This window comes from Aeromonas sp. R4-2, assembly GCF_040908295.1.
In the GTDB taxonomy this organism is placed as follows: Bacteria; Pseudomonadota; Gammaproteobacteria; order Enterobacterales; family Aeromonadaceae; genus Aeromonas; species Aeromonas veronii.
This window is the reverse complement of sequence record NZ_JBFODL010000025.1, coordinates 228,832-285,658: the sequence shown is the minus strand read 5'-3', so window position 1 is coordinate 285,658 and position 56,827 is coordinate 228,832. Positions and strand designations below refer to the sequence as shown.

Genomic DNA, 56,827 nt, shown 5'->3' with positions numbered 1-56,827 from the left:
CAACGAGCAAGATGCCCAGACCCAGCAGATGGCTACGGCTATGACTCAAATGGCCAACACAGCTCACGAGATCGCCCGCAACATTCAAGACTCCAACGGTCAGGTCAACGAAGCTCGCAATCGTTGTGAACAAACCAACCAGCAGTTGAACCAGACCGAGCAACAGATCGAACAGCTCGCCAAACAGGCAGAGCTGGCGTTCAACTCGGCGGTAGAGCTCGCCAGTGAATCCGAACGGATTGGCAGTGTCATGGGCGAGATCCAGGGCATCGCCGAGCAGACTAACCTGCTGGCCCTCAACGCTGCCATCGAAGCCGCTCGCGCCGGGGAGCAGGGCCGTGGTTTTGCGGTGGTCGCAGACGAGGTGCGTACTCTATCGACCCGCACCCACAAGGCGACCGAGCAGATCCAGGGCAGCATCAAGCAGATCCAGCACACGCTGGGGCGTTGGAAGGGGATGATGCAGGAGAACCTGCAACAGACCCGCGCATGTGCCGAGATGACTCGCCAGGGCGCCAGCAGCCTCCATACCGTGCTGGCAGAGATAGAGCTGGTCACCGAACACTCCACCCAGATCGCCACCGCTGCAGAGCAGCAACAAGCGGTCGTGGAGGAGATCAGCCGCAGTATCCACCAGATCTCCGAGTACTCCCACGCCAACAGTCAGAAGATGCTGGATGTCGATCACTCAAGTCAGGCTCTGCTGGAACGGGCCAAGCAACTGAAGGGGCTTAGCCAGACCTTCGGCTGAATCATTGCCAGCCCCATGACAGAAGCGCCACAATGGCGCTTCTGTTGTTTTTGACGAATCGGGTCTATGAGCATTGAATCAAGTCCATCCCCATTGAACAAAGCTGCTCGTATCGAAGCGATCATCGCCCTGATCCCGGCAGGCCGGGTGGTCAGTTACGGTCAGGTGGCCGATCTGGCGGGGCTGCCCGGACGGGCAAGACTGGTAGGTAAGGTGCTGCGGGAAACCGACAAGGTACTGCCGTGGCATCGGGTGCTGGGCGCAGCGGGCACCATCTCGTTACCGAAAGGATCGCCAGGCTTTGCCGAACAGACGGGACGCCTGCAGCAGGAGGGGGTGCCAGTGATCGGGGGGAGGGTCAGAATGAAGGAGTGGCAATGGCAGCCCGATCTGGCCGAGCTGCTTTTTCTACTGCCGTTTTGAGGGGATCACAGCCGGATCACTCCAGCGGCGCCAGGATCTCGTCGCTGCGCACCTGCACCGGTATGGTCTCGTCCGCGCGCTGCAGCAGCACCAGCAGGCTCTGCCGGTCAACCTCCAGCACATAGGCCGCCCCTTCCCGGGTCATGCAGCTCATGCCCGGCCGGATCTCGTTAATCTCCATCTCAACCTCCTTGTCTACTTCGCGATTGACGACAGCTGCACTCCTTGCAGCTGTCTCAGTATACCGCTATCCATAAGCAAAGAGGCCCCTTGTCGGGGCCTCTTTTCATCAGGCTTTTTTAGCCTTTGGCAAACTCTCTTGCCAGGTACCGTTGTCGTAGTGAGCGGTCCAACCGGTCGCCTTGCCGTTGACCTCGCTCATCACGTACTGCTCCTTGGTCTTGCGACTGAAGCGCACGATAGCGGGGTTGCCGTCAGGATCGGTGAGCGGGGCACCGGCCAGATACTTGTGCTTGGCGGAGATGCGATCCTTGAAGCGCTTGAGCTCTTCCACCAGCGGCGCGCGGGTCTCGCGGGATTTGGGGAAGTTGCTAGCCGCCAGGAACAGACCGGCAGCCCCGTCACGCAGCACAAAGTGGGCATCGGACTGGGTGCACTTGAGCTCCGGCAGCGGCACCGGATCCTCTTTCGGCGGCGCGATGTCGCCGTTTTTCAGGATCTTGCGGGTGTTCTTGCAGGTCTCGTTGGTGCAGCCCATGTACTTGCCGAAACGGCCGTTCTTGAGCTGCATCTCGCTGCCGCAGCGGTCGCACTCGATGCTCGGCCCTTCGTAGCCCTTGAGCTTGAACTGGCCCTTCTCGATCTCGTAGCCATCGCAATCCGGGTTGCGACCACAGACGTGCAGCTTGCGGCTGTCATCGATGATGTAGGCATCCATCGCTGTACCACAGACGCCGCAGCGGTGCTTGGCGCGCAGCGCTTCGGTTTCTGCCTCTTCGCCGTCAGTGGCGGAGACAAACTCGTCGGCAGAGACCAGGTTGATGGTCTTCTTGCAGCGCTCTTTGGGCGGCAAAGCATAGCCGGAACAGCCGAGGAACACGCCGGTGGTGGCAGTACGAATACCCATCTTGCGGCCGCAATCCGGGCAGTCGATGTCGGTCATCACCATCTGGTTGGCACGCATGCCGCCCTCTTCGGGCGCCTTGTCAGCCTTCTCCAGCTCCTGGGTAAACTCGGCGTAGAAGGCGTCCAGCACCTTCTTCCACTCAAGGCTCCCTTCGGCGATGCCATCGAGCTTGTCTTCCATCTTGGCGGTGAACTCGTAGTTCATCAGCTCGACGAAGTTCTCCACCAGACGATCGGTGACAATCTCGCCCATCTTCTCGGCGAAGAAACGGCGGCTCTCGACCCGCACATAACCGCGATCGACGATGGTGGAGATGATGGAGGCGTAGGTAGACGGACGGCCAATGCCGCGTTTTTCCAGCTCGCGCACCAGCGCCGCTTCGGTGAAACGGGCAGGCGGCTTGGTGAAGTGCTGGCGCGGATCCAGCTTGATCAGCTTCAGCACCTCGCCAACGGTCACCGCCGGCAGCTGACTATCTTCGCCCTTGCGACCCATCGGCGGCAGCGCCTTGGTCCAACCGGCGAAGCGCAGGGTACGACCACGGGCCTTGAGCTCGAACTCACCCGCCTTGACGGTCAGGGTGGAGGAGTCGTACTGAGCAGGGGTCATCTGGCAAGCAACGAACTGACGCCAGATGAGGTCGTACAGACGCATGGCATCCGGCTCCATCCCTTCCAGCATCTCGGCAGTCACCTGTACGTTGGAGGGACGGATCGCCTCGTGCGCTTCCTGAGCATTGGCCTTGGCGCCATACAGATTCGGTTCGGCTGGCAGATAGACCGCGCCATACTGCTCGCCGATATATTCACGCACCGCCTCAACCGCCTCTTTGCTGAGGTTGGTGGAGTCGGTACGCATATAGGTGATGTAACCCGCTTCATAGAGACGCTGGGCCATCATCATGGTCTTCTTGACCCCAAAGCTCAGCCGGGTAGAGGCCGCCTGCTGCAGGGTAGAGGTGATAAACGGCGCGGACGGCTTGGAGCCGGTCGGCTTGTCTTCCCGGTTCACCACCTTGTAATCGACCCCTTCCAGGGCTGCGACAGCGGCAAAGGTCTCGGCCTGGGTCACTGGCTTGAAGTCAGCCCCGTTGCGGCTGACCACTTCCATCCGCAGATCGCTCTTGTCGGCAGTCAGCAGGTCGGCATTGAGATCCCAGAACTCAACCGGTACGAACGCCTTGATTTCGCGCTCTTTATCGACGATGAGACGCACCGCGACAGACTGCACCCGACCGGCGGAGAGACCGCGGGCCAGCTTTTTCCACAGCAGCGGGGAGACCATGTAACCCACCACGCGGTCGAGGAAACGACGGGCCTGCTGGGCATTGACGCGGTCAATATTGAGTTCGGACGGCTGGGCGAACGCCTCCTTGATGGCGCTCTTGGTGATCTCGTTGAACACCACGCGCTTGTAGCGGCTGTCATCGCCACCGATGATCTCGCGCAGGTGCCAGGCGATCGCCTCTCCTTCTCTATCCAAGTCGGTTGCGAGATAGATGGTGTCGGCTTTCTCGGCCAGACTTTGCAACTCGCTGACCACCTTCTCCTTGCCGGGCAAAATCTGGTAGTTAGCCTGCCAACCAGCGGTCGGATTGATACCCATCCGGGCAAACAGGGCCTTGCGATCCTTGGCAGCCTTCTCGGATTCGCTCAACTTGATGCCGCGAATGACAGGTTTCTTGGGCTCGGTGCTGGCGCTGCCGCTGGTGGGAAGATCGCGAACATGACCAACGCTGGATTTCACCACGTAGTCCTTGCCCAGATATTTGTTGATCGTCTTGGCCTTGGCCGGAGACTCCACTATGACCAGTGATTTGCCCATGCTGTAACTATTATCCTCATTGCACCCGACGGGGTTGGTGTGCGGTTTTGTGGGGCTGTATAAGAGATTTGGCGCGAAAAAGCAATCTTGTGAGCAAATTTGCCTGACCAGCCCGAACCACACAGCTTCTTTTATTGCTTCTTTATTTATTAATGCGAAGGCAACAGGCCGGACGCAACCGCTTTTTCAATTTTCTGCCATACCGCCCCTCTTTTTATATCTGAAACGACATAAAAACGTCTGCTGGTTACCAGCTTGTTACAAAAACATAAAATCTCTTTATAATGGCCCAACCCCGACGCATTGCGCGCGGAAGGAACCGCTACCCATCATAAAAATCGAAAGGATGTACTCAATGAAGCACTTCGAGGTCAATTTCGACGGTCTGGTCGGCCCGACTCATAACTATGCTGGCCTCTCCTACGGCAACGTTGCCTCCCAGAGCAATGCCCAGGAGGCTTCCAATCCGAAAGAGGCCGCCAAACAGGGGCTGCGCAAGATGAAGGCGCTGACCGAGCTTGGCATGACCCAGGGGGTGCTGGCGCCACAAGAGCGTCCCGATCTCGCCACCCTGCGCCGCCTCGGCTTCACCGGCAACGATGCCCGGGTGCTGGAACAGGCCGCCAAGCAGGCTCCTGCCGTGCTGGCCGCCTGCTATTCGGCCTCCAGCATGTGGACTGCCAACGCCGCCACCGTCTCCCCCAGTGCCGATACCCAGGATGGCCGCATTCACTTCACCCCCGCCAACCTGACCAACAAGTTTCACCGTTCCCTGGAGCCCGACGTCACGGGTCGTATCCTGCGCGCCGTGTTCAACAATGATCGCCACTTCAGCCACCACCTCCATTTGCCGGAGAATGACCACTTCGGCGACGAGGGGGCGGCCAACCACACCCGCCTCTGCCGCGCCTATGGCGAGGCGGGGGTCGAGCTGTTTGTCTATGGCCGCAGCGCCTTTGACTACTCCCGCCCGGCGCCGAAGCGCTATCCGGCCCGCCAGACCCTGGAGGCAAGCCAGGCCATCGCCCGCCTGCATGGCCTTGGCGAGGAGAGCGTGGTGTTTATTCAGCAAAACCCGGATGTGATCGATCAGGGGGTATTCCATAACGACGTGATCGCGGTGGGCAACCAGAACGTGCTCTTCTTCCATCAACAAGCGTTCCTCAACACCGAAGCGGTGCTGACCGAAATCCGCGGCAAGTTTGGCGAGGGGGATTTGCACTTTATCGAAGTGCCGACTGCCGAGGTATCCGTGCTGGATGCGGTGAAATCCTACCTGTTCAACACCCAGATCCTCACCCTGCCGAGCGGCGAGATGGCCATTATCGCCCCCACCGAGTGCCGCGACAATCCGGCGGTGTCGGCCTATCTTGGCAAGCTGCTGACGCAGGAGACTCCGATCAAGGCGGTCCACTATATGGATGTGAAACAGAGCATGCGCAATGGTGGCGGCCCGGCCTGCCTGCGACTGCGGGTTGCCATGAACGATCAGGAACTCGCTGCGGTCAATCCGGCCTGCCTCATCAACGACAGCCAGTTTGCCCACCTCGATGGCTGGGTAGATCGCCACTACCGCGACCGCCTGACCCTCGATGACCTGCGGGATCCGGCACTGGTGCAGGAGTCCCGCAGCGCACTGGACGAACTTACCCAGATCCTGAAACTGGGTTCAGTCTACCCGTTCCAGCGCTAGATGTGATGCCCGAGAAGACCGCCGACGCTGGCGGTCTTCTGCTATCTGCCTTGTCTTCAGCGCGATCGCCAACTTGCACAGATGCTGTTTTGTGCAGAAAAGCAGCGCACAACTTGCTGATAAGCTTGAATTTTGAGCTGGACGTATCAAAAAATCGACGAACAGTCATTTTTTACTGCCAGATGCCTCATCAAGGGGTTCACAAAGCCTCTGGATCTGATAGTATGCGCCTCGCACTTGGGGAGGGGTTCCCGAGCGGCCAAAGGGATCAGACTGTAAATCTGACGGCTCTGCCTTCGAAGGTTCGAATCCTTCTCCCTCCACCATTCAAGTGCAAAGTAGTGACAATCAGGAAATACCCCGTGGAGGGGTTCCCGAGCGGCCAAAGGGATCAGACTGTAAATCTGACGGCTCTGCCTTCGAAGGTTCGAATCCTTCTCCCTCCACCATTTCCCTGATTGCAATGGCTGAATACAATTTGCTTTGCCCCTGTGGAGGGGTTCCCGAGCGGCCAAAGGGATCAGACTGTAAATCTGACGGCTCTGCCTTCGAAGGTTCGAATCCTTCTCCCTCCACCATCATTCAAGAAAACCCGGTCTCGCGCCGGGTTTTCGCTTTCTGCCATTCTCATCACACTTTTCCGACCTTGTCAGATCTGACAGTTGCAATTGCATCCCATCTTGCTCATCGTGGCATCATCGACATCAGAGTGTTCACATCATGTTTGAAGTCTGGGACGAGCATGGTCACGCCACCGGTCTGACACTGCAGGCGCTCAAAGTCAGAATCAGCAACGACTATCAGGGTGATCTGATGGTGCGCTACAGCAACAAGCTGGGACTCCCCACGACCCTCTTTCTGACCATTCATCAGGGCGTTGCCTATCAACGCTTCAAAGCGGGCTCGCCAAGACTGGATTGGGAATGGCTGGCCACCGCAGGCAATGGCCACAGCCCCCGCAATTTTATGAGCGAACAGTTCCCCTTACTCCAGCTCTCCCTCGATAACTGAGTGCCCTTTCTCGCTCAATAACGTCAATTCATCAATGATTTGCTGTAATTGGGCACGAAAGCGTGTCAGCTCATCTGTACAAGCTGGCGATCCAAACTGACGGATTTTTTCTTCCAATCGCCATGCCTGTTCAGCCAATTCCGGCGCCATCATCATGCTGATGGTCCCCGCCTGACGATGCACCCAATTGGCCAATGCATTGTCATCAAGTGGCTCCTGCGCCATCGACTGTTCAAGCTCCTGGCGAAAAAGCGGAAACATCTGCTGCAACTTGTCACCATGACCAAAAAATGCCTCCATGGCTGCAATATCAATCAAGGTTGGCGCGGGTAAGATTTGCCACTTCTGCAACATCTGGCGCAGAGTATCCAGCAGCACCGGTTTGCCCAACAGATCGTCCATGCCCGCGGCAAAACAGCGTTCAGCCTGTTCTGGCAACACATTGGCCGTCATGGCGATGATCAGTAGCCGCTCACCTTTCTCTGCAGCCCGTATCCTGCGCGTGAACTCATAACCATCCATCACCGGCATCTGACAGTCACAGAGCACCAGCTCATAGGGATGCTGCGCGACCATCTCGAGAGCCTGCTGGCCATGCTCTGCCACATCGCAGTTCATCCCAAGTTGCCTGAGCTGGCGTATTACCAGCGACTGGTTGAGGGGATTATCCTCCACCAGCAATACCCGACAGGGCTGCATGGGTGCGCTCTTTCGCATCGCTTTCGTTGCCGTCCCGTCGCTCAAGCCAAGCTGGCGATAGCAAACTTCCCGCACGGCATGCCAGGTCATTGGATTGCTGTTGAGGATGTAACCCTCCTCATCACAACGATAACCGAGGGGGGTTGCCAGCGGCAGCACCCGGATGACCCTGTTGCCCGCCAGCTCATGGTCTGTGAAACGCAAATGAGCATCACCAGACTCCGACGTTCGTGTTACCCCCAAGGCATCAAGATGCAACAGCAGGGTGTGGCACAGCTTCTCGTCATGGAGATCGATATGGGCTTGCACGCCATTGAGACGGAGATCCGGCTCTCGCTGTGCCAGCATTGGCAACGTAACCGTAAGGCTGATGAAAGTGCCTAGCCCAGGGGCACTCTCCAGCCGGATCTCGCCACCCATCAAGGTGGCCAGGGTCTGGCAAATACTCAGGCCCAAGCCGGTACCACCATAACTGCGGGTGGTGGAGCTCTCTGCCTGTTCAAAGGCATTGAAGATCCGGCCAAGCGCCTCTGGGCTCATACCGATGCCGCTGTCGCGCACACCGAAGCACAATTGCTGTTGCCCCTCCCCCTGCGACAGCAGTTGCACCGAGATTTCGATAAAGCCCCGCTCGGTAAATTTGATGGCATTGCTGACAAAGTTGAAAAGGATCTGGCGCAAACGCAGCGCATCACCACTTACACGAGCCGCCACACCGGCATCCGCCCAGAGATAGACGCGCAACCCCTTGCGATGCACCTCACTCACCGTCATGGTCAGCACGCTGTCGATCAATTCACGGATGAGAAAAGGGGCCTCTTCGAGCTGCATCTTGCCCGCCTCCAGCTTGGCGAAGTCGAGCACGTTGTCGATCAGCGCATGCAACCCCTGGGCACCGCGGTTGATAACCTCCACCATCTGGCGCTGATCCTGGGTCAACTCGGTAAAGGTGAGCTGTTCCGCCATGCCGACAATGCCATTCATGGGCGTGCGAATCTCGTGGCTCATGGTGGCCAGAAACTCCCCTTTCTGGGTGGCGGCAGACTCCGCCTTGGCCTTGGCTCTGGCAAGTGCAGCCTCAACCTGATGACGACGAACTATCTCCTGACGCAGCCGCCAGTAAGCCACCGACAGCACCAGAATAAAGAGCGTAATCGCCACCCCGGCGGGCAGCAGGGTACGCACCAGTTTCGCTCTGGGGATCCCTTCGCTGTAATTGAGCGCCAACCAGCTGTTGCGTATCTGGCGCTTCTCCTTGTCGCTCATGCTGGCAAGCACCCGGTTGACCAGGGGCAGCAAGGGGCTGTAAGGCTCACGTACCGCCACAGCCAGCTCATCCTTGAAGGGGGTTGGCGCGGCGATATGGAGTCGGTCATCAAACTGCTCGGTGACAAGACGGGAGACCACCACCAGATTGCCGATATAGGCATCCCCCAGCCCCGCGGCAACACGGGCGAGCCCGTCGCTGGCATCACGGGTCGTGGTCAGTTTAAGGTCGGGCACCAGTGCCCTGAGCTGCGGGATCAACATGCCATCGGTCAGCAGCAACTGTTTGCCGGCCAGATCGGAGAGATCCCCGATAGGGAGGCTACCGCGTGCCGTCACCAGTACCAACGGGAATGATGCGAAGGGCTCGCTGGCATGCCACCCCACCAACCGCTCGATGATCCGTGTGGGCAGTACTGCCAGATCCACATCGTGATGCAGCAGCAGTTGTTGCAATTCGGGCCAGCTCTGTACAAGCTCGCTGCTGTATGCCAATCCCAGCTTCTCTTGCAACACCTTCAGATAATCCACTATCAAGCCGACCGAATTACCATCCTCATCGTGATAAGAGAAGGGCACCCAGCCGGGGATCAACCCCAGCTTGAGTGGCGGCAACGTCGAGAGCCAGCCTCGCTCATCAGGACGCAGTAAAAAATTGCTGTGCCCCATGAAATTAGGCTCCAGACTCTCCCCCAGCCAGCGTTTCTCCAGTTCACTGCGCGCCTCGACCGTCAGCGCCTGAATGGCGGTATCCAGCCTGATGGCCAGGCTGCGCTTCTGGCTGCTCACACCCAGATGAAGGGTTTCCATCAACAAGGGGGACTGGGCGACCACTGCCAACGCCGGGTGGCGCTCGATAAACAGATTGGCCACATGGAGATTGCCGATATAGGCATCTGCCCGACCTTGTTCAACCGCCTGCAATGCACGGCGTGTATCAACAAAGAGCCGGGGCGTAACATTGGGATAGTGCAGCTTGACCAGCTTCTCGGTCAGAAAACCTTTTTCGATGGCAATGCTTGCGGACTGTAACCGGCTCACATCCCGAAACAGGGCGCTGTCCTGGCGCACCACCACCACAGTCGGCGAGGTGTAGTAAGGCAGGCTATAGGTGATGCACTGGCGTACCTCAGAGTTAAAAGCATCGAGCAAAATATCAAGTTTGCCACGGCATGCATCGGCATACATGGCTTCCCAGTCTGGGTAGATCTGCCAGGCAATCCGGTAGTCCAGCTTTTGGGCTAATTGTTCCATCAATTCAACGCTGAATCCGGCAGCAACCTTGCCATCCCACTGCTGAAAAGGACCCCAACCTCCGGCCAATATTCCGACTTCAATCGTTGGGACAGAGGGACCAGATTTCGCCAATACGGCAGGCGTCAAGAAAAAAACAGAGATAATAATTATAAATCGTTTGATTAATGACATAAGCGAACAATATATAGGCATAACAATTCAAATATATTTATCAAAAGATATATGCACCTGAAAAAATGGGGTGCGCACGGTAGTATAGAAATGTTAGTTTTGATAGCCTGAATATTATTCACCGTTTTATAAGAGGCTCATCCATGTCCTTCAAGATTATTCTTGCCGATGACCACCCCTTGATTCTGACCGGGATCCGCAGCCTGATTGACCAGATAACCCCTCATTGTGAAGTGATCGCCGAGGCATATCAGGTATCTGACTTGCTGAATTTATTACAGCAACATGATTGTGATCTGTTGATCACTGATTTCAGCATGCCCGGAGATACCCGTAGTGATGGCCTGGTCATGATCCAGCAGTTGCGCCGGGATTATCCCAATCTGCCCATTATTGTGCTGACCCAAATCCAGAATAGTGCCATCTTGCAATCCCTTATTCAGGTTGGAGTAAAGGGTCTGATACTAAAGAAATCGGTTATTAATGAATTGGCTGATGCCATTCGCCAGATATTGCTCGGCCATCGCTATATTGGCCCGGCAGTACAAATGCTGCTGGCCAGTGCCGGTATTTCCGAGCAAAGCAACAACAACCTGCTTACGCCCAAGGAGAGTGAAGTAGTGCGTCTGCTGGCCAGCGGCATGTCGGTCACCCAAGTTGCCAACTACCTTCATCGCAGTGTCAAAACCATCAGCACTCAGAAAAAGAGTGCCATGACTCGGCTGGGCATTAGCAGCGATAGCGCACTCTTTGACTATGCCAAAAGCAACGGACTCTGCTAATCGATAGCCGCATCAAATATCAAGGTGACATCGCCTTTAAAGGAGGAACCAGGATATTTCATCATTTCGGCGACCGTCCCACCCACTATCTGAAATCGAATTGCTCTGGCTGCATTGATAACAGGAATCCCCTGTACAGGAAGTACAAATTTGGATTTATTTGTAGTCAATAAAGTCGTTTCATTGAATCTGTTCACATAGTATGTTTTTAATGGTACTGTTCGTCCCTTGCTATCTTTTAATGCGCACTCACCACTAGTAGACCATTGATATTGGCAACGCAGTGCGACTGTAAATGGGGCACTAAACCATATCCGAAAAGGAAGGTCTTGCTGCAAGAAATTTGGCTCTCGCTTTCCACTATGAATCCAATTACTCCACCCACCTGGTGGCAATAAGGTTACTTGGCTATGGCCATCGCTATCTCCTTTGGGAAAATCAACTTTCAATTGATGACGGACTGTCAGTGTAAATTTAAGTTCATGCTCTGTTCCCCCAGAATAGGTTGCATCACCTAGGTCAATATCCTTATTACGACCCACCATTATTTTTAAACTACCGGTATACTTTCCATTTGACATAGTCAATGGATTAGGTGCTTTTATACGAAAGCCATAATTCAGCCAATCGACAGAGTATGATGTTCCATCACCAAGTTGGCTATTGTGATAGCACTCAGACGCACCATTTTGAGCTAAATCATTAATAGAGTATAAAAAAAGTTGCCCAGTTACTACAGACCCTGACCACCCCCAAGTACTAAAGCTTTGATAGCAATCACCACCAATAGTATGCATGGGCCATCTATTATTATTGACAATTGGATACTCCATTTTTATTACCTTGGCACCTATATTGGTTGGAATAAATGCCAATTCATGGCGTTCTCCATTGTTGCTGTTCGTCAACGTCACTTTTTTAGGACCAGAAAGTCGATAGTAACTTAGGTAGTTCTGTTTACCCTTCGCCGAATTTATTGTTTTTGCTATCGACACTGGGAGTTTTACTATAACCGATGACTCTAGCGGCTTCTGTGGGTCACAATAAGAAATCGGTTGACCGACATCGCACGGAGTGGTGTTGATAAAACGCCCACCACTCACTTCATAGCTCTCAGGTTTATAGTCTGCAGTAATATTAATCACATCAGCCAAAGAAGAGTGACTAAACATCAGTAGAACTAATATTTTAATGGTTTTCATTTTTTACAGTCACACCTGGTGAACATATTAACTCTCCCAATATAATAATCTCCGATGCCTCCGTACGGCTCTGCACTCCTGATGAGTTGTTGCAATGGAGGATACCATTGTGTTCCACGCTAAATTGCGGCTGTCGTCGGCTCGCTTCCAGCGCAAAGAAGCCATCATTTTCGGTAAATGCCCGCCCTATAGGGTTACTGACCATGGCACCACGCAGCGGCTGGCTTTGCTCGTCCAGCAGGCGACCAATCACAGTAACGGTGCTCACAGCATTCACCTGGCCATAACCCACCCCGCCGCGATTAAGATGGTAGGGGAGCACGGTGGGCTTGATGGTGAGTGGCATCCCCTCGTGGTCGGCCATCTCCAGTTGCAAGGCGCCACTTTGCAAGGCTGGCACCGAGACCAGATGACGACCGGGCCCAAGGGTCTGTACGCTGCCCAGATCGTCGTTGACCCGGATCCGCGCTGCCTCATCATCGGCCGCAATATCGAGGATCATCGCCGCCTCATTGCCCATGCCGCCCGTATCGCGGAAACCGAGCGCCAGATCCCCTTCATGCCCCAGCGCCAGCACACTCTCCAGGTTGACGCCGCCGGTCACCTCTGCGTTATAGGAGGAGTGCTGGGCAAACAGGTCGCCACCCAACCAGGACGACGCGAAACGACCATAGCCGGATAGACCGGTACCATAGCTGTCATGGGTGCTGCCCACGCTGACCTGACGCAGCGGCCCCCAATCCACCTCCTGCTGGTAGTTGAGATAGGCGCTGCGCTGGGCACCGCCCGAGCGTGAGGTATTGCTGCCCAGCCCCAGCGACAACTGGCGATCATCTCCCCCCAAGTTGATAGTGAGACTCAGCGTGCTACCGCGATCCCGCTGCTGCGCCGTGCTCTCGCTGCCGGGACGATCGAACAGGGTCACCCCCCAGGTCACCCAACGCCCCCACAACCGATCGCTATAGTGCCACCCCACATCAGCACCATTGCCACGACCAGACTGGTGAGAAACATAGAGACTGAGGGAGCCCCACTTTTCCAGCGACTGTTGCAGTGACAGACTGGACACCGCAGTTGCTTCAACCTGCTTGCGCAGATTACGCGAATGGCTGGCCACCAGACTGCTGTTGCCATGCCAGTAGATCCCCTGCAGATCGTAGCCCCACCCCATGCCAACACTCTGATTGAGAGAGGCAAAGCCGTGAAGCTGACTGGTCGCCTCCCAGTCGAGCGAGAGGGAGTGCTGAGCCCGTCTGTCCACATACTGGCTACCCGCCCCCACCACCAACGAAGGAAGCAACAGGTGGTTCACCGATACGCCGCCACTGGCCCCCTCCAAATCGCTATCACCTTGGCGTACCAGCCAGCGGGTCTGGCGTCCGGCAAACAGGTTGAAGCGCCACGGCTCCTCCGGCGTCTGCCAGTTGGAGGGTTTGTAGATCATCTCGCGCCAACGGCGGGTCTCCTGACCATCCTCCAGCAACCGCAGTTCTACCTCGTAGATACCTCCGGGCAGCGATCGGGTATCAAGTGCCTGCAAACCCGATACGACCGGCTGGGACTGGATCAGGTTGCCGTCACGATAGATCTCCACCATGCCCGGCCGGGCCGGAGCCACCCGGATCGGCGCCAGACTGGGTACACCGCGCTCCCGGCGCAGCAGATCCGAACTGCCCCACATCATCCCGAGCACTGTGGGGGTCGCGCCACTGTAGTAGTTCGGCTGACGCACCAACCCCTGCGCCGAGGGAAAGAAGAAGCCGAGACGATAAAAATTGGCCTCATGGAGCCGTTCTCCATAGACCTGAGCCATCCCGAGATCAGTTGGCCCACCCTCTTGCCAGGTGGCATCCCCCTCCATAAAAGGGGTCCACTGTCCCCAGCTGCCCTCCAGCTGCAGGTTGTAGTGACCGTTGCGCTGAGTGCCCTGCACCAGGTTCAGCTGGTTCTGGATCAGCAACCCCTTGCTCTCTTGAGGCAATGTCATAAAGCGCTGATCCCGCGCCTCCTGCTCTACCTCACCGGTCAGTACCGAGAGCTGGGACTCCTCCAGACTATATTGCAATCCCACGATGCCTTCGGGACAGGCACGGCTGCACTCGCCGAGCGGCAGGTGCGATCCCAACCTGGTCAGCCAGCGTTCACGCGCCCCCTCGTCAAACTCGCTCTCCTGCACATCCACCAGTGAAAGCAGCTGTACCGAGTTATCCCGCCCGAGCAGCACTTCCCCATCCCCCAGCAGGCGACCGTCGACGGTCACCCGCACCATCAGGGGAACACCAAAAAAGTGCGCTTCAAACCCTTCTGGCAACTGCCGCGCCTGTTGCAGCAACAGTGCCGGGTCTGCCGCCGCCAGTGAGGCAGAGAGCAACGACCCGAGCAAGAGAAGAAGAGAACGAACCATGAAGAACAACCTGAATGCCTGGAATATCAATTAAAGGGGGCCTGATGACCCCCACATACTCATGTCAGCTGCCTTGAGCAGGCGGTGCCGGCGGTGCCTCCGATTCAAACATCATGCTGACAATCCCCTGATAGTTGCCGGGCTTGTAGCCACCGGTTGGCGCCGCGGCCGGAATAATCTCCAGCCCTACCTGTTTGCCAGTATTGGCATCTGCCTGATTCAGCAAGTCAGCAGATGTAGTGGTCAGCGCAACGCCTGCCACCTTGACCGTCAAGCCGATACTCTCCTTGCCGCTGGCCATGGTTGCGGGATAAACCAGATAACCCTTGATGGGACCAATGGTGCTCTTCATCTCCAGCTGCTTGGCCAAGGGATCCAGCTTTTGGCTAAAGGGGTTGAAGGTCAGTTTCTGTGGGGTACTCATCCAGTCACCCACGGGTTGCACATAAAAGTGTTCGGTCGGGATCTGCGCCGTTACCGTCACCGTATGCTCGATGCGCTCGGCCGCCATCAGCGATCCGCTCGCCAGCAACAGGGCGGGAAAAAGCGATACCATCTTCATAGTCACTCCTTCAGGTGTGATTGTCGTTCTTGTGATATATCGGGATTCAGAGCTTGAACTCCCTGAATGCCGATTTTTTCCCTTCGATCAGTTCAAAACGAACCGTCCGGGTTGCCTCTTGACTGACCCGCTTTTTAACGCCGGGCAGCAGATGCATCTTCTCCGGTTGACTGCATGAGCTCTCTTTTTGGTCACACAGTTCCAGATAATCGAGAATAACGGTGGCATTGCCCCGGTTCTCCACATAGAGAACACCGTTTTTACGGTCAATACGGGTGTCATAACGGGTCTCTTTGGGGGCCACAAAGAGAATGGTGCCAAAACCGGTCATGATGCTGACCCCGGCGCTAATTTGTTGCTGTGGTGGTAATTCGGTTATTTCATCGTCCTGTGGTTTGACCGGCACAAAACGCACCCGAAAATAACGTTCTCGCTCCCGCACTCCCATATAGATAAAACGGGTAGCCTGCATACCACCTGCCGGAATAATCAACCGTGATGGACTTGTCACCAGCTGACGAACGCCCTCCTCCGGTAACTCCCGCTCCTTTGGCATACCATCGGCACCGTATACAATCTCGGCCAGCGTTATTTTGACAAAGGCCGTCTCATCACCAAGATTTCGAACCCGTTTGAGCAATGTGTTTTTCTCTGCCGACATATAGTCATATAAAGTACCAACGCTGATATCCGGCGATGCCAATGCATTGCTGCTGAATATAAGCAGCAACACAGTAAAAATCTTATTCATGAATAATAATCACACTGTAAAAACGATAGAGAGTGGTGCCTTCATTGCAGGCTCCGAAAAATATATGAGTTCCATATATGCAAATCGCCAAATGATGATATTTGTCTCGGCGATTCGTCATTGAGGCCAGTCTAGATAATCCATGCACAAGATTTAATCAGAATAATCTGATACTGAAAAAGTACTGCCTCTACCAACAATCAGACTATTCCTACAGTCCTCTTTCGACTTCATCCAGTATTATCCACAGCCATATCCGTCAACAGGTGAGTGCCATGTTTGCGTTCAAAGAAGAGTTTCCGGTCAGTGACGTGGCATCCCTGACGACAGCGGACATTGCCGTGCCCTTTTATCAGCCAATCGTTGACCGGGATCGCCAGATCATCGGCTTTGAGGCGCTGGCCAGACGCTGGGAACCCCGCCAGCAGCGTTATCAGGGAATAGACTTTCCCTCTCTCAGCAGTGAAGAGTCCCTGCATGTGGATATCGTTATGCTCAGAGCCATTTGGCGTGATCTGCCCGTGCTGGCACGCCATGCTCCTTGCTCCCTCTCGATAAACCTCAACCCCGCTTTTGAGAGCCCTACATATAAGAACCTGCTGTTACTCACCCTCTTGCAGGCCCGCAAGCTGGATATCGCAATCTGGTTCGAGGTGGTGGAGTACGCCCCGCTAGAGCGCAAGGAGTTGGCCCTGATCGAAGTGCTGCGTAGCCACGGCGCTCATATCGCCTGCGATGATTTCGGCACCCAGGAGTGCAATTTTCAGCGGGTGATGGCGCTCCCCTACGAGATCATCAAGCTGGATCGCTCTCTGCTGCTGCAAGCGACCAGGAGTAGCCATGCCTTGCGCATGCTGACCGGACTGGTGGAATACCTGCAGCGACTCGGCATGAAGGTGGTGTGCGAAGGGGTGGAAAACCAGACCCATATCGAGATTGCCGACCAGCTCGGCTGTGACTATCAACAGGGTTACGTCTACGCCATGCCCTCCCCCCTCTCCCGTTGGGCCTGAGCGGCTGTTTCATTTCGGCATCCTGTCGGCTCGCGCAGCCAACAATTTCCTGCCAAATTGCATGATGACGTGGGGGCGAGTACAATCTCGCACCCCGAATATCCGGCGCATCTTCTTTAGATAGCCCCGGATATGCCGTCATCGGGTCGCGCTGCATTGAGCCTCCTCTCGGAGGGCATCTTGCACCGCAGCTCAACCACTACGATGCCATCAGGTGGCATCGTCCTGATTTGCAATCAGATATAAAGAGTCCGCCATGTTTAAACCAGAATTGCTCTCCCCCGCAGGTTCCCTCAAGAACATGCGTTACGCCTACGCCTATGGCGCCGATGCCGTCTATGCCGGTCAGCCCCGCTACAGCCTGCGGGTGCGCAACAACGAATTCGATCACGAAAACCTGCAGCTGGGCATCAACGAAGCCCATGCGCTGGGCAAGCAGTTCTATGTGGTGGCCAACATCCAGCCCCACAACTCCAAGCTCAAGACCTTTATCCGCGACATGCGCCCTGTGGTGGAGATGAAGCCGGATGCGCTGATCATGTCTGACCCAGGTCTCATCATGATGATGCGTGAAGCCTTTCCTGATATGCCCATTCACCTCTCGGTGCAGGCCAACGCGGTCAACTGGGCCACTGTGAAATTCTGGCATCAGATGGGCCTGACCCGCGCCATTCTCTCCCGCGAGCTGTCGCTGGACGAGATCGAGGAGATCCGCATGCAGGTGCCGGAGATGGAGCTGGAAGTGTTCGTTCACGGCGCGCTGTGCATGGCCTACTCCGGCCGCTGCCTGCTCTCCGGCTATATCAACAAGCGAGACCCCAACCAGGGCACCTGCACCAACTCCTGCCGCTGGGAGTACAAGGTGCACGAGGGTAAAGAAGATGACGTGGGCCAGATCGTCCACCGTCAGGAGCCCATCGCCATCCGCCCGGACAACACCCTGGGCCTTGGCAAGCCGACCGATGCCCTGGTGCTGCTGGAAGAGTCCAACCGCCCGGGCGAGTACATGAGCGCGTTCGAAGACGAACACGGCACCTACATCATGAACTCCAAGGACTTGCGCGCCGTCGAGCACGTCGAGCGACTGACCAAGATGGGCGTTCATTCCCTGAAAATCGAAGGGCGCACCAAATCCTTCTACTACTGCGCCCGTACCGCTCAGGTTTACCGCAAGGCCATCGACGATGCGGTAGCGGGTCGTCCGTTCGACCGCAGCCTGATGGGTACCCTCGAAAATCTGGCCCACCGCGGCTATACCGAGGGCTTCCTGCGCCGTCACAACCACAGCGAATACCAGAACTACGACTACGGCTACTCCGTCTCCGACACCCAGCAGTTTGTCGGCGAAATCACCGGACGCAAAGGTGACATGGTCGAGGTCGAGGTAAAGAACAAGTTCCTGGTGGGCAACAACCTGGAGCTGATGACCCCGCAGGGCAACGTCCGTTTCAATCTGGAGCAGATGGAGAACCGCAAAGGGGAGCTTATCGACACCGCACCGGGCAACGGTCACGTAGTCTATGTGCCGGTCCCGAAAGATCTGGATGTGAACTACGGCATCCTGCTGCGCAATCTGGGCGACAGCCAGGATACCCGCAACCCGCACACGGCGGCCTGAGATGGCGCTGCTCATCACCGACAAGTGCATCAACTGTGACATGTGCGATCCCGAGTGCCCCAACCAGGCTATCAGCCTGGGTGAGGAGATCTACGAGATCGACCCCAGTCGCTGCACCGAGTGCGTCGGTCACTATGAGAAGCCGACCTGCATCAGTGTCTGCCCTATCGACTGCATCATCTGGGATCCCGCTCATGTGGAGACCGAAGATCAGCTGATGGAGAAGTTTGTGCGGATGCACAGGCAATAAAACGAAAAAAGGCCGAGCAATCGGCCTTTTTTGATCCTGCGTTCAGCGGCTGGCCATCACTTGCCGACCAGCCGGATCAGTTTGTCCAGCTCACGCTGGGCCTTCAGCATCCTGGTCTGGGACTCCTCCAGCCTGGCCTGCCGCTTGGCAATCTTCTCCGGTTTGCCACTGACTCTCGCCTCCTGCAGCTCGAGCAGGCGCTCGTCCACCTCGCCGCGCAGTTTGTTAACCCGCTCTTTCTGCTCCTCGAGCAGACCTTCATCAGTACAGTTGGCCTTGATATTGCGCGCTGCCTGTTCGAGCCCGGCAATCTGCCCGGCATTGTTGTGTGCTTTGGCAAACACCAGCTGGTCATTGACGGCCTGCAGACGGGCCTTGCAACCGACCGCCTCACTGCCAAAGGCCTGACCAGCCAACAGCAGCAAGCCGGCTCCCAATACTTTCCACATCTCGATTCATCCGGTCTTGTTTGCGAGCTGACCATAAAAACCTCGATCGGCAGCAGGGTCAAGCAAGTGGAAAAAAGGTGCGACAGAAGTTGTGCAACATCACGCAATTGCCACCCCGTTGGCTCTACAATGGCGCTCTTTCCAATCGGGAGTCTGTTATGAATCAACAAATTGTGGTCATTGCCAACGGTGCCCCCTATGGCAGCGAATCCCTGTTCAACGCCCTGCGTCTCGCTATCGCCCTCAACGAACAGGGTGGTGCCAGCCTGAAGCTGTTCCTGATGTCAGATGCGGTGAGTGCAGCGCTGGCCGGTCAGGCACCGGCCGAGGGGTACAACCTGCGCCAGATGCTGGAAATCCTGCTGGCGCAGGGCGTCACCATTCGCCTGTGCAAGACCTGCACCGATGCCCGTGGCATCACCGCCCTGCCGCTGATCGAGGGCATTGAGGTCGGCACCCTGCCGATGCTGGCCCAGTGGACCCTGGCTGCCGACAAGGTGCTGACCTTCTGATCTCTCCCTCCGGATCTCTTGCCCCTTTAGCCTTCACCTGACCCTCCATAGCCCCCGCCACGCGGGGGCATTGCGCGCGCCCCAGCCTCACTGACTACACTATCAATTGCCACGCCTGCTTGTTTGTCCCACCTCATGGACAGCGTAACGCCCAGTAATAAACCGAGGACGACGATGAATCCGACCGAACAGACCCTGCTTGAGCAGATGAGGATCACCGACTTTGAAATTGCCCATCGCAAGGAGTTATTGCTGCTCAATGAACAGGATGTGGCGCGGCTGGCAAGTTATTGCAGCAAGATAGAACCACGGATCGACGCCCTGGTGGATCGCTTCTACCAGCAGCAGACGGCCATCACCGAAATCGCCCTGTTGATCGGGGATGCCGATACCCTCATACGGTTGCGCACCGCGCAACGGCGCTATGTGCTCGATCTCTTCAGCGGCCATTACGATCTGGAGTACGTCAACAACCGGCTGCGGATCGGGTTGGTTCACAAGCGGATCGGGGTCGAACCCAAGCTCTATCTGGCCGCCATCAACACCCTCAAAGCCCTGCTGATCGAGGATATGTTCGAGCAGATCCGCGATGAACCGGAGCGCCTCGTCATGCTGGCCGCCCTGGACAAACTCTTTCTGTTCGACATCACTCTGGTCTTCGAAACCTACATTCGCAGTCTGGTGTCGGAAATAGAGTCATCCAGAGAGAAGTCGGAGAACTATGCCAAGAGTCTGGAGCAGAAAGTTCGCGAGCGTACCAAACAACTGGAGGAGCTGAACCGCACCGATGCCCTGACCGGATTGCTCAACGTTCGCCACCTCAACGAGCTGTTGCTGCTGAGCCTGCGCACCTGTCAGCGCCGCGCCGAACCCATGGCCATCGCCTATCTCGATATCGACAACTTCAAGCAAATCAACGATACCGAAGGTCACCAGCGCGGAGACGAGATCCTGCGCATCGTCGGCAACTGCATCCGTCAGGTCTTTCGCGCCGAAGACAGCTGCTTTCGTTATGGCGGAGATGAGTTCTGCCTGATCCTGCCCAACTGCAACGAGAGTCAGGCGCGGGATATCTATCTCAAACGATTGGTCAACACCGTCAAGGAGCAGCTGGGCGATCTCACCCTCAGTATCGGCATCGTGCAGACCGGGCCGGAGCACTACGACGACGGGCTAAACCTGATCCGGCTCGCCGACGAGAGGATGTACGCAGCCAAGAAGGCGCTCAAAGAGAAGACTCCGGGTAGCACGCACTGAACATTCAGCATCACAGATCCCCGCATTAACCGGGTCAGCTCCGCTCAACCACAGACGTGGCCACAGCGGGACGCTGTACTCTGGCACCCCACTCATAGAGCGCAAAAATCGCCACACAAAGCAGCGCCATCAGCGCATAGAGCCACTGACCGCTCCATTGCTCGAGGATCCAGCCTCCCAGCAGGGCGCCGGCGGCTCCTCCCAACCCGGCCAGTGCACTGGCACCAAAGTAGCTCCCCTTGAGATGAGCGGGGGCCATCTGATCGATCAGCACGTTGAGCAGGGGGAAGAGGATGGTCTCGCCGATGCTGAGCAGCAGCACGGCGCCAAACCAGTGGCTGCGCACCATCGGGTCCCCCAACGCGAAGAGCAGCTGGGCCGCCAGAAAGAGCGCCATGCCGATATGAAGCCGCACCCGCACCGGCCAGCGTGACAACAACCGCAGCAGCGGAAACTGCAGCAGCACTACGGTCAGGGCATTGGTCGCCACCAGCAGAGCAACCAGCTCGGCCACCTGCGGCATACCGGCCCGGGTCAGGTATTGCACCAGCGGCGAGTGAAACTGGGAGTAGACCAGCACCATCAGGAGATTGGCCATCACCAGCAGCAGGAAGGCGCGATCCGCCAGCAACACCTTGATGGCATCCCGCAGTCCGGGGCCAGCCGCCCCCGGCTTGCCTGTGCTGCCAGCCCGGCGAAAGCCCCAGCCAAAGGCCAGCGCCAGCAGCAGATAGCTCACCACCAGAAACAGGAAGGTCTCCTGCTGGGCGTTGATCCCGAGGGTCACCCCGAGCAGCGGCCCCAACGCGGCCCCCAGATTAAGCAGAAAATAGCGCAGGTGCAGTGCCAGCTCACGCGCCTTGGCCGAGGCCAGACTGTCGGCCATCAGCGCCTTGCCGGGGGCATCGATGAGCCCTGACGAGAGGCCGCTGCCCATCACCCCGACTCCGAGCCAGAACACCGCATGGGAGAAACCGAGCAGGCCGAAACAGATCATCGCCACCAGACAACCGGCCAGCAGTATGCTGCGCCGCCCGAAGCGATCAGAGAGCCAGCCGCCGTAAAAACTGACCAGGGTAGAGAGGGCCATTGAGCCACCCAGCAACAGGCCGATGAAGGTGGCCGAAAGGTCATACTCCCGATAGAGCAGAATGGAGAGGAAGGGCCACACCATGTAGTAGCTGGTACGCACCATAAAGGTGCCCAGAATGACGATCCAGACCAGCGGGGTAAATTGCCTGAAGGTGCTCCATGACATCGCTATGCTCCATGCCCCGCAGCTCTTACCACAAGATCCTGTCATAAACGGGGAAAGCATTCAGTTGTAACAGAGGGCCTCAATAGAAACAACCCTCGCTCACCAACAAGGTGCAACCGGATGCAAAAAGGCCAGCCGATGGGCATCGGCTGGCCTTTTTATCGCGGGATTTCCCTCTGGCTAGAGCCAGAGGGCCAGGCTTAGCGCCAGGGGCTCTGCTGCCACAGCCGCCCAAGTCCTGCCTCCAACGCCTGCGCGCCCTGCTGCCCCAGCTTCTGAGTCAGGCTTTTTGGCTTGCGATAGCTGATGCCGATCACCTTGTGGTGGCTGGCCTGCGCCAGCAGGTAGTCATCGCTGGTGCAGAGGGTATCCACCAACCCCAGCCCCTTGGCCTGACTCGCCAGCCAGTGTTCACCGGTCGTGACCTGATCGATATCGAGTTGCGGGCGATGTTCGGCCACAAAGGCCTTGAAGCGCTCGTGGATCGCCGCCAGCTCCTCACGAAACTTCTCGCGCCCCAGATCGTCGTTCTCGCCGAACATGGTGATGGTGCGCTTGTACTGGCCGGCGGTGTGCATCTCAAATTCGATATCGTGCTTTTTCAACAACTTGTTGAAGTTCGGCATCTGGGCGATCACCCCGATGGAGCCGACGATGGCAAAGGGGGCAGCCAGGATCTTGTCCGCCACACAGGCCATCATGTAGCCACCGCTCGCCGCCACCTTGTCGATAGCCACGGTGAGCTTGATGTCACGATCGCGCAGTCGCTGCAACTGGGAAGCGGCCAAGCCATAGCCATGCACCACGCCGCCACCGGATTCGAGCCGCAGCAGTACCTCGTCGCCGGGCTGGGCCACGCCAATCACCGCGCTCACCTCTTCGCGCAGAGAGGCCACCTCTTTGGCATCCATGCTGCCGTTGAAATCGAGCACGAACAGGCGACTGCGCTCATCACCCGCCTTGGCGCGTTTTTTCTGCTCCTCTTTCTGCTGCTTTTCCATCACCTTTCGCTCGGTCTTGCTGGCGAGCGCGCTCTTGAGCGCAAACTGCCCCTGCTCCAGCTCGCTCGAGAGATCGGTCACCACCAGCTCACCCTTGCGCGCTTTCGGCTGGCGAGTGCTGACGATCATCAGGATGATGGCGCCGATGGCCAGCAGGAAGGTCACTGTCTTGGCCAAAAACAGGCCATATTCGGTCAGAAATGTCACGATGGACTCCAGAATGGATCGGTTTTCGTCACATTCTAGGGAGTTTGATGGAGGCGCGCAAAAAATCGCAGCCAGTGCCAGGAAAAACCAACCCGAGCATCACAACCTCTCTATTTTCTTCACATTTTTCTTGCCGCTGGCTGGTCAAACAGGCGCGCGGATCAGTACACTTGGCGCCGATTGCCATGCACTTATGGCCGGAATTTGTTAACAGGAGTTGTCATGCTCGATTATCAGGCACCCCGCGATCTGCTCAAGGATAAAGTCATTCTGGTCACAGGTGCCGGCGACGGGATCGGCCGCGAAGCCGCCCTCACCTACGCCGCTCACGGTGCAACCGTGATCCTGCTCGGCCGCACCAGCGCCAAACTCGAAGCCGTGTATGACCAGATTGAAGCGGCCGGTTATCCGCTGCCCGCCATCGTGCCGGTGGATCTGAAAGGGGCCACCGCCGCCCACTACCGCGGCATGGCAGAAACCTTCGCCCAGCAGTTTGGCCGCCTCGATGGCGTGCTGTTCAACGCCGGTCTGCTTGGCACCCTCTCTCCGTTTGAACACATTCAGGAGAAGGAGTGGGACGAGGTGATGCAGGTCAACGTCAAATCGGAATTCCTGCTGACCCAGGCGCTGCTACCGCTGCTGCGCCAGACTGCCAAGGCGCAGGGCGATGCATCTATCGTCTACACCTCCTCCAGCGTGGGGCGCAAGGGGCGCGCCTACTGGGGCACCTATGCCATCTCCAAATTTGCCATCGAGGGGATGATGGAAGTGCTGGCCGACGAGCTTGAGAACACAGGTGTGCGGGTCAATACCCTAAACCCGGGCGGAACCCGTACCAAGATGCGCGCCAGCGCCTTCCCGGCGGAAGATCCCATGAACCTCAAGACTCCGGCCGACCTGATGCCGCTCTACCTCTACCTGATGGGGTCGGACAGCCGCGGCAAAACCGGCCAGACCTTTGTGGCTCAGCCAAAATAAACAGGCGGCTCAGTCCAAATAAATCAATAAAATACCCAGAGTGTTGTGCGGCAGGGGTTAAATTGAATAGGGGGCACAGGCTCCCTGTTCGAACCACTGACCATCCTATCTCCAATCAGGTTGAACTATGTTTCGTCCCAAGAGCACGTTTGAGCAATGGCGGATCTTTCAGGCGGTGGTCGACTGCGGCGGCTACGCCCAGGCGGCCGAGGCGCTGAACAAGAGCCAGTCCTCCCTCAATCATGCGGTTGCAAAGTTGCAGCAGAGTCTGGGGGTGCCCTTGCTGGAGGTGCGCGGCCGCAAGGCGGTGCTGACCCCGGCGGGCGAGATCTTCCTCAAGCGGGCCCGTCAGCTGAGCCAACAGGTGGAAGAGCTGGAAAATCTGGCCAACAACCTGGAGCGGCAATGGGAGCCGCAGATCAACCTCTATGTTTCGGCGCTGCAGCCAAGGGATCGCCTCTATCGGGCCTTGGCCAGCTTCTATCCCCGCAGCCGGGGTTGCCGGGTCAACCTGCACGAACGCATTCACTGCCACTTCAACGCCCTGCAACCGGGGGACCTGATGCTCTCCGAGCACCTGCCCGGCGATCGCACCGGTCTGCTGCTGGACGAGGTGTGCCTGCTGCCCCTCTGCGCCGCCAGCCATCCGCTGGCGCAAGAGGAGGGGGCCATCCGCAGCGATGTGCTGACCGGCCACAACCAGATCAGCCTGCATCCCCCCATTCACCGCTCGGTGGACTGGAACGATGCGGATGACACCGGCTGGAAGGCGACCCACTACCATGAAGTGCTCGCCATGCTGCGCCTCGGCCTCGGCTATGCCTGGCTGCCGCGCCATCTGGTAGAGCGGGAGCTGGCGGAAGGGTCACTCATACAGCTGGATCTGGAAAGCGGCAACGAGCGCCACCTCTACACCTATCTGCTGACCCTCTCCCCCGAATCTCTCGGCCCCGCGACCGAGCTGCTGCTGCGCTGCCTGCGCAACGAATATCAGGGCGAATCAGCGCCGCTCCCGCACGCCCAGCCCCAGCACGACAAATAACAGCCAGTCCCCAGTCAGACGTTGGGCACCCGCCAGCTGGCGGCCAGTGCTACCAGTGCCAATCCCAACGCCACCATAAAGACCCCGTGGAAACTCCACACCTCCGCCACCACACCGGCGATGGCCCCCGCCATGATGGAGCCGGTGCGGATGCTGTTGGCAAACAGGGTGGTCGCTACCCCGGCCCGCCCCGGCATCAGATCCTGAAAATAAGACATGCCGATCCCCGCCACGATACCAATGAAGATGGCGTTGAACAGCTGCAAGGCGATCAGGGCGTATTGATCGGTGAGGGTCACCAGACCTGTGTAAAAGGCCGCGCCAGCGAGCACCGCCAGCAACATCATGGGGCGCTTGCCAAAACGGGCAGTGTAATAACCCGCCAGCAGCATGAAGGGGATCTCCAGCGCCGCCGCCGTGCCCATCAGGATACCGGCAAGCTTCTCATCCATCCCGAGCTCGCGGGTGATGTAGAGCGGCATATTGATGAGGTACATGCTGTTGCAGGTCCACATCAGGGTGGAGGCGATAAAGAGCGCCCGCACCGCCGGATCCCGCCAGCTGCTGACCCGCTCTGTCTCTTCAACCATCTTGGGCAAAGGGAGAGAGGGGAGCCAGCGCCACACCACCAGAGCGCAGAGCAGGTAGGCCAGTGCCGAGGCCAGGTACATCAACTCGAAACCGTAGCCGATGGCCAGCGCGAAGGCGATGGGCGGGCCTATGACCCAGGCCAGCGAAAACTGAGCCCGCATCACCGAGCTGAACATATCCGCCCGCCGGTTGCGGCTGTCGGAATACTCCCGCGCCAGCGCAAACAACTGGGGGCTGGCTGTGGCCGCCAGCGCCGCCAGCATCACCCCCAGACTCGCCAGCAGCCAGTAGTTGCGGTTCCAGGCAAACAGCAAGGAGAGCGCCACCCCGGCAAAGCAGCAGCGCAGGATCAGTCGCTTGCGATCCCCCTTGTTGTCGGAGCGGTGGCCCAGCCATTGGCTGACCAGAATGCCCACCACCGCATTGATGGTATAGAAGAGCCCGACCAGAAAGGGGCGCACCTGCACCTCTTCGGCCAGAAACAGACTTAAGGTAGGCACCTGCAGTGCCACCGCGACGCCGGTCATAAAGGTCACGGCAAGAAATGAAAGAGAGACGGGGTCCGGGCGTTTGACCGTCGCTATCGACAAGCTCATAGGGTTACCACTGGTTGGAGGGACGATACGGGCTAACGGGCGGCAGCCGTATGAAAATTCGGCGCCTATCTTATGTCACTATCAAGAGCGGGCTCAAGGATGCATAAGCAGGTGTGCGCCTTGCGAGGGAGGCCGCGACCCCGTAGAGTGAAAGCCCATCCTGCCAGCACAAGGAGTTCGCATGTTTGATTTTGATCAGGAAGTAGACCGCAGTGGCACCATGAGCCTGAAATGGGACAAGTACAAGGGTCAGGATGTGCTGCCCATGTGGGTTGCCGATACCGACTTTGTCTCCCCCCCGTCCGTGATTGAGGCGTTGACCAAACGGGTCGCCCACGGCATTTTCGGCTATTCACGCCCCTCGCCGCGCCTGATCGAACTCATTATCGAACGGATGGCGACCCGCTATGGCTGGGCCATCGAGCCCGAATGGCTGGTGTTCCTGCCCGGCGTGGTGCCGGGGCTCAACCTTGCCTGCAAGGCGTGGAGCCAGCATGGCCGCGGTATCATCACCCCCAAGCCGGTCTACTACCCCTTCCTGCAGGCACCGGGCTTCAATGATCGTCCCCTGCTCACCGTGCCGATGATTGAAGAAGCCGGTCGCTGGGTGCTGGATCTGGCAGAGCTTGAGCGTCAGGCCCCCGCCGCAGATCTGCTGCTGCTCTGCAACCCCCACAACCCGGGCGGCACCATCTTCACCCGTGACGAGCTGCTGGCCATCGATGCCATCGCTGCGCGCCACAATCTGGTGATCTGCTCCGATGAAATCCACTGCGATCTGCTGCTGGATAAGAATGCCCGCCACATTCCCTACGGCGCCATCAGTGCACAAGCAGCCGAGCGCTGCGCGGTGATGATGGCCCCGAGCAAGACCTTCAATATCGCCGGTCTCTGCTGCTCCTTCGCCATTATCCCCAACCCCCGTCTGCGCTTCAGGCTGCAACAGGCGATGCGCGGCATCAGCGCCGACGTCAACCTGCTGGGCTTTATCGCCGCCGAAGCGGCCTATGAGGGTGGCGAACAGTGGCTGACCGAGCAGCTCGACTATCTGGCGGCCAATCTGGCGCTGATCCAGCAGGCGGTGGCCCGCTGGCCCGGCGTCAAGCTGGCCAGTCATCAGGCGACGTATCTGGCCTGGATTGATGTGAGCGCCCTTGGCCTTGCCGATCCCATCGCCTTCTTCGAGCAGGCAGGGGTTGGTCTCTCCCCCGGCGCCCAGTTTGGCGACGGCCAGTTCGTGCGGCTCAACTTCGGCTGCACCAGGGCACGACTGACCGACGCGCTGGCGCGGATGGAGCGGGCAATCCTCAACCACAGCAAGCCCTGATCAGCCAGCAACGGGATGGGCAAGCCCCATCCCTTTTTCACTGTGTCATCAGCCAGCGGTCAACTCAGTAACGGTCAATTATGTCTCTACGGATCTTGCATCACCTTCTGCTCCCACTCTGTGCACTCTCTGCGCTGCTCCCCTTTGGCAGCCAGGCGCTGACTATCGGAACGGGCCCGCTCAATGGGGTCTACTACCCGACCGGTGGCGCCATCTGTCGGGTGCTCAATGCCGGCCATGCCCTGCATGGGGACAGCTGCACCGTGCAGAGCACCCGTGGCTCGATGGCCAACCTCAAGGCACTCGACAAGGGGGACGTACAGCTGGCGCTGGTGCAGTCCGATGTGTTGCACCACGCCCTGCACGGCACCGGCCCCTTCAGCGGGCAGGGGGCCAACAATGAGCTGCGCAGCCTGTTTCGCCTCTATCAGGAGTCGCTGACCCTGCTGGCCGCCCCCAATAGCGGCATCACCACCCTGGCAGATATCGAAGGGAAGCGGGTCTATCCGGGCAACAACGGAGCCGGTGAGCAGATCACCAGCCAGGCCCTGATGGCAGCCATGGGATGGCAACCCGGGCAGTTTGCTGCCTATCAACTCAAGTCGGACAGCGAACCGCTGGAAGGGCTGTGCGATGGCTCGCTGGATGCCGCGTTTGTGGTTGCCGGTCACCCCAGTCTGGCGGTCGGCGATCTGATCAGCCGCTGCAAGGTGCGCCTTATTCCCATCGAAGGGGAGCAGATCGACACGCTGCTCAAACAACACCCCTACTACCAGCGCAGCCGCATCGCCGCCAACCTCTATCCGGGGCAGACCACCGCCATCAACAATATCGGTATGAGTGCCGAACTGGTGGCGCTGGCCAGCCTGCCGGACCCCATCGTCCGTACCGTGCGCGATACCCTGCTGGCCCGGGTCAAACAGTTCAGTCGGCTGCATCCCGCCCTTAGCAAGGTGACTCCCGAGCAGTTGCAGGCGCAAACCGAGCTGCCCCTCCATGCGGGAATGTCGGATCAACCGCCAGCTCCCTTGTCACTGACCCCCGAGCAGTTAACCGCGGAACAGCTGACGCCGGAGCCGTTAACACCAGCACCATCGACCTCGGAAGCGGTGCCCACGACAGAGCAGGTGAGTGCCGCCGACGGGACGACAACGCCCATTGAGGCGCCCTCCGACGCGACCGCCACCAGCAGTGCCGCAGTGGCGACAGAAGCCACAGAGGTTAATCCCTTACCCGAAGAGGCGCTCGAGGTCACCCCCGAGCTCACTGCGCCAACCACCGAGGGTGGGAGCGTGGCCCCTTCGGCCGCAGCGTCAACTGCGCCAGCACCATCAGCTGCCGTTTCGACTCAGTTGCCGCAAAGCGCCTCTGCGGCAACTTCGCAGCAAGAGCAGGCAACCCAGCCTGCCACCAGCGCAGCCACACCGCTACAACCCTGAATGGTCAGCGCCCACAAATGCATCAGGGCAGCTTCGGCTGCCCTGATTGTTGATATGCGCTCGATAGTGGCGAAGTCGATTGGCCTGTTCACCTTGCCGTCTCTACGGCTCCATCACTCGGGTCAGATAGGGGTTGGGCTTCTGGATCTCCTCCTCTACCCAGTGCAGCAACTGCTTGATGGCCCGCGACAACACCTGATTCTGGCGCACCACGTAGCCCAGACTGGTACCGGGAAAGTCGCCGAGGCTGGTGACCGGCGCGGTGAGGTTGAGGCGCGGATGCAGGGAGAAGTCCGGCACGATGGCGACACCAAAGCCCGCCTCGGCCCAATCGAGCTGGGCGTCCACGCTGCCTACCTCCATGATGCGGCAGGGAGGCAAGGCCAGCAGCGGCAGGGACGGGTCGATCAGCGCCCGGGTGCGGGTGTCGTGACCGAGCAGGATCAGGGTCGGCTCGTCGAGGGGGTCGCTCTCCCCCGCCACCGCCCGTGCCTGCCAGCGGGCAAGGCCGTGCCCCAGCGCGCACCAGGTCACCTGTTGCAGCTCGGTATAGAAGAGCGGCTCGCTGCGCTTTTGCGCCATGACAAAACCCAGATCCGCCTTGCCCGCCTTGACCAGCTCGGCCGCCTGATCCGAAGTGGTGTTGAACAGAGTGAGGTCGATGCCGGGGAACTCCCGCTTGAAGCGCTGGAACGGCTGGATCAGCAGCAGGCGGGAGATGATGTCGCTGGCGGCGATGGCCAGCGTCCCCTGGCTGAGCTGGTTGAGGGCATTGAGATCGGACTGGCAGAGCTGCAACTCGGCAATGGTGCGCTCGGCGCTTTGCAGCAGCCGCTCCCCCGCCTGCGTCAGGCGAAACGGGCTGCGCTCGATCAGCCGCACCCGGGTCGCCTGCTCCAGCCGTTTGATATGCAGGCTGACATTGGGCTGAGTCATGTGCAGTTCGGTGGCGGTCTGACCAAAATGTTGCAATCGGGCCAGAGTGACAAAGGTTTGCAGCCAGTGAATATCCAGCATAAGAGTCCCTCAACCCGCGATGTGCGGGGCTTACCAGGCAAAATCGAGCAGTTTGCCGCTTAATTGGCCATAATTATATGGTTCTCTTATCGGAATTATAAAGATAATTAATTTTTCTAATCCGCATCAGGCTCCTAGGATGGACGCCTAACGTCTTAGGAGAAAGAGTCATGTCGTCTATCGTAGTCGTAGGTGCTAACTGGGGTGATGAAGGCAAAGGCCGCATCGTGGATTATCTGGCAGGCCAAGCTGGCGCCAGCATTCGCTTCCAGGGCGGCAACAACGCTGGCCACACCGTGGTCAACGACCTTGGCACCTTCAAGCTGCACCAGGTTCCGAGTGGCGTATTCAACCCGGATTGCCTGGTTGTCCTCGGCCCGGGCATGGTGATCAGCCCCGAGAAACTGACCGTCGAGCTCGAGGAAGTCAAAGCCTCCGGCGTGACTCCGAAGCTGGCCATCTCTGACCGCGCAACCCTCTGCCTGCCGCTGCACGCACTGGAAGATACCCTGGAAGAGCAACGTCTGGGTGACGGCGCCTATGGCTCCACCCGTCAGGGCATCGCTCCTGCCTACGGCGATCGCGTCATGAAAAAAGCGATCCTGGTCGGCTGGCTGAAACAGCCGGACGTGCTGGTCGAGCGCATCCAGTTCATGCTGGACTGGAAACTGCCGCAGATGAAGGCTATCTACCCCTCCTTCGAATTCACCCAGACTGCCCAGGAGATGGCCGACTGGCTGCTGGAAGTCTCTGCCCCCTGGATCGACGCCGTGTGCAACGTCAGCATGCCGCTCAAAGCGCTGCAGGCGGAAGGCAAGACCCTGCTGTTCGAAGCGCAGCTGGGCGCTGGCCGTGACCTGATCTACGGTGAATACCCCTGGGTCACCTCCTCCCACGTATCTGGCGCCTACGCCGGTATCGGTGGCGGTCTGCCGGCACTGCGTCCGGAGCGCGTCATCGCTGTGGCCAAGGCATTCAGCTCCTCTGTCGGTACCGGCACCCTGCTGACCGCCATGGAGAACCAGGACGAGTTCCGCAAGATCACCAACGAGTTCGGTGCCACCACCGGCCGTCCTCGTGATGTCGGCTACTTCGATGCTGTCGCCACCAAGAACGGTGTCGAGCTGCAAGCCGCCACCGAAGTGGCCCTGACCAAGCTGGACTGCCTGACCGGTCTGCCGGATCTGAAGATCTGCGTGGCCTACGAAGGTGCCCACACCGAGAACCCGATTTGGCCGCAAACCGCAGCCCTGAAGCCGGTTTACGAGCAGATGGAAAGCTGGAGCGAAGACATCACCGGCTGCCGCACCTTCGAAGAGCTGCCGCGCGCTGCCCAGCAGTACGTGCTGCGTATCGAAGAGCTGCTCGGCGTACCAGTTCCGATGGTTTCCGTCGGCCCGGGCCGTGACGAGATGATCCTGCGCTAAGCCGCATTTCTCATCGTCAAACAAAAAACCGGCATCCCTGATGCCGGTTTTTTTATGGCTGCCGTTTACCTTCTTGCCATAAAACCACCAAAAGGCTCAATTAACTCACCAACCGAGCTAACATTGAGCCGTTCTGCAATATAATTCTGCCCTGCTCTCGCTAAAGTGAACCCGTTACCACACGAGGAGTCACCCGATGAAATTGCTCAAACAGAGTGCCCTGTTGCCACTGCTCTGCCTGACGGCCATGCCAGCCTTTGCCATGACCCTGAAGAGCACGGATATTCACGAAGGCCAGTTGATGGACAAACAGTTCAGCTTCAACGGCTTTGGCTGCAGCGGCGACAACCACTCGCCCCAGCTGAGCTGGCAGGATCTGCCGGCTGGCACCAAAAGCGTTGCCATCACCGCCTATGACCCCGATGCCCCTACCGGCAGCGGTTGGTGGCACTGGCTGGTGGTTAACCTGCCTGCCACCCAGAGCGAGCTGGCCAGCAATGCCTCAGGCAAGCTCAAGCAGGGATTGGAGATCCGCACCGACTTTGGCAGCCAGGGTTATGGCGGCCCCTGCCCGCCCGCTGGTCACGGCATGCACCGCTATCAGTTCACCGCCTGGGCCCTGCCCCATGATCTCGAGGTGAAGGCTGATACCCCGCCGGCTATGGTAGGCTACATGCTTAACAGCATGGCGCTTGGCAAAGCCACCCTGACCGCCACCTTCGTCACCCCCTAGGAGCCAACCGGATGAGCACTCCCCTGCTGCAACAGAGCCACTATCTCGGGATCCGCCAGCAGCCCCTGCACCGGGTGCTCATCTACGCCCCGACCCTCATCTGGGTCACCCAGGGGAGCAAGCAACTGTGGTGGCGCGAGCGACGTCTGTCGTTTGACAGGGAGCTGTGGCTGCTGATCCCGGCAGGCCACCAGCTCACCTTCGTCAATCAGCCGGAGCAGGGCAAATTTCGCTCCCACGCCATCACGCTGCTCACTCCACCACCGCCGGAGTGGCTGGCCGAGTCAGCCCCTTCCCACGCCGATTTGGAGGAACCCGCCGTCAAGGTCACCCCCGGGCTCACCTTCTGCTTTGAACTCATCAGCACCATGGCCGAACGGGGACTGAGCGAGGCAACCCAGGCCGAACTGCTGCGCAGCTTCTATGCCGAGCTGCGGGCAGCCAACGCCCTCGGGTTACTCTTTCCCGCCAGCACCATGACCCTCGCAGAGCGGCTGGCACGCTACCTGGCGGTGGAACCCGGAATCGACCACACCTTGGAGGCAGTGGCCCCCCACTTCTCCATGAGCCGCGCCTCCATGGTGCGCAAGCTGGCCGCCGAAGGTCGCAGCTTTCGCCAGTTGCTGGCTCAGGTACGCATGAGCCACGCCCTCAACCTGTTGCAACAGGGCCTGACCCCGCTGGAGGTCGCCCTCGCCTGCGGTTATGACTCCCCCAGTCGCTTTGCCGCCCGCTTCAAACAGGAGTTCGGCCTGACGCCCCACCAATACCTGCACACCTGCCCTGCCAGATTGGCGAGCAACGAAAAGTAAAATATTACTTAAAGACCATTCTATGTAACCTGATGTAACCCGGTGATCCCGCTCACATTGCCGCCTCTTCAGAGTGTGATCTCGCGCCAACGCTCCCTTTCCCCTTGCCATACAATGGCTACCGAACACCTTTTCACTAAAAAAAAGCGTAAAAAATCTTCCTTTTAACCTACATAAACGGAATTGGAGCGAGAAATGTTTCGTAAAACTTTACTCTCGGTAGCCCTCGGCACCGCCCTGTTCGGACTGACCGCCTGCAACGATAACCAGACAGAGAGCAGCACAGTCGCCAAACCGGAGCAGGCCATCCAGTACAAGGACGTGATCGACCGTCGGGGAACACCGACCCAATTCCGCGACTTTGACAGCTACTCCAACCTCAAATACAACCCGCTGCTCGATCTGGGGGCATGGCACGGTTTCCTGCTGCCTGCCAGCGACAAGGAGTGGGGGGGCTTTACCGGCCCCATGGTCATCTCGGAGGAGTACAGCCTCTTCTTTGCCAGCGAGCTGGACAAGCTCACCCTGAGCGATGCGAGCGACCGCCCGTTCCCGCTCACCAGCGCCCGCAAGCAGGAGGTGTACGCCATTCCCGGTGCACTGGTGCAACGCTTCGAGTTCGAGCCCTTTACGCTGGAGCTGGAGCTGCGTTATGGCGATGCCCGCACCGCTCTTATCCGCACCCGACTCATCAACCAGACCGATGCACCGCTCACCCTCAACCTCAACTGGCAGGGCGAGTTGCTCAATCAATGGGATGCCAAGGATACGATTGCCAGCAAATATCCAGGCTGGACACGCACCATCAGCGAGAGCGACAAAGGAATCGAATTCCAGTTCGGTAAACTGCGCAGCACCTGGAACATCATGCAGAGCGGCAGCGCCCGCTATCGAATCGACCGCACCCTGCCAAGTCGCACCACCCTTGACCAGAAGACCCTGGGCTACCAAAGCGACGCCAGCATTACCCTTACCGCCAAGGGGAGCGAGGATATCTACACCCTGCAGAGCTATCTCCACTCCGCAGATGACGCCAGCCGCCATCAGCAGAGCCGTCAGGCCCTGCTGGCCAACCCGGCCAGCTATTTTGCCGACTCCATCCGCCGCTGGGAGGGCTACCTTGCCAAGGGTCTCTCCAATCAGGGGATCCCCGAGTCGGAGCGTCGCATCGCCGTCAAGGCGATGGAGACCCTCAACGGCAACTGGCGCTCCCCGGCTGGCGCCATCCTCCACGACGGGGTGACCCCCTCCAATACCGCCCGCTGGTTCGACGGCGTCTGGGCCTGGGACAGCTGGAAGCACGCCTATGCCATGGCACACTTCAACCCTGAGGTAGCCAAGAACAACGTGCGCGCCATGTATGACTATCAGGTGCAGCCGGATGATCCGGTGCGACCACAGGATGCGGGCATGGTGATCGATGCCGTCTTCTACAACAAGCAGGCGGATCGCGGTGGCGATGGCGGCAACTGGAACGAGCGCGATACCAAGCCGCCCCTTTCCGCCTGGGCCATCTGGGAAATCTACAGCGCCACCAAGGACAAGGCCTTTATCGCCGAGATGTATCCCAAGCTGCAGGCCTACCACGACTGGTGGTACCGCGCGCGGGACAACAACCGCAACGGCATCATCGAATATGGCGCCACCAAGCATGTGGAGCACAATGACGAGTACGGCAATATCACCTTCAAGGTGCAGTACTCCAACGGTATTCCCGCCGGGCTGGATCTCTCCAGCTGTACCAGTGAGGGGGATGGCTGGTATGCCTGCGCCGGTATGCCGCTCTATCAACAGGTGTTGAACGTGGGCGGGTACAGCGACATGGATATCGGTGCCCAGCACGGCGCCGGTTGGGAGTCAGGCATGGACAACGCCGCTCGCTTCGGCTTTATCGAACCGGGCCAACTGCAACGCTATGCCGACAAGACCTATGGCGGAGATTTGGCAAAGGCACGTCAGGACTGGAACGTCGCCTTCTTTGAAAACCATCAGGACAATGGCGATTTGATCGGTTTCTCCATCGATCAGGAGTCAGTGGAGCTCAACGCTTTCCTCGCCAAGGAGAAACGCATTCTGGCCGACATGGCCGACCTGCTTGGCAAGCCGGACGACGCGAGCCGCTACCGCGATGGCGCGACCCAGCTGGCTGGTTACATCAACAGTTGCATGTTCGATGAGGCGTCAGGCTTCTATTACGATCGCCAGATTGCTCAGGGGGATGTCGCTGACGGCAACGGCTGCGTCGGCAAATTGCTGACCGCTCGCGGTCGTGGCCCGGAAGGGTGGAGCCCGCTCTGGGCAGAGGTCGCCGACAAGGAGAAAGCGGCGCGGGTGCGTGAGGTCATGCTCAACGCCCAGGAGTTCAACACCAGGATCCCGCTGGGCACAGCCGCACTCACCAACCCGGCCTACGACCCCAATATCTACTGGCGCGGCCGGGTATGGCTCGATCAGTTCTACTTCGGGGTGAAGGGGCTCGAAAACTACGGCTACCGCAGCGATGCCGAGGCACTGGTCAACAAGCTGTTCAACAATGCCGAAGGACTGGCGGGCAGCGGCCCCATCCGCGAAAACTACAATCCGGAGACCGGCGCCATGCAGGGGGCCAGCAACTTCAGCTGGAGCTCGGCCCACCTCTATATGCTCTATCGCAACTTCCTGAAATCACAGGCGTAAGCTTGCTCCACCATGCAAAAGGCCTCCGGATGGAGGCCTTTCTGTTTTCACTCAAGTTGCACTCACACAATACCTGCCACGCTGCGGATACGGGCTCGTCTTAGCCGTTCGTGAGCGGCAAAGAGAGGCGTTTGGCCAGTGCCTGGAAGTGCTGGCTCACCTCAGCCCCGAACAGGGGGTCGCCAATGGCGCGATTTTGCCAGTTTTGCTCAAGATGACGCCAGTCATCCTCGGTCAGGGAGTCACGCAAATGGGGGAAGATCACCCCCTCTTCGTAGTTCATGTGCGCCTCTTGCAGTTCCACGAAGCGCTCCAGCTTGGTGGTGAACTGATCGAGGGGGATCACCGCATCCATCAGGATCATCTCCACCATCTCCTTGAGATCGGCCCCGGCCTCCAGCAGCTTGACGTGCTCCTCCTGCAGGCGGTTGGCGACCTCACCCTCCACCACCCGATATTTCAGGTAGTAGTCATAGATGAGGTCTTCCTTGGGATGGTGGTACTTGTCAGAGACCTCCCGCAGGTAGTCGATGACATCGCGCACCAGAAAATAGCTGATGGGCTCTTCGGCACGGATGGCTGCCAGCTTGTGCTTGAGCAGCTCCAAAAGTCGGGCGATGTTGAGATGGTCCTTGTGCAGACTGGATAACATGGGCACTCCTTGGCTCTGAATTAATCTTATGTCCCTGAGTATACGGTCATTTGTCGCCCGAACTTTGCACTCAATCAAGTGGGATGCAGACAGATTTCCACTCTATCGGACTCTTGCCCTGTTGTTCCAGCAAGCGATTGGTCTCGCTAAAGTGACCGCAACCGATGAAACCTCGGTGGGCAGAGAGGGGGCTCGGGTGCGGCGCGGTCAGCACATAGTGGCGCTGGCGGTCGATGAAACGTCCCTTCTTCTGGGCGTGGGCGCCCCACAGCAGGAACACCACCCCCTGACAACTGGCATTGATCTGCTCGATGACCCGATCGGTAAAGGTCTCCCATCCCAGATGGGCGTGCGAGTGAGCCTGACCGGCCTGCACCGTCAGCACGGTGTTGAGCAGCAGGACCCCCTGTTTGGCCCAAGATTCGAGAAAGCCGTGATTGGGTGTGACGAAACCTGGCAGGTCACGCTGCATCTCTTTATAGATGTTGACCAGTGAGGGGGGCGTACGCACGCCGGGCAGTACGGAGAAGCAGAGACCGTGCGCCTGATTGGGGCCGTGGTAGGGATCCTGCCCCAGGATCACCACCTTGACCTGATCCAGCTCGGTCAGCTTGAAGGCATTGAACACATCGGTAGCTGGCGGGTAGATCACCTTGCCCGCTTCCCGCTCGGCTCTGACAGTTGCCAGCGTACTCTTGAAATAGTCCTGCTCTTTCTCAGAGCCAATCACATCACTCCAGGTCAGCACCCCAGCCTCCTCACTTGATACGGCGAAGGGCTCAGGATAGGGGGCCAGCCCGCAAGACGCAACCGTGGCTCACGCTTTCCAGAGCCTGGCGAGCCGCCCCGAGCGCTCCAGCTTGCGCAGGCCGGTATTGAACAGCAGCATCAGACGGCGCGCCTCGGGATCGGCCTTGCGCATCAGCAAGTATCCCGGTTGCGACCAGATGGGGTCGGCGGCACCGGTCAGTGACAGCGATTGGGGATGACGAACGAGCGCCTGCTGGAACAGAGTCTGTGCCACCTGCTCATCCATCACCAGATAGTGGATCCGCCCGTCAAGCAGCTTGCCCATGCTCTCCTCATCGGAATCTGACCACTCTAGGGTGAGCCCGGCTTGGCGGGCGGCAAAACCATCGCCATAGAAGTAGCCACGGGTCACCCCGACCGACTCGTGTTTCAGCTCACCCAGATTGACCGCGGGCGTACCGGTCAGCGTCATCAGGCGAGTGGTGAAATGGCCGAGCGAGGCGGAGAGATAGAAAAGCTGCTCCCGCTCACGGGAGCGAAACCAGGGCATGGTGACCACATAGCGCCCCTCCAGAGTCAGTCGGTAAGCCTCGGCCCAGGAATAGAAGTGAAAGCTGACATCGAGCCCCTCTTCGGCAAAGGCCTGGCGCACCACCTCACAGAGAAAGCCCTGATTGGGCAACGACTCACTGATATAGGGCGGCCACTCGCCCACGGCAATACGCACCGTCTCGGCCCGTACCGCAACACTGCTTGCCCAGCAACAGAACAGGGCCAGCCATGCCCACTTTCGCCACCCATTATTCACCCGGCACTCTCCTCGCTTTTTTTGCTGAGTGTAGCCAACCCCTCAATTAACCTCAGAAAAAAGCCGAAAAGGATGTAGTTAAATTACTAGATTAACGAGATAAAAGATGCATAATTTGGATATCTTACAAAATCAGAAAAATGACCTATTTTTGATTCAACTCAAGAATTTAATCCCATTGAAATGGCGCTTTGTCGGATTTTCTTGATCTAGATCAATTTTGGTAATATTACCACCGTGGTATATATGACCCCATCAAAGAAAAGGTGTAAGGCAAGGGCCCTTTAAGTCATCGCCATCGACGGTAGCTTAAATACATCAGGGTAATTTCCTTACAGTTGGATTCGCGTTCCCATTGAGGAGTCATACCATGATCAAAGGCATTCAAATCACCCAGGCCGCCAACACCGCTCTGCTGAACTCTTTCTGGCTGCTGGACGAAGAGAAGCAACAAGCTCGCTGCATCTGCGTCAAAGGCGATGCTTTCGCTGCCGATCAAGAAGTGCAACTGGCTGACCTGGGCCAGTTCGAATACCGCGAACTGCCGGTTCAGGCTGAGCCTGCTGTTGAAGGTGGCCAGCACCTGAACGTCAACGTGCTGCGTCGCGAAACTCTGGAAGATGCTATCGAAAACCCGGAGAAGTACCCGCAGCTGACCATCCGTGTATCTGGCTACGCAGTGCGTTTCAACGCCCTGACCCCGGAACAGCAGCGTGACGTGGTTACCCGTACTTTCACCCAGAGCCTGTAATCAGCGCCCTGCAGTGAAGAGCTGATACTCGCTGTATCGGCACAAAAAAACGGCCAATCGGCCGTTTTTTTATTGCCCCCGCACCAGCCAACGCGGCCGTGCGGGGGGAAACAGCGCTTACGCCCTGTCCGCTTCCAGTTGCCCGACCTTGCCGCCGAGCACTGCATCCATTTTCTTCTCGTCCAGCTGCTTGCAGTATTTGGCGACCACCACGGTGGCAACCCCGTTACCGATCAGGTTGGTCAACGCACGCGCTTCGGACATAAAGCGGTCGATCCCCAGGATCAGCGCCAAACCAGCCAGTGGCAGATGGCCCACCGCCGAAATGGTCGCTGCCAGCACGATAAAGCCACTACCAGTCACCCCCGCCGCCCCTTTCGAGGAGATCAGCAGTACCACCAGCAGGGTGATCTGTTGGAACAGATCCAGCGGCGTATTGGTAGCCTGGGCGATAAAAATCGCCGCCATGGTCAGATAGATGGAGGTGCCATCCAGGTTAAAGGAGTACCCGGTCGGAATGACCAGCCCCACCACCGATTTCTGGCAACCCAGCTTCTCCATCTTGTCCAGCATCCGCGGCAGTACCGACTCGGAAGAGGAGGTCCCCAGCACGATCAGCAACTCCTCACGAATGTAGGAGATGAAACGCAGGATGCTGAAGCCTGAGGCTTTGGCGATGCTGCCCAGCACAATGAAGATAAAGAAGAGGCAGGTGAGATAGAAGCAGGCAATAAGCTGGCCCAGCTGTACCAGTGAACCTACTCCATATTTGCCGATGGTAAATGCCATTGCCCCGAATGCACCGACCGGCGCCAGTCTCATTATCATATTGATAATGCCAAATATGACTTTGGAGAAACTGTCGATGACGCCGAAAATAATCTGTCCCTTTTCACCGATATGATGCAGGGAGAAGCCGAACAGCACCGCAAACAGTAACACCTGCAAGATATTACCGCTGGCAAAGGCACCGATCACACTGCCCGGAATAATATCCAGCAAAAAGGCGATAATGCCCTGGGACTTGGCCTGCTCCGCATAGGCGGAGATGGCGCTGGCATCCAGCGCAGCCGGATCGACGTTCATACCGGCACCCGGTTGCAGCAGGTTGACCACACACAGCCCGATGATCAAGGCGATGGTGCTGACCACCTCGAAGTAGAGCAGAGCAATGGCGCCGGTCTTGCCGACCGCCTTCATACTCTCCATCCCGGCAATGCCGGTAACCACGGTACAGAAAATAACGGGGGCGATGATCATCTTGATCAATTTGACGAAGCCATCACCGAGGGGCTTCATATCGGCGCCCAGTTCCGGATAGACATGCCCCAGAAATACCCCGAGGGTAATCGCGAGCAATACCTGAAAATAGAGGCTGCTAAATAGTTTCTTTCGCATTATTAACGTCCTGTTAATTTAATTGCACATTGTTATGGCAGCAATAAACATGCAGATAGCCGGACGAGATATCTGCGTACCTCACCCGATCCATGCTGTTTCTGCATTACTACGGGGACCACTTTACATGTAATAAAAAACAATTAAGAGACATTAATCACACAACAAAATTAACACCATTAACACCACAGCAACCAACAATTGTTTGCTCGCAGATTAATTTGAGTCTTCAACTAAATATGGCAGATATAAAAATACCCCGCATTGCGGGGCATTTTCATCAGGCATGACAGCGTCGGGATCAGGCCGAAGTATCGAGGGGTTCGAAGCCCTTGATCAGGTCATCGATAGCCTTCATCTGTTTGAGGAAGCCTTCCAGCTTCTCCAGCGGCAGGGCACTCGGGCCATCGCAGCGGGCAATTTTCGGATCCGGGTGGGATTCGATAAAGAGACCGGCCAGACCGACTGCCATACCGGCGCGTGCCAACTCGGTCACCTGCTCGCGACGGCCTCCGGAGGCGGCACCCAGCGGATCACGGCACTGCAGGGAGTGGGTCACGTCAAAGATCACCGGATAGCCACCGGTGCTCTTCTTCATCACGCCCAGACCCAACATGTCCACCACCAGGTTGTCGTAGCCGAAGTTGGCACCGCGCTCGCACAGGATCAGCTGGTCGTTGCCGCACTCCTCGAACTTGTCGGTGATGTTCTTCATCTGGCTTGGGCTGAGGAACTGCGGCTTCTTGATGTTGATAACGTTGCCGGTGCGGGCCATGGCTTCCACCAGATCAGTCTGGCGCGCCAGGAAAGCGGGCAGCTGGATAACGTCAACCACCTCGGCGACCGGCTTGGCCTGATGGGGTTCGTGCAGATCGGAGATGACCGGCATGCCGAAGGTCGCTTTCAGCTCCTGGAAAATCTTCATCCCCTCTTCCAGACCCGGACCGCGGTAGGAGTGGATGGAGGAGCGGTTGGCCTTGTCCCAGCTCGCCTTGAAGACAAACGGGATGCCCAGCTTACTGGTCACTTCCACGTACTTCTCGCACACAGCCATCGCCATATCGCGGGATTCCAGCACGTTCATGCCGCCAAACAGCACGAACGGTTTGTCGTTGGCAACGTCGATCTGGTTGATCTTGATATTCTTCTGTTCCATCTAAGACTTCCTTAATGAAGGGGCCTGAAGCCAAGTTACTCCGTTGCAGCCGAGCGCTGCGGCCTTGATATTCTTCTGTTTCAACTCCAAGACATCCTTAATAAAAGGGCCTGAAGCCAAGTTACTCCGTTGCGACCGGACGCAGCGGCCTTGATATTCTTCTGTTTCAGTTTCAAGCCGCTCTTAATGGAGGGGCTTGGGGCTCAGATCCAGCGCGGCCAGCTGCACTTTCAGCACATCGGCCACCGGATCGTCCGGGCATTGTTCAATAAAATATTCAAAATCGTCGGCGGCCTGACGCGGGCAGTCGAGCTGCTCGTAGATAAAGCCGCGATCCCGCGTCTCCAGCGGATCGCCGGGCTTCATCCGCAGCAACAGCTCGCTGCAACGCAGCGCCTCGGGCATGCGATCTTCCCGCAGCAGGGCACCCTTGCTGACGTTGAGCAGCCGTTCGATGATCTCCCACTGGCCAGAGGGCTGCAGATAGTCGGGGGTCAGGGTCGCCAAGTCCCCCAGCGCACCGCGCAGCAGCAGCTCGATGCGGGCCAGACTCAGCTCGTCGCCGGTAAAGGGGTCGACATAGACCTCCCCCTCGCCACCGGCAAAGCTCACCAGGAAGTGGCCGGGGAAGCAGATCCCCTCCACATCGAGCCCAAGCTTGCGCCCCAGCTGGATAATGAGAATGCCGAGGCTGACCGGGATCCCCTTGCGCTGAACCAGCACCTGATTGAGATCGCAGTTGTTGGCAGAGAAATAATCCTGCCAGTCGCCATGAAAACCGAGGCTGTGGTAGAAGCCCTGCAGCAACTGCTGGCGCACCTCGTCGCAGGTGCCCTCTTCAATCTGCTCGTCCAGCCACTCGTCCAGCAGGTTCAACTCGCGGATCCCCTCCTCGACCGAGCCATAAATTTCGTCACTGACTGACAACGCCAGCTCGGTGATGTCGTGGGCTTCGAAATCGGTCCATTCGTCTATGTGTAACATTCTCTTCATGCCTTAGCCGAACACACTCGTCTGTTTGAGCACTGCCAACTTGGCAATAAAGTAGATCCAGCCGAGCGCCCCCAGAAAGGAGCACCAGCGCACCAGATTGCTTTTGGCCAGCCGCAGCGCCATCGCCGCCAGAAATACCAGCACCAGAATGGCCATCAGCTTCTCGCTGAGCCAGGGCGTTACGTTATTGAGCGGGTTGAGATCCAGCACCATGCAGAGCAATACGCCGGAGAGCACCACCAGACCGTTGAGCCAGCCGCTGACCTTCATCACCGGCGCGCTATAGGCTCGGCCAGTGGCGGTCTGTACCCAGTAGAAGCGGAGCATAAACATCAGCACGGCCCCGGCAATCAGGGCGAGGTGCAGGTGTTTGAGCACAAAAACCATATTCAATCCTTGCATGGGGGCGCACAGGCAACCCGCCGTGTAACAGTGAGGAACCGTCAGCGCAGCGGGCAGAGGCCCAGCGTCACCCTGTCGTTATCCCCGTAATCGCGCACAGTGGCTACCTCGCGGTAACCGCCATCGCGCAGCAACTGACGCACCGCCTTCCCCTGATCCCAGCCATGCTCCAGCAGCAACCAGCCGTCAAGCAACAGATAAGCGGGAGCATGGGCCACGATGTGGCGGATATCGGCCAGCCCGGCGTCATCGGCAACCAGCGCCGAGCGGGGTTCAAAGCGCACGTCACCCTGCTCGAGATGGGGATCGGCGCCATCAATATAGGGGGGATTGGAGACAATCACCGCAAATCGTGGCGTTTCGTCGTGATCCGGCTCGCCAAGGGGCTCGAACCAGCTGCCGTCGCGCACCTCGATGGGTAACCCCAGTGCGGCGCTGTTCTCGCGGGCCAGAGCCGCGGCATCGGCCATCCGATCCACCGCCCACACATCGACCTCGGGCCGCTCGGACTTGAGCGCCAGCGCGATGGCGCCGGTGCCGGTGCCGAGATCCAGCACGGCGCAGGGCCCTTGCGGGATCTTCGCCAGCGCCTGCTCCACCAGCACCTCGGTATCAGGGCGCGGGATCAGGGTCGCCGGGCTCACTTTCAGCGGCAGCGACCAGAACTCCCGCTCGCCAACGAGATGGGCGATGGGCTCGCCGTTGAGACGACGGGCCAGCCACGTCTGCAGGGTGGCCTGCTGGGCGGCATCCAGTTCGCGCTCGGGCCAGGTCATCAGATAGCTGCGCCGGCAGTCAAGCAAATGACAGAGCAGCACATCGGCATCGGCGCGAGGGGACTCCCCCTCAGCCAGTACGGTCATGATATGGGCACGAGCCTGCTGGATCTGCATCAGTACCGTCCCACCTTAATCAGGCACGTCTGAATGCGAGCTTGCCGGTTCTGCATTTGCATCAATTGCTCTCGGCCAGCGAGGCGAGCTGGTCGGCCTGATACTCCTGCACCAGCGGCGTGATAACGCAGTCCAGATCCCCTTCCAAAATTTCGGAGAGGCGATAGAGGGTCAGGTTGATGCGGTGCTCGGAGAGGCGGCCCTGCGGGTAGTTGTAGGTACGGATGCGCTCGGAGCGATCGCCGGAGCCCACCAGATTGCGGCGGGTGCTCTGCTCGGCGGCGCGGTGGCGCTCATCCTCGGCCGCTTGCAGGCGGGCGGAGAGCACCGACATCGCCTTGGCGCGGTTCTTGTGCTGGGAGCGCTCGTCCTGGCACTCCACCACCAGACCGGTCGGCAGGTGGGTGATGCGAATGGCCGAGTCGGTCTTGTTGACGTGCTGACCGCCGGCACCGGAGGCGCGGAAGGTGTCGATCTTCAGATCGGAAGGGTTGATCTCGATCTGCTCGGCTTCCGGCACTTCCGGCAACACGGCGACGGTACAGGCGGAGGTGTGCACCCGGCCCTGAGATTCGGTCTCCGGCACCCGCTGTACCCGGTGACCACCGGATTCAAACTTGAGGCGGCCATAGACGCGCTCGCCGTCGATCTTGGCGATCACCTCCTTGTAGCCACCGTACTCACCGTCATTGCAGCTGACGATGGAGACGCGCCAGCCCTGACGCTCGGCAAACCGTGAATACATGCGGAACAAGTCACCGGCAAAGATGGCCGCTTCGTCGCCACCGGCACCGGCGCGGATCTCCAGATAGCAGTTATTGTCATCCTTGGGATCCTTGGGCAGCAACATCAGTTGCAGCTCCTGCTCCAGTGCCTCCAGATTGGCCTTGGCCAGCGGCAGCTCCTCCTGCGCCATCTCGCGCAGGTCGGCATCATCCTCCTCCAGCATCATCTGGGTGGTCTCCAGATCATCCTGAGCCTGACGGTAACGCTGGAAGGCGTGAACGATATCTTCCAGCTGGGCATATTCGCGGGTCAGGGCGCGGTAGCGATCCTGATCCGAGACCACGTCTGGCTCGCCGAGCATGGCCTGTACTTCTTCGTGGCGCTCGATGAGGCCTTCCAGCTTTCTGATCAGTGACGGATTCATAACTCTTGCATTCTCAATGGAGGACGGGACAACCGGCAGGTTGCCCGAAAATTATGGCTCTTGTGACAACCCCAGCGCCTGCCGCAAGCGGGAGAGCTCGCTCTGATCCCCCTGGGAGGCAGCCTGGCGCAACGCCTGGGTCGGCGCGTGGATCAATTTGTTGGTGAGGCGATGGGCCATCGCCTTGAGCGCCTGTTCGGCACTCTCGCCCTGCGCCAATGCCAGCAGGGCCCGTTGCAACTCTTCATCAGCCACTTGCTGTGACTGATGGCGGTAATCGCGAATGAGGTCGACCGAGCTCTGGCCGCGATACCACCCCATAAACTCGTCCCGCTCTTCCTGCACGATCAATTCCGCCTGTGCGGCAGCCCGTTTACGGGTTTCGAGGTTCTGCTCGATGATCCCCTGCAAATCATCCACCGTGTAGAGATAGGCATCGGAGAGCTCATCGACTTCGGCTTCGATGTCGCGCGGCACGGCAATATCCACCAGAAACATGGGTTTGAAGCGGCGGGCCTTCAGCGCTCGCTCCACCATCCCCTTGCCGATGATGGGCAGCGGGCTCGCGGTCGAGCTGATGACAATATCCGCTTCGTGCAGATAGTCGGGGATCTCTTCGAGCGTCATCACCTGGGCGCCGAATTCGGCTGCCAGAGTCTGGGCGCGCTGCAGGGTGCGGTTCGCCACCATCATCTTGGTGACGTTCTGCTCGCGCAGATGACGGGCCACCAGTTCGATGGTCTCCCCCGCCCCGACCAGCAATACCTTGGTCTGGGAGAGATCGGAGAAGATCCTCCGACCCAGGCTGACGGCGGCAAACGCCACCGACACGGCACTGGCGCCAATCTCGGTATCTGTGCGCACTCTTTTCGCCACCGAGAAGGATTTCTGGAACAACCGCTCCAGCGCCCCCTTCAACGACTCCGCCTGCTGGGCGTGGGCATAGGATTGCTTGATCTGCCCCAGGATCTGCGGCTCCCCCAACACCAGCGAGTCGAGCCCGCACGCCACCCGCATCAGGTGGCGCACCGCCTCTTCATCGTGATGCTGATAGATGGCAGTGACCAGTTCGGCCGCGTCCAGCCCGTGGAACTGTTGCAGCCAGCGCAGCACTTGCTCCTGCCGCTCCTCCTCCAGATTGCAATAGAGTTCGGTCCGGTTGCAGGTGGAGACGATCACCGCCTCGCTGACACCGGGTTGGCTCACCAGCTCACGCAAGGCGCGATCGATGCAGTCCGGGCCAAAGGCGACCCGTTCCCGCAAGGCGACACTGGCGGTGTTGTGGTTGATTCCGAGGGCAAGCAAACTCATGAGTGGGCGACGATCATTTCATACGCTGGGTGCAAAGGCTGCCAATTGTACGAGAAAGGGTAAGTCTTTAAAAGCAATACGGCCGCCCCGTATACTGTGGCAAATTCCTCTCTCTGGAGCCGTCTCTTGCTGCTACGTATTTTTACCCTCACCTGCCTGCTGTTGCTGGCCGGTTGTGCCACCACCCAGCCCCAGCGTGACCAGGTGAACTGGAACCAGGAGCGGACCCGCCTCGAGCAGCTGACCCATTGGCAGCTATCCGGCAAGATGGCCATCATAACGCCACAGCAAAAGGGCAGCGCCCGTCTCAACTGGCAGCAGGATGGGGAGGATTATCGCCTCAACCTCACCAGCCTGATTGGCACCAGCATTCTGGAGCTCTCCCGCAGCAAAGGCGAGATCACCCTGCTCGACAGCGACGGCAATCGCCACCAGAGCCAGGATGCCGAAGCGCTCATCTATCAACTGACCGGCTGGAATATTCCGGTTGCAGGATTACCGGAGTGGATCAAGGGGCTGCCAGGTCAGGCAGAGTTTGAACTCAACCCCGACAGCAGTCTGGCCAGCGTGCGCGACGGCCAGTGGCAGATCGTTTATGGCGATTATCGGGATCAGGATGGCTACCGCCTGCCACACCAGCTGACCATGACCGGCCAGAACAGCCGCCTCAAGCTTCAGATCAACCAATGGACTCTTGCACGTTAATGGCTTCCACACGCTGGCCGGCACCGGCCAAACTCAACCTGTTTCTACACGTCAATGGCCGTCGTCCCGATGGTTATCACGAGCTGCAGACCCTGTTTATCTTCCTCAACCACAGCGACTGGCTCGAGTTTGAGGTGATACCGAATAGCGACACACTCACCCTGAGCCCGGCCATTCCCGGGGTGCCGGATGAGCAGAATCTGATTATTCGGGCGGCACGCCTGCTGCAAGCAACCCTGCCGAGCCCGCAAGGTGCCCATATCCGGCTGGAAAAAGTGCTTCCCATGGGGGGCGGTATTGGCGGCGGTTCGTCCGATGCAGCGACCACGCTGGTAGCGCTTAACCACCTCTGGCAAGCGGGTTTGAGTGAAGATGAACTGGCAGCGCTTGGCGTCCAGCTGGGGGCCGATGTGCCGGTGTTTGTCCGTGGCAAGGCGGCCTTTGCCGAAGGGGTGGGCGAGCGGCTGCAACCGGTCGAACTGCCCGATGCCTGGTATCTGGTGCTCAAGCCAGATTGCCATGTAGCGACCGCAGCCGTATTCCAGGATCCGGACCTGCCGAGAGCCACGCCAAAAATGGCGCTGGACAACTTGCTGGAAGGCGAGTGGAAAAACGATTGCGAATCACTGGTGAAAAAGCGCCACCCCGAGGTTGCCAATGCGCTCGGCTGGTTGCTAGAATACGCGCCGTCAAGAATGACGGGCACAGGAGCCTGCGTCTTTGCTCAATTTGAAGACGAAGTGACTGCTCGGGAAGTGTTGGCCTGCGTGCCGAAGGGACTTGATGGGTTTGTCGCCAAGGGCGAGAACATATCACCTCTCTTCTCCACATTGCAACAGTTCAAATGATTGGGGTATCGCCAAGCGGTAAGGCAGCGGGTTTTGATCTCGCCATTCCTAGGTTCGAATCCTAGTACCCCAGCCAATTTTACCGAACGGTATTGATGATGATTAACGTGGCCGGTTTTGCACTCGGCCACGGATTCGGGTTACCGGTATCATCACAATCATTGGGCAGCAGACACCTTGTACGTTATCTTGATAAATCGTTTGCCCCAAAACGATAGGGTCTGATTTCAGACTCCCCCACATACTGGATGCAACCCCGAGGTTTCAAACCGTGCCTGACATGAAGCTGTTTGCTGGTAACGCAACGCCGGAACTAGCCCAGAAGATCGCAGATCGCCTGTTTATCAAACTCGGCAATGCTGCCGTAGGTCGCTTTAGCGACGGCGAGATCAGCGTACAGATCAATGAGAATGTACGTGGTGGCGATATCTTCATCATTCAATCCACCTGTGCCCCGACCAACGACAATTTGATGGAATTGATCGTCATGGTGGATGCTCTGCGTCGTGCTTCAGCTGGCCGTATCACTGCCGTTATCCCCTACTTTGGTTATGCCCGTCAGGACCGCCGCGTCCGCTCCGCCCGTGTACCCATCACCGCCAAGGTTGTCGCTGACTTCCTCTCCAGCGTCGGTGTGGATCGCGTGCTGACCGTTGACCTGCATGCCGAGCAAATTCAAGGTTTCTTCGACGTTCCGGTAGACAACGTGTTCGGTAGCCCGGTGCTGCTGGAAGACATGAAGTCCAAGAACCTCGAGTCTCCTGTCGTTGTCTCCCCGGACATCGGTGGCGTCGTGCGTGCCCGCGCCATCGCCAAGCTGCTGGATGACACCGACATCGCCATCATCGACAAGCGCCGTCCCCGCCCGAACGTCTCCCAGGTCATGCATCTGATTGGTGACGTTGCCGGCCGCGACTGCATCATCGTTGATGACATGATCGACACCGGCGGCACCCTGTGCAAAGCCGCAGAGGCCCTGAAAGAGCGCGGTGCCAAGCGTGTATTCGCTTACGCCACTCACCCGGTCTTCTCCGGTTCCGCCGTCGAGAACATCAAGAACTCCGTGATCGATGAACTGATCATCACCGACTCCATCCCGCTCACTGCGGAGATGAAAGCGGTCGGCAAGGTCAAGCAGCTGACGCTGTCAACTGTACTGGCCGAAGCCATTCGTCGCATCAGCAACGAAGAGTCCATCTCTGCCATGTTTGAGCATTGATAGATTCAGCAATAACGAAAACCGCCATCAGGCGGTTTTCGTCTTTCTGGACCTTCTCTTTCCAACTTTCTGCTATCTGGTACGACCCTGCCCCGGCAGGCTTAAGGATTTACCCATGAATTGCTTGCGTCCCCTCCTGCTCGCGACCCTTACCTCCGCCCTGTTCGCCTGTCAGCCCGCCAAAGAGAATCCGCCCTTTGTGCTGACCCTGGCTCACATGAACGACACCCACTCCCAGTTTGATCCGGTCAATGCCGAGATCAAAGGGCAGATCTTTGCCCAGCAGGGGGAGACGGACACCCTCTATACCCGCTTTGGCGGTTATCCGCGCCTGCTGACCATGGCGAAAGCCTATCAGGCCGAGGCGCTGGCCAAGAACCAACCCTTGCTGCTGCTGCACGGCGGCGATGCCTGGCAGGGCAGTGGCTACTTCAAACTCAACGAGGGGATGGCCAACGCCGAGTTGCTGAGCCAGTTCGGCCTCGATGCCATGGCGCTGGGCAACCACGAGTTCGATCTGGATAACCAGAAGCTGGCCCGCTTCATCGAGGGGGTCAACTTCCCGGTGCTGGCCGCCAACCTCGACACCAAGGCCGATCCGGCCCTCAGCAAGGCTGACAACCTCAAGCCCTTCGTGGTCTACGCCTTTGACGGCAACCAGAAGAGCCCGGTCACCGATCTCGACAACCTGCCACAAGGCAAACAGCTGGTCGCCGTCATCGGTCTGGTACTGGAAGACATGGGCAATATCGCCCCCAACGTCGGCAAGCTGCGCTTTGGCAAGGAGGTCGCCTCGGCTCAAGCCACGGTCGACATGCTGCAAGCCAAGGGGATCCATCAGATCGTGGCGCTCACCCACATCGGCAACGAGCGAGATCTGGCGCTGGCCGCCAAGGTAAACGGCCTCGATGCCATCGTCGGTGGCCACTCCCACAGCCTGCTCGGCGATTTTCGCAATATCGGCTGGGGCAAGACCGGCGATTACGCCAAGCTGGTGACCAATCCGGATGGCATCGGCAAAACCTGCGTGGTGCAGGCGGGCTCCTACGCCCAGGCCATCGGTCTGGCACAGGTGACCTTTGACAGCCAGGGTCAGGTGACCGACTGCCAGGGCCACAACAGCCTGCTGGCCAGCCGCGATTTCTTCGCCGATGCGGCGCGCAAGCAGGCGCTCGACGATGCCCGCAGCAAAGAGGCAAGCCAGTTTGTCGACAGCCAGCCCAATCTGGTGACCGTGGATGAAGATCCGCGCCTGCGCGGCATCATCGACAGCCACTACAAACCAGCGCTGGAGAAAGCCTACGGGCCTGTGATCGGCACCATCCCCGAGCAGCTGCAAAATGCCCGTCGTCCCGGTGACAACGGCAGCGACAGCCACGGCTCAGATGTAGCGCCGCTGGTTGCCGAAGGGGAGTTCTACTGGGCCAATACCCCAGCAGTGCAAGCCCTGACCAGCGGCCCGGTCGATTTTTCTCTGGTTGCGGTGGGCGGCGTGCGCGCCGACCTGCCTGCTGGCGAATGGCGCGAGGGGGATAGTGCCCTCACCCTGTTGCCATTCAAGAACCAGCTCTCGGTGCTGACCCTGACCGGCGCCGAGGTACGCGCCCTGCTGACCGAGACCATCACCGCCACCCTGCCCGCCAGCGCCCATGCCGGCAAGTTCCCCTATGGCGGCCACCTGCGTTACACCTTCCAGGAGACCGACGCAGGCAAAGCGGGCACCCTGACCCAATTGCAGCGCAAGACCGCAAGCGGCGAGTGGCAGGATCTGGTGGATAGCCAGCGCTATCGGGTGGTGATGAACGCCTACAGCGCCAACGGTAACGATGGCTGGCAGGCACTGGCCAATGCCCAGCGCCACCAGAGCGAGCGGGTCGATATCGCCAGCGTCAATGGCAAGCTGACCGCCTTCCCTGTGCTGAAGGTGGCACAAAACGGTGAACTGCTGAGCGCCGTCTATGCCCCGGGCCAGGCCCTCGATTGCAAAGCCAGCGGCGTGGATTGCGGCACCGATGCAGCCTCTTTCGTGGAGTATGTGCGCGATGCCCGTCCCACCCTGACCGCTCTGGATGAAGAGACCGTCACCCTGCTGCGTGCCAAATAACGACGGTAGTCAACCGGGCACAGTCCATCGGTAAACTGAAACGGGCCTCTTGCAAGAGGCCCGTTTGCCCACCGTTAGCCACCCATTGGCCGCAATAATGCTGCAAATCCCGCCATAACATGCGCATTGGTTGAGTGATCGCCACTCGGCGGCTAGAATATTGCGTCCTATTGCCCTGGGTAGTGTGCCCACGGCAGCTGCGAGTGAAGACATCAAGCGTGACAAGCGAAATCAAACTGATCGTCGGACTGGGCAACCCCGGCCCGGAATATGCCAAGACCCGCCACAACGCGGGCGCCTGGTATGTGGAGCAACTGGCCCGCTGGCACAATGTCAGCCTGCGTGAAGAACCCAAGTTCTTCGGCCATACTGCCCGCATCCTGGTCGAGGGGCAGGATGTGCGGCTGCTCATCCCGAACACCTATATGAACCTCTCTGGCAAGGCGGTGGCCGCACTGGCGCGTTTTTATCAGATTGAGCCGGAAGCGATTCTGGTTGCCCATGACGAACTGGATCTGCCGCCTGGCATCGCCAAGTTCAAGCAGGGTGGTGGTCACGGTGGCCATAACGGCCTCAAGGACATCATCGCCAAGATGGGCAACAACAATAACTTCTTCCGGCTGCGTCTCGGGATCGGCCATCCCGGCAGCAAAGAGCAGGTGGCTGGCTTCGTCCTGACCAAGGCCCCCAGCAGTGAACAGAACCTGATCGACGCCGCGCTGGACGAATCCCTGCGCGCCACCGACATCCTGTTCAAACAAGATATGACCAAGGCCATGAATCGCTTGCACAGCTTCAAGGCGGAAAAGGGTTAGGTCGGTTTGACCCTGTACGGGCATTGTGCCGGTACATGAGCAACGACCAGAACAAGCATGACATGGGCCGCCTGCGGGCGACCCCCAACAGCATCCATCAAGTAAGGTAACAATCCATGGGTTTTAAATGCGGTATCGTGGGCCTGCCCAATGTAGGCAAATCCACCCTGTTCAACGCGCTGACCAAGGCCGGTATCGAAGCCGCCAACTTCCCGTTCTGCACCATCGAGCCGAACACAGGTGTGGTGCCGATGCCGGATCCCCGCCTCGATCAGCTGGCTGCCATCATCAATCCGCAGCGTGTTGTGCCGACCACCATGGAATTCGTCGACATCGCCGGTCTGGTTGCCGGTGCCTCCAAGGGTGAAGGTCTGGGTAACCAGTTCCTGGCCAACATCCGTGAAACCGAAGCAATCGGCCACGTTGTGCGCTGCTTCGATGACGAGAACATCATTCACGTTGCCGGCAAGGTCTCTCCCGCTGACGATATCGAAGTGATCAACACCGAGCTGGCCCTGTCGGATCTGGACGCCTGCGAGCGCGCCATTCACCGTCAGTCCAAGCGCGCCAAAGGCGGCGACAAGGATGCCAAGCTGGAAGTGGAAGTGCTTGAGAAGATCAAGGTTGCGCTGGAAAACGGCCAGATGATCCGCGGCATGAAGCTGGATAAAGAAGAGCTGGCCGCCGTGAGCCACCTCAACTTCCTGACCCTGAAACCCACCATGTATATCGCCAACGTGGCGGAAGATGGCTTCGAGAATAACCCCTATCTGGACAAGGTGCGTGAAATCGCCGCCGCCGAGAACGCGGTTGTCGTGGTCGTCTGCTGTGCTATTGAAGCCGACATTGCCGAACTGGACGACGAAGATCGCGCCGAGTTCATGGCAGACCTAGGCATCGAAGAGCCGGGCCTGAACCGCGTTATCCGCTCCGGCTACCAGCTGCTCAACCTGCAGACCTACTTCACCGCCGGTGTGAAAGAGGTACGCGCTTGGACTATTCCGGTCGGTGCCACTGCCCCGCAAGCGGCAGGCAAGATCCACACTGACTTTGAAAAAGGCTTTATTCGCGCCCAAACCATCGCCTTTGAAGACTTTATCAACTACAAGGGTGAGCAAGGCGCCAAGGAAGCGGGCAAGATGCGCGCTGAAGGGAAAGATTACATCGTCAAAGATGGCGATATCATGAACTTCCTGTTCAATGTCTAATCCCATGACAGGCCAGCATTTGCTGGCCTGTTTTTTATCTGCCATTGCCCGGGCAATAATGGCAATGTCTTAAAAAAAACCAGATTGTTGGGCTTTTGCGCAACAGAGACCAATAACTGGTCAAACGCACTCAAATTGCGTTTTTCTGGCAAAAAAAGGGTTGACGCCCCAGAGCCAGATACGCATAATTCGGCCCGCACGGTGACGAGGTAACGACTCACCGGAAGCAAGGTTGGCTATGTAGCTCAGTTGGTTAGAGCATCGCACTCATAATGCGGGGGTCACAGGTTCGAATCCCGTCATAGCCACCATCTCTAGTTGGGGTATCGCCAAGCGGTAAGGCAGCGGGTTTTGATCTCGCCATCCCTAGGTTCGAATCCTAGTACCCCAGCCATTTTTAAAAGTTCTTTGCCAGTCTCGCGACTGTTGAGGAACGCTGTTGGGGTATCGCCAAGCGGTAAGGCAGCGGGTTTTGATCTCGCCATCCCTAGGTTCGAATCCTAGTACCCCAGCCATTTTTAAAAGTTCTTTGCCAGTCTCATGACTGTTGAGGAGCGCTGTTGGGGTATCGCCAAGCGGTAAGGCAGCGGGTTTTGATCTCGCCATCCCTAGGTTCGAATCCTAGTACCCCAGCCATATTTCTGTTCTCTTCCACATCAGTGGTTGATAACAAACGGCTATGTAGCTCAGTTGGTTAGAGCATCGCACTCATAATGCGGGGGTCACAGGTTCGAATCCCGTCATAGCCACCATTATTTCTGTTGGGGTATCGCCAAGCGGTAAGGCAGCGGGTTTTGATCTCGCCATCCCTAGGTTCGAATCCTAGTACCCCAGCCATTTTTCTGTTCTCTTCCACATCTGTGGTCGATAACAAACGGCTATGTAGCTCAGTTGGTTAGAGCATCGCACTCATAATGCGGGGGTCACAGGTTCGAATCCCGTCATAGCCACCATTAATATTGCGGAAGTGGCGAAATTGGTAGACGCACCAGATTTAGGTTCTGGCGCCCTAGGCGTGAGAGTTCGAGTCTCTCCTTCCGCACCATTAATAGCAGTACCAAACAGACCAGCTCACGCTGGTTTTTTTGTATCTGAAATTTGCCTCTCCCCAGTTTTTCTCTCGCTCCTCTATTAACCCAGCTCCACGTTAATTCACGTTCACGTCCCTCTTCATTTATTCCGAGCACGCCTTGCTATTCTTGTCTCCCGGCCACAAAAAAGCGGCCCGCAGGCCGCTGGTGCACACATTCATCATCCCGGTTATCAGAACGGGAAGAACCAGGGGATCGCCACCACGCTCACCGCCATCACCAACAGGGTGAATGGCACTCCGATACGGATAAAATCGGCAAACTTGTAGTTGCCCGGCCCCAGTACCAGGGTATTCACCGGTGACGAGACCGGCGTCATAAAAGCGGCCGAGGCGGCGATGGCAATGGTCATGGCAAACGGATAGGGTGATACCCCCATCTGTTGCGCCGTGCCTAGCGCAATGGGCGCCATCAGCACTGCGGTGGCGGTGTTGGAGATAAAGAGCCCGATCACCGCGCAGAGGGCAAACAGGCTGGCCAGCATGACCCGCGGCCCCATCTCCCCTACCGCATTGATCAGACCACCGACGATCAGATCCACCCCGCCGGTTTTTTGCAGCGCCAGCGCAAAGGGGAGCATACCGACAATAAGGATCAGGGTCGACCAGTGGATCGACTTGTAGGCACTCTCCATATCGATGCAGCGAAACTTGCCCATCAGCAGACAGGCGATCAGCGCGGCAATCACGTTGGGCACCGGATCGGTCACCATCAGCAGGATCATCACTCCAAGACAGAAGAGGGCATGGATCGCCTGGCTGCGGGCGGGGGCCATCTCGTCCACTTCAGCGGGCAACCCCATCAGCAGAAAGTCGCGGCTATGGGTCTGCAACTGTCTGATGTGGCTCCAGTTTCCTACCACCAGCAGTGTATCCCCCATCTGCAGCGGCTCGTCCACCAGCTTGCCTGCCAGCGCTTCACCGTCGCGGCGCAGCCCCACCACGCTCAGACCATAGCTGGAGCGGAAGGTCACCTCACGCACGCTTTTACCCAGCAGCTTGGACTCGGGGATCAGCGACACCTCGGCCATCCCCACCTCCCGCGCCTGATCGGAGAAATACTCCCCGCGCAGGATCATGGGTTCAAGCCGCGCCTCGGTGCAAAACGCCCGCACATCCACCTCGGGGTCTGACATGTCGATCAGCAGCACATCCCTGGCCTGGAACTCACTGATCCCGGACACCGGCACCATCACCCGGCGAAACTTGCGCCAGCGCTCCACCCCGATGACGTGGGCACCATAACGGGCACGCAGTTGCAGCTCATCCAGGGTATGGCCAATCAGCGGGGAGTCAGGCCGCAGCGCCAGACGACGGGCCCGACCGGCCAGCCGGTAGTCTCGGATGAGATCGCGCAGGGTGCGGCGCCCGGTCGGCTTGCCTTTGCCCTCTTCCCCTTCACCCACCAAGGAGCCGCGCACTAGCAACATGTAGAGGATGCCCAGCCCCAGGATCAGCACGCCCATGGGGGTGAAATCGAAAAACCCGAAACCATGTATGCCGTGGCGCATCAGCTCGCTGTTGACCACCATGTTGGGGGGCGTGGCCACCAGCGTCATCATGCCGCTGATCAGCCCGGCAAAGCCGAGCGGCATCATCAGGCGACCGGCCGGGATCCCCATCCGGTTCGCCACGCTCAGCACCACCGGGATAAAGATGGCCACCACTCCGGTGCTGCTCATCACCGCCCCCAGACTCGCCACCGCTACCATCAGCAACACCAGCAGCTTGGTCTCGCTGCTGCCCGCCACCTTCACCAGCGCATCCCCCACCTGATAGGCGATGCCGGTGCGCACCAGCCCCTCCCCGACCACGAACAGGGCGGCAATCAGAATGACGTTGGGATCGCTAAAGCCCGCCAGCGCCTCCGACAGGGTGAGGGTGCCGCTCAGCACAAACAAGATGACCACGCCCAGGGCGACCACGTCCATGCGCACCTTGTTGGTCATGAAGAGATAGATGGCGCCAGCCAGCAGACAGAGCACCCAGACAAGCTCGGAATTCAATGCAACCTCCTTTTATCACGTGATTCTCCTCCCGGAGAGTGGACTCTATCAGACCACAGCCACGGCGCTATCATCTTGCTACATATCAATAAAGTCCGGCCAGCGGGGGCACCATAACCCATCACTGCTGGAATAAGCGGGCAGCAGCGGCGATTTCTTTGATATGGGCCAAGTACGGGGCGGACAAAAGTCCTGCCCCTCCTCCCCCTCACCCCTTAGAATGGCGCCCTCGCATACTAACCCTCATGCCCAAGGATCAGAAAATGAGCATATTCGAGCTGTTCAGCATCAATAACACGCTAGTGACCATACCGCTGGGTGGCGGCTATGCCATGTCATGGATTGAAGCCATCGGCACCCTGTTCGGGCTGGCCTGTATCTGGTTCGCCAGTCAGGAGAAGACCATCAACTACCTGTTCGGTCTGATCAACGTCAGCCTGTTTGCCATCATCTTCTTCCAGATCCAGCTCTACGGGCTGTTG

General features: G+C 58.5%; 50 protein-coding genes and 12 tRNA genes (2 of these 62 running past the window's edge). 39 read left to right on the top strand and 23 right to left on the bottom strand.

Annotation, left to right across the window (positions count from 1 at the left end):
* Positions 1-751 carry the final stretch of a methyl-accepting chemotaxis protein gene (locus tag AB5Y99_RS20830; protein WP_368210782.1) on the top strand. Its footprint begins 803 nt before the window's first position, so only the last 751 of its 1,554 coding nucleotides appear in the window; its start codon lies beyond the left edge, outside the window; its stop codon occupies positions 749-751.
* A 66-nt stretch (positions 752-817) separates the two neighbouring features.
* Positions 818-1,174, top strand: a complete 357-nt coding sequence (locus tag AB5Y99_RS20825; RefSeq protein ID WP_368210781.1) for an MGMT family protein — start codon at positions 818-820, stop codon at positions 1,172-1,174.
* A 16-nt stretch (positions 1,175-1,190) separates the two neighbouring features.
* On the opposite strand, the gene AB5Y99_RS20820 is transcribed toward AB5Y99_RS20825, so the two are convergent.
* Together AB5Y99_RS20820 and topA are read right to left on the bottom strand one after the other, a co-directional pair.
* Positions 1,191-1,355, bottom strand: a complete 165-nt coding sequence (locus AB5Y99_RS20820; RefSeq protein WP_005334891.1) for a hypothetical protein — start codon at positions 1,353-1,355, stop codon at positions 1,191-1,193.
* Between the two features lie 108 nt (positions 1,356-1,463).
* Positions 1,464-4,085 carry a type I DNA topoisomerase gene (gene topA / locus AB5Y99_RS20815; RefSeq protein ID WP_368210780.1) on the bottom strand — a complete coding sequence of 874 codons (2,622 nt, stop codon included), beginning with the start codon at positions 4,083-4,085 and terminating at the stop codon, positions 1,464-1,466.
* Between the two features lie 355 nt (positions 4,086-4,440).
* Here topA and astB point away from each other — a divergent pair, with 355 nt between their 5' ends.
* The 5 genes from astB (at position 4,441) to AB5Y99_RS20790 (ending at position 6,789) form a co-directional block, all read left to right on the top strand.
* Positions 4,441-5,778, top strand: a complete 1,338-nt coding sequence (astB, locus tag AB5Y99_RS20810) for an N-succinylarginine dihydrolase (protein WP_368210778.1) — start codon at positions 4,441-4,443, stop codon at positions 5,776-5,778.
* 241 nt (positions 5,779-6,019) lie between these two features.
* Positions 6,020-6,104, top strand: a tRNA-Tyr gene (locus AB5Y99_RS20805).
* Between the two features lie 38 nt (positions 6,105-6,142).
* A tRNA-Tyr gene (locus tag AB5Y99_RS20800) sits at positions 6,143-6,227 on the top strand.
* Positions 6,228-6,271: 44 nt separating this feature from the next.
* A tRNA-Tyr gene (locus AB5Y99_RS20795) sits at positions 6,272-6,356 on the top strand.
* 142 nt (positions 6,357-6,498) lie between these two features.
* Complete coding sequence (locus AB5Y99_RS20790) at positions 6,499-6,789, top strand: hypothetical protein (RefSeq protein ID WP_124928801.1); 291 nt, start codon at positions 6,499-6,501, stop codon at positions 6,787-6,789.
* Here the strand turns inward: AB5Y99_RS20790 and AB5Y99_RS20785 are convergent.
* Positions 6,763-10,203: a transporter substrate-binding domain-containing protein gene (locus tag AB5Y99_RS20785; RefSeq protein ID WP_368210776.1), complete on the bottom strand. Its 3,441-nt coding sequence runs from the start codon at positions 10,201-10,203 to the stop codon at positions 6,763-6,765. The two genes, AB5Y99_RS20790 and AB5Y99_RS20785, sit on opposite strands and share 27 nt — an antisense overlap.
* 122 nt (positions 10,204-10,325) lie before the next feature.
* Between AB5Y99_RS20785 and AB5Y99_RS20780 the strand changes: the two genes are divergently transcribed.
* Positions 10,326-10,964 carry a response regulator gene (locus AB5Y99_RS20780; RefSeq protein ID WP_368210775.1) on the top strand — a complete coding sequence of 213 codons (639 nt, stop codon included), beginning with the start codon at positions 10,326-10,328 and terminating at the stop codon, positions 10,962-10,964.
* Here the strand turns inward: AB5Y99_RS20780 and AB5Y99_RS20775 are convergent.
* The 4 genes from AB5Y99_RS20775 to AB5Y99_RS20760 all read right to left on the bottom strand — a co-directional run bounded on the left by AB5Y99_RS20775 (position 10,961) and on the right by AB5Y99_RS20760 (position 15,883).
* Complete coding sequence (locus AB5Y99_RS20775; RefSeq protein WP_201933061.1) at positions 10,961-12,166, bottom strand: hypothetical protein; 1,206 nt, start codon at positions 12,164-12,166, stop codon at positions 10,961-10,963. The two genes, AB5Y99_RS20780 and AB5Y99_RS20775, sit on opposite strands and share 4 nt — an antisense overlap.
* Positions 12,153-14,570 (bottom strand): TcfC E-set like domain-containing protein, encoded by a 2,418-nt coding sequence (locus AB5Y99_RS20770; RefSeq protein ID WP_368210774.1) that lies wholly within the window; start codon positions 14,568-14,570, stop codon positions 12,153-12,155. Before AB5Y99_RS20770 ends, AB5Y99_RS20775 begins: the two co-directional genes overlap by 14 nt.
* A gap of 64 nt (positions 14,571-14,634) precedes the next feature.
* Positions 14,635-15,132 carry a CS1 type fimbrial major subunit gene (locus tag AB5Y99_RS20765; RefSeq protein ID WP_194496749.1) on the bottom strand — a complete coding sequence of 166 codons (498 nt, stop codon included), beginning with the start codon at positions 15,130-15,132 and terminating at the stop codon, positions 14,635-14,637.
* 46 nt (positions 15,133-15,178) lie between these two features.
* Positions 15,179-15,883 (bottom strand): hypothetical protein, encoded by a 705-nt coding sequence (locus AB5Y99_RS20760; protein ID WP_368210773.1) that lies wholly within the window; start codon positions 15,881-15,883, stop codon positions 15,179-15,181.
* A gap of 275 nt (positions 15,884-16,158) precedes the next feature.
* Between AB5Y99_RS20760 and AB5Y99_RS20755 the strand changes: the two genes are divergently transcribed.
* The 3 genes from AB5Y99_RS20755 (at position 16,159) to AB5Y99_RS20745 (ending at position 18,764) form a co-directional block, all read left to right on the top strand.
* Positions 16,159-16,896, top strand: a complete 738-nt coding sequence (locus tag AB5Y99_RS20755; protein ID WP_368210771.1) for an EAL domain-containing protein — start codon at positions 16,159-16,161, stop codon at positions 16,894-16,896.
* 256 nt (positions 16,897-17,152) lie between these two features.
* Positions 17,153-18,514, top strand: a complete 1,362-nt coding sequence (gene yegQ / locus AB5Y99_RS20750; RefSeq protein ID WP_106842767.1) for a tRNA 5-hydroxyuridine modification protein YegQ — start codon at positions 17,153-17,155, stop codon at positions 18,512-18,514.
* Between the two features lies 1 nt (position 18,515).
* The gene (locus AB5Y99_RS20745; protein ID WP_005334896.1) at positions 18,516-18,764 is read left to right on the top strand and encodes a YfhL family 4Fe-4S dicluster ferredoxin; all 249 of its coding nucleotides are present in this window, start codon (positions 18,516-18,518) and stop codon (positions 18,762-18,764) included.
* Positions 18,765-18,820: 56 nt separating this feature from the next.
* On the opposite strand, the gene AB5Y99_RS20740 is transcribed toward AB5Y99_RS20745, so the two are convergent.
* Positions 18,821-19,213, bottom strand: coding sequence for a DUF1090 domain-containing protein (locus AB5Y99_RS20740; RefSeq protein ID WP_236376268.1), 393 nt, complete (start codon positions 19,211-19,213; stop codon positions 18,821-18,823).
* A gap of 158 nt (positions 19,214-19,371) precedes the next feature.
* Between AB5Y99_RS20740 and AB5Y99_RS20735 the strand changes: the two genes are divergently transcribed.
* Positions 19,372-19,725: a DsrE/DsrF/TusD sulfur relay family protein gene (locus tag AB5Y99_RS20735; RefSeq protein WP_005334901.1), complete on the top strand. Its 354-nt coding sequence runs from the start codon at positions 19,372-19,374 to the stop codon at positions 19,723-19,725.
* 174 nt (positions 19,726-19,899) lie between these two features.
* A complete protein-coding gene (locus tag AB5Y99_RS20730; RefSeq protein ID WP_043822377.1) occupies positions 19,900-20,982 on the top strand; it encodes a diguanylate cyclase in 1,083 nt (360 codons plus the stop codon).
* Between the two features lie 34 nt (positions 20,983-21,016).
* On the opposite strand, the gene AB5Y99_RS20725 is transcribed toward AB5Y99_RS20730, so the two are convergent.
* The gene (locus tag AB5Y99_RS20725) at positions 21,017-22,240 is read right to left on the bottom strand and encodes an MFS transporter (protein WP_368210769.1); all 1,224 of its coding nucleotides are present in this window, start codon (positions 22,238-22,240) and stop codon (positions 21,017-21,019) included.
* Between the two features lie 200 nt (positions 22,241-22,440).
* Entirely contained in the window at positions 22,441-23,448 is a 1,008-nt protein-coding gene (gene sohB / locus AB5Y99_RS20720; RefSeq protein ID WP_103250804.1) for a protease SohB, read from the bottom strand.
* Positions 23,449-23,461: 13 nt separating this feature from the next.
* On the opposite strand from sohB, the gene AB5Y99_RS20715 reads away from it, so the two are divergent.
* From AB5Y99_RS20715 to AB5Y99_RS20705, 3 genes are all read left to right on the top strand, one after another.
* The gene (locus AB5Y99_RS20715) at positions 23,462-23,659 is read left to right on the top strand and encodes a hypothetical protein (protein WP_136501365.1); all 198 of its coding nucleotides are present in this window, start codon (positions 23,462-23,464) and stop codon (positions 23,657-23,659) included.
* 11 nt (positions 23,660-23,670) lie between these two features.
* On the top strand, positions 23,671-24,426 hold the full coding sequence (locus tag AB5Y99_RS20710; protein WP_005334909.1) for a YciK family oxidoreductase: 756 nt from the start codon (positions 23,671-23,673) through the stop codon (positions 24,424-24,426).
* A 127-nt stretch (positions 24,427-24,553) separates the two neighbouring features.
* Positions 24,554-25,468, top strand: coding sequence for a LysR family transcriptional regulator (locus tag AB5Y99_RS20705; RefSeq protein ID WP_139410724.1), 915 nt, complete (start codon positions 24,554-24,556; stop codon positions 25,466-25,468).
* Between the two features lie 14 nt (positions 25,469-25,482).
* Here the strand turns inward: AB5Y99_RS20705 and AB5Y99_RS20700 are convergent, their stop codons facing one another.
* Complete coding sequence (locus AB5Y99_RS20700; protein WP_201946216.1) at positions 25,483-26,655, bottom strand: MFS transporter; 1,173 nt, start codon at positions 26,653-26,655, stop codon at positions 25,483-25,485.
* A gap of 181 nt (positions 26,656-26,836) precedes the next feature.
* Here AB5Y99_RS20700 and AB5Y99_RS20695 point away from each other — a divergent pair, with 181 nt between their 5' ends.
* Positions 26,837-27,982, top strand: coding sequence for a MalY/PatB family protein (locus AB5Y99_RS20695; protein WP_201946223.1), 1,146 nt, complete (start codon positions 26,837-26,839; stop codon positions 27,980-27,982).
* Positions 27,983-28,062: 80 nt separating this feature from the next.
* Positions 28,063-29,421 (top strand): TAXI family TRAP transporter solute-binding subunit, encoded by a 1,359-nt coding sequence (locus tag AB5Y99_RS20690; protein WP_368210768.1) that lies wholly within the window; start codon positions 28,063-28,065, stop codon positions 29,419-29,421.
* 102 nt (positions 29,422-29,523) lie between these two features.
* Here the strand turns inward: AB5Y99_RS20690 and AB5Y99_RS20685 are convergent, their stop codons facing one another.
* A complete protein-coding gene (locus tag AB5Y99_RS20685; RefSeq protein WP_005353868.1) occupies positions 29,524-30,438 on the bottom strand; it encodes a LysR family transcriptional regulator in 915 nt (304 codons plus the stop codon).
* A 170-nt stretch (positions 30,439-30,608) separates the two neighbouring features.
* Between AB5Y99_RS20685 and AB5Y99_RS20680 the strand changes: the two genes are divergently transcribed.
* The 4 genes from AB5Y99_RS20680 to ygjK all read left to right on the top strand — a co-directional run bounded on the left by AB5Y99_RS20680 (position 30,609) and on the right by ygjK (position 36,086).
* Entirely contained in the window at positions 30,609-31,865 is a 1,257-nt protein-coding gene (locus AB5Y99_RS20680) for an adenylosuccinate synthetase (protein ID WP_368210767.1), read from the top strand.
* A 196-nt stretch (positions 31,866-32,061) separates the two neighbouring features.
* Positions 32,062-32,598, top strand: coding sequence for a YbhB/YbcL family Raf kinase inhibitor-like protein (locus AB5Y99_RS20675; protein WP_005353872.1), 537 nt, complete (start codon positions 32,062-32,064; stop codon positions 32,596-32,598).
* Between the two features lie 11 nt (positions 32,599-32,609).
* Positions 32,610-33,410, top strand: a complete 801-nt coding sequence (locus AB5Y99_RS20670; RefSeq protein WP_368210765.1) for a helix-turn-helix transcriptional regulator — start codon at positions 32,610-32,612, stop codon at positions 33,408-33,410.
* A gap of 195 nt (positions 33,411-33,605) precedes the next feature.
* Positions 33,606-36,086 (top strand): alpha-glucosidase, encoded by a 2,481-nt coding sequence (ygjK, locus tag AB5Y99_RS20665; RefSeq protein WP_368210763.1) that lies wholly within the window; start codon positions 33,606-33,608, stop codon positions 36,084-36,086.
* Between the two features lie 100 nt (positions 36,087-36,186).
* Here the strand turns inward: ygjK and AB5Y99_RS20660 are convergent, their stop codons facing one another.
* The 3 genes from AB5Y99_RS20660 to AB5Y99_RS20650 all read right to left on the bottom strand — a co-directional run bounded on the left by AB5Y99_RS20660 (position 36,187) and on the right by AB5Y99_RS20650 (position 38,296).
* Positions 36,187-36,738: a hemerythrin domain-containing protein gene (locus AB5Y99_RS20660; protein ID WP_005362195.1), complete on the bottom strand. Its 552-nt coding sequence runs from the start codon at positions 36,736-36,738 to the stop codon at positions 36,187-36,189.
* A 70-nt stretch (positions 36,739-36,808) separates the two neighbouring features.
* On the bottom strand, positions 36,809-37,486 hold the full coding sequence (gene ung / locus AB5Y99_RS20655) for a uracil-DNA glycosylase (protein ID WP_005353881.1): 678 nt from the start codon (positions 37,484-37,486) through the stop codon (positions 36,809-36,811).
* A gap of 69 nt (positions 37,487-37,555) precedes the next feature.
* Entirely contained in the window at positions 37,556-38,296 is a 741-nt protein-coding gene (locus tag AB5Y99_RS20650) for a substrate-binding periplasmic protein (protein ID WP_368210761.1), read from the bottom strand.
* 370 nt (positions 38,297-38,666) lie between these two features.
* On the opposite strand from AB5Y99_RS20650, the gene grcA reads away from it, so the two are divergent.
* Positions 38,667-39,047: an autonomous glycyl radical cofactor GrcA gene (gene grcA / locus AB5Y99_RS20645; protein ID WP_005334936.1), complete on the top strand. Its 381-nt coding sequence runs from the start codon at positions 38,667-38,669 to the stop codon at positions 39,045-39,047.
* Positions 39,048-39,164: 117 nt separating this feature from the next.
* On the opposite strand, the gene AB5Y99_RS20640 is transcribed toward grcA, so the two are convergent.
* The 7 genes from AB5Y99_RS20640 to hemA form a co-directional block, all read right to left on the bottom strand.
* The gene (locus AB5Y99_RS20640) at positions 39,165-40,445 is read right to left on the bottom strand and encodes a dicarboxylate/amino acid:cation symporter (RefSeq protein WP_058059198.1); all 1,281 of its coding nucleotides are present in this window, start codon (positions 40,443-40,445) and stop codon (positions 39,165-39,167) included.
* A 301-nt stretch (positions 40,446-40,746) separates the two neighbouring features.
* Positions 40,747-41,601, bottom strand: a complete 855-nt coding sequence (kdsA, locus tag AB5Y99_RS20635) for a 3-deoxy-8-phosphooctulonate synthase (protein ID WP_005334937.1) — start codon at positions 41,599-41,601, stop codon at positions 40,747-40,749.
* Between the two features lie 183 nt (positions 41,602-41,784).
* The gene (locus tag AB5Y99_RS20630) at positions 41,785-42,585 is read right to left on the bottom strand and encodes a SirB1 family protein (protein WP_005362204.1); all 801 of its coding nucleotides are present in this window, start codon (positions 42,583-42,585) and stop codon (positions 41,785-41,787) included.
* Between the two features lie 12 nt (positions 42,586-42,597).
* The gene (locus AB5Y99_RS20625) at positions 42,598-42,981 is read right to left on the bottom strand and encodes a SirB2 family protein (RefSeq protein ID WP_368210760.1); all 384 of its coding nucleotides are present in this window, start codon (positions 42,979-42,981) and stop codon (positions 42,598-42,600) included.
* 56 nt (positions 42,982-43,037) lie between these two features.
* On the bottom strand, positions 43,038-43,889 hold the full coding sequence (gene prmC, locus AB5Y99_RS20620; protein ID WP_058055667.1) for a peptide chain release factor N(5)-glutamine methyltransferase: 852 nt from the start codon (positions 43,887-43,889) through the stop codon (positions 43,038-43,040).
* A gap of 61 nt (positions 43,890-43,950) precedes the next feature.
* A complete protein-coding gene (gene prfA, locus AB5Y99_RS20615) occupies positions 43,951-45,039 on the bottom strand; it encodes a peptide chain release factor 1 (protein WP_058055666.1) in 1,089 nt (362 codons plus the stop codon).
* Positions 45,040-45,090: 51 nt separating this feature from the next.
* Entirely contained in the window at positions 45,091-46,350 is a 1,260-nt protein-coding gene (gene hemA / locus AB5Y99_RS20610; RefSeq protein ID WP_368210758.1) for a glutamyl-tRNA reductase, read from the bottom strand.
* Between the two features lie 126 nt (positions 46,351-46,476).
* Between hemA and lolB the strand changes: the two genes are divergently transcribed.
* From lolB to AB5Y99_RS20535, 15 genes are all read left to right on the top strand, one after another.
* Complete coding sequence (gene lolB, locus AB5Y99_RS20605) at positions 46,477-47,055, top strand: lipoprotein insertase outer membrane protein LolB (RefSeq protein WP_005353907.1); 579 nt, start codon at positions 46,477-46,479, stop codon at positions 47,053-47,055.
* A complete protein-coding gene (ispE, locus tag AB5Y99_RS20600; protein ID WP_042054540.1) occupies positions 47,055-47,903 on the top strand; it encodes a 4-(cytidine 5'-diphospho)-2-C-methyl-D-erythritol kinase in 849 nt (282 codons plus the stop codon). The genes lolB and ispE overlap by 1 nt, the downstream gene beginning before the upstream one ends.
* Position 47,904: 1 nt before the next feature.
* Positions 47,905-47,979: transfer RNA gene (locus tag AB5Y99_RS20595), tRNA-Gln, on the top strand.
* A gap of 195 nt (positions 47,980-48,174) precedes the next feature.
* Positions 48,175-49,122, top strand: coding sequence for a ribose-phosphate pyrophosphokinase (locus tag AB5Y99_RS20590; protein ID WP_005343846.1), 948 nt, complete (start codon positions 48,175-48,177; stop codon positions 49,120-49,122).
* 115 nt (positions 49,123-49,237) lie between these two features.
* Entirely contained in the window at positions 49,238-51,226 is a 1,989-nt protein-coding gene (locus AB5Y99_RS20585) for a bifunctional UDP-sugar hydrolase/5'-nucleotidase (protein ID WP_368210757.1), read from the top strand.
* 218 nt (positions 51,227-51,444) lie between these two features.
* The gene (gene pth / locus AB5Y99_RS20580) at positions 51,445-52,041 is read left to right on the top strand and encodes an aminoacyl-tRNA hydrolase (RefSeq protein WP_058059203.1); all 597 of its coding nucleotides are present in this window, start codon (positions 51,445-51,447) and stop codon (positions 52,039-52,041) included.
* 116 nt (positions 52,042-52,157) lie between these two features.
* Positions 52,158-53,249, top strand: coding sequence for a redox-regulated ATPase YchF (ychF, locus tag AB5Y99_RS20575; RefSeq protein ID WP_005353921.1), 1,092 nt, complete (start codon positions 52,158-52,160; stop codon positions 53,247-53,249).
* A gap of 234 nt (positions 53,250-53,483) precedes the next feature.
* Positions 53,484-53,560: transfer RNA gene (locus AB5Y99_RS20570), tRNA-Met, on the top strand.
* Positions 53,561-53,568: 8 nt separating this feature from the next.
* Positions 53,569-53,643: transfer RNA gene (locus AB5Y99_RS20565), tRNA-Gln, on the top strand.
* Positions 53,644-53,689: 46 nt separating this feature from the next.
* Positions 53,690-53,764, top strand: a tRNA-Gln gene (locus tag AB5Y99_RS20560).
* 46 nt (positions 53,765-53,810) lie between these two features.
* Positions 53,811-53,885: transfer RNA gene (locus tag AB5Y99_RS20555), tRNA-Gln, on the top strand.
* A 39-nt stretch (positions 53,886-53,924) separates the two neighbouring features.
* A tRNA-Met gene (locus tag AB5Y99_RS20550) sits at positions 53,925-54,001 on the top strand.
* A 10-nt stretch (positions 54,002-54,011) separates the two neighbouring features.
* Positions 54,012-54,086: transfer RNA gene (locus AB5Y99_RS20545), tRNA-Gln, on the top strand.
* 39 nt (positions 54,087-54,125) lie between these two features.
* Positions 54,126-54,202 (top strand) — tRNA-Met (locus AB5Y99_RS20540).
* Between the two features lie 8 nt (positions 54,203-54,210).
* Positions 54,211-54,294: transfer RNA gene (locus AB5Y99_RS20535), tRNA-Leu, on the top strand.
* A gap of 218 nt (positions 54,295-54,512) precedes the next feature.
* On the opposite strand, the gene AB5Y99_RS20530 is transcribed toward AB5Y99_RS20535, so the two are convergent.
* Positions 54,513-56,345 carry an SLC13 family permease gene (locus AB5Y99_RS20530; RefSeq protein WP_201942581.1) on the bottom strand — a complete coding sequence of 611 codons (1,833 nt, stop codon included), beginning with the start codon at positions 56,343-56,345 and terminating at the stop codon, positions 54,513-54,515.
* Positions 56,346-56,608: 263 nt separating this feature from the next.
* Here AB5Y99_RS20530 and pnuC point away from each other — a divergent pair, with 263 nt between their 5' ends.
* A protein-coding gene (gene pnuC / locus AB5Y99_RS20525) for a nicotinamide riboside transporter PnuC (RefSeq protein WP_100645328.1) crosses the window boundary here: on the top strand, positions 56,609-56,827 show its start. The gene runs 498 nt beyond the window's last position; the window shows 219 of its 717 coding nt (coding positions 1-219); its start codon is at positions 56,609-56,611; the stop codon falls past the right edge of the window.

Excerpts from the sequence above, each read along its gene's own strand:
- AB5Y99_RS20825 (WP_368210781.1), top strand. The coding sequence starts at position 818 with ATGAGCATTGAATCAAGTCCATCCCCATTGAACAAAGCTGCTCGTATC.
- AB5Y99_RS20820 (WP_005334891.1), bottom strand. The coding sequence starts at position 1,355 with ATGGAGATTAACGAGATCCGGCCGGGCATGAGCTGCATGACCCGGGAA.
- topA (WP_368210780.1), bottom strand. The coding sequence starts at position 4,085 with ATGGGCAAATCACTGGTCATAGTGGAGTCTCCGGCCAAGGCCAAGACG.
- astB (WP_368210778.1), top strand. The coding sequence starts at position 4,441 with ATGAAGCACTTCGAGGTCAATTTCGACGGTCTGGTCGGCCCGACTCAT.
- AB5Y99_RS20790 (WP_124928801.1), top strand. The coding sequence starts at position 6,499 with ATGTTTGAAGTCTGGGACGAGCATGGTCACGCCACCGGTCTGACACTG.
- AB5Y99_RS20785 (WP_368210776.1), bottom strand. The coding sequence starts at position 10,203 with ATGCCTATATATTGTTCGCTTATGTCATTAATCAAACGATTTATAATT.
- AB5Y99_RS20780 (WP_368210775.1), top strand. The coding sequence starts at position 10,326 with ATGTCCTTCAAGATTATTCTTGCCGATGACCACCCCTTGATTCTGACC.
- AB5Y99_RS20775 (WP_201933061.1), bottom strand. The coding sequence starts at position 12,166 with ATGAAAACCATTAAAATATTAGTTCTACTGATGTTTAGTCACTCTTCT.
- AB5Y99_RS20770 (WP_368210774.1), bottom strand. The coding sequence starts at position 14,570 with ATGGTTCGTTCTCTTCTTCTCTTGCTCGGGTCGTTGCTCTCTGCCTCA.
- AB5Y99_RS20765 (WP_194496749.1), bottom strand. The coding sequence starts at position 15,132 with ATGAAGATGGTATCGCTTTTTCCCGCCCTGTTGCTGGCGAGCGGATCG.
- AB5Y99_RS20760 (WP_368210773.1), bottom strand. The coding sequence starts at position 15,883 with ATGAATAAGATTTTTACTGTGTTGCTGCTTATATTCAGCAGCAATGCA.
- AB5Y99_RS20755 (WP_368210771.1), top strand. The coding sequence starts at position 16,159 with ATGTTTGCGTTCAAAGAAGAGTTTCCGGTCAGTGACGTGGCATCCCTG.
- yegQ (WP_106842767.1), top strand. The coding sequence starts at position 17,153 with ATGTTTAAACCAGAATTGCTCTCCCCCGCAGGTTCCCTCAAGAACATG.
- AB5Y99_RS20745 (WP_005334896.1), top strand. The coding sequence starts at position 18,516 with ATGGCGCTGCTCATCACCGACAAGTGCATCAACTGTGACATGTGCGAT.
- AB5Y99_RS20740 (WP_236376268.1), bottom strand. The coding sequence starts at position 19,213 with ATGTGGAAAGTATTGGGAGCCGGCTTGCTGCTGTTGGCTGGTCAGGCC.
- AB5Y99_RS20735 (WP_005334901.1), top strand. The coding sequence starts at position 19,372 with ATGAATCAACAAATTGTGGTCATTGCCAACGGTGCCCCCTATGGCAGC.
- AB5Y99_RS20730 (WP_043822377.1), top strand. The coding sequence starts at position 19,900 with ATGAATCCGACCGAACAGACCCTGCTTGAGCAGATGAGGATCACCGAC.
- AB5Y99_RS20725 (WP_368210769.1), bottom strand. The coding sequence starts at position 22,240 with ATGTCATGGAGCACCTTCAGGCAATTTACCCCGCTGGTCTGGATCGTC.
- AB5Y99_RS20715 (WP_136501365.1), top strand. The coding sequence starts at position 23,462 with ATGGATCGGTTTTCGTCACATTCTAGGGAGTTTGATGGAGGCGCGCAA.
- AB5Y99_RS20710 (WP_005334909.1), top strand. The coding sequence starts at position 23,671 with ATGCTCGATTATCAGGCACCCCGCGATCTGCTCAAGGATAAAGTCATT.
- AB5Y99_RS20705 (WP_139410724.1), top strand. The coding sequence starts at position 24,554 with ATGTTTCGTCCCAAGAGCACGTTTGAGCAATGGCGGATCTTTCAGGCG.
- AB5Y99_RS20700 (WP_201946216.1), bottom strand. The coding sequence starts at position 26,655 with ATGAGCTTGTCGATAGCGACGGTCAAACGCCCGGACCCCGTCTCTCTT.
- AB5Y99_RS20695 (WP_201946223.1), top strand. The coding sequence starts at position 26,837 with ATGTTTGATTTTGATCAGGAAGTAGACCGCAGTGGCACCATGAGCCTG.
- AB5Y99_RS20690 (WP_368210768.1), top strand. The coding sequence starts at position 28,063 with ATGTCTCTACGGATCTTGCATCACCTTCTGCTCCCACTCTGTGCACTC.
- AB5Y99_RS20685 (WP_005353868.1), bottom strand. The coding sequence starts at position 30,438 with ATGCTGGATATTCACTGGCTGCAAACCTTTGTCACTCTGGCCCGATTG.
- AB5Y99_RS20680 (WP_368210767.1), top strand. The coding sequence starts at position 30,609 with ATGTCGTCTATCGTAGTCGTAGGTGCTAACTGGGGTGATGAAGGCAAA.
- AB5Y99_RS20675 (WP_005353872.1), top strand. The coding sequence starts at position 32,062 with ATGAAATTGCTCAAACAGAGTGCCCTGTTGCCACTGCTCTGCCTGACG.
- AB5Y99_RS20670 (WP_368210765.1), top strand. The coding sequence starts at position 32,610 with ATGAGCACTCCCCTGCTGCAACAGAGCCACTATCTCGGGATCCGCCAG.
- ygjK (WP_368210763.1), top strand. The coding sequence starts at position 33,606 with ATGTTTCGTAAAACTTTACTCTCGGTAGCCCTCGGCACCGCCCTGTTC.
- AB5Y99_RS20660 (WP_005362195.1), bottom strand. The coding sequence starts at position 36,738 with ATGTTATCCAGTCTGCACAAGGACCATCTCAACATCGCCCGACTTTTG.
- grcA (WP_005334936.1), top strand. The coding sequence starts at position 38,667 with ATGATCAAAGGCATTCAAATCACCCAGGCCGCCAACACCGCTCTGCTG.
- AB5Y99_RS20640 (WP_058059198.1), bottom strand. The coding sequence starts at position 40,445 with ATGCGAAAGAAACTATTTAGCAGCCTCTATTTTCAGGTATTGCTCGCG.
- kdsA (WP_005334937.1), bottom strand. The coding sequence starts at position 41,601 with ATGGAACAGAAGAATATCAAGATCAACCAGATCGACGTTGCCAACGAC.
- AB5Y99_RS20630 (WP_005362204.1), bottom strand. The coding sequence starts at position 42,585 with ATGTTACACATAGACGAATGGACCGATTTCGAAGCCCACGACATCACC.
- AB5Y99_RS20625 (WP_368210760.1), bottom strand. The coding sequence starts at position 42,981 with ATGGTTTTTGTGCTCAAACACCTGCACCTCGCCCTGATTGCCGGGGCC.
- prmC (WP_058055667.1), bottom strand. The coding sequence starts at position 43,889 with ATGCAGATCCAGCAGGCTCGTGCCCATATCATGACCGTACTGGCTGAG.
- prfA (WP_058055666.1), bottom strand. The coding sequence starts at position 45,039 with ATGAATCCGTCACTGATCAGAAAGCTGGAAGGCCTCATCGAGCGCCAC.
- hemA (WP_368210758.1), bottom strand. The coding sequence starts at position 46,350 with ATGAGTTTGCTTGCCCTCGGAATCAACCACAACACCGCCAGTGTCGCC.
- ispE (WP_042054540.1), top strand. The coding sequence starts at position 47,055 with ATGGCTTCCACACGCTGGCCGGCACCGGCCAAACTCAACCTGTTTCTA.
- AB5Y99_RS20585 (WP_368210757.1), top strand. The coding sequence starts at position 49,238 with ATGAATTGCTTGCGTCCCCTCCTGCTCGCGACCCTTACCTCCGCCCTG.
- ychF (WP_005353921.1), top strand. The coding sequence starts at position 52,158 with ATGGGTTTTAAATGCGGTATCGTGGGCCTGCCCAATGTAGGCAAATCC.